Source organism: Falsiroseomonas sp. E2-1-a20 (assembly GCF_051433195.1).
GTDB lineage: Bacteria > Pseudomonadota > Alphaproteobacteria > Acetobacterales > Acetobacteraceae > Falsiroseomonas.
Map to the genome: position 1 here is coordinate 1 of NZ_JBHMFT010000028.1, position 52,544 is coordinate 52,544.

Genomic DNA, 52,544 nt, shown 5'->3' on the forward strand with positions numbered 1-52,544 from the left:
TTACGCGCGGCGGTCGCGTTGAGGGTCCAGATGGCCTCGGCCATGAGCCTATTTTCTGTGGGAACGCGGGCATAGTCCGCTGCGGTCGCAGCTGCGACCGCAGCGGAATTGGCGTTCGTGGCTCGGATAATCGCCGCCCGCCGTTCGGTTTCTGCGTCAAAATCTCGTGCGGTGAGGACCGACGCCTGTGGCATGGTCCGCATTGCGGTAGCGGTCTCCGCGGGAATGCCGTCCACCATCCAGTGCGGAGGCAGGCGAGGAGATGTCGGCGCACCCGGCGCGATTTGTGGGGCTGGGGAAGCCGGAGTGCGCGGACGAGGTGCGGGACTATGTGCTGGCTTCGCAAATCCCCCAGTCGGCCGCTTGGTCCAGTTTCCCCAACTTTGAGGAGCGGTCGTGTTGGCAGCGACGCCCGGCGCAACTCCTCTATCTAGCGTAGATGAGGCGGAGCCTGCGGGTTGCGCGGATGTCTGTTCAGGGATTGGCGACGTGGCGGCTTTGTCGGTCGATGCGGGCGCTTCGACCGTAGCCTGCGTCGGCGCAGCGGGTGTGTTGCTGTTTGTTGAGCCTGTATTTGTTCCGCCGGCCGGATCATTGGTCGGTGCTGGCGACGCCGCGGCTTCGGCTGGTCGATCAGGGATGGCGCTCCCGGCCGCGACCTCTGGCGCAGGAACCGGCTTAGCGACGACCGCGGTGGTTGTCGGCGATGGCGGCTGCGCAGTGGCCGTGGCCTTCTGGGAGGCGGGCGGGTTCGTTGTGGACGGTGGTGCCGCGGGCGCGGCGACCGGGGCCGCAGGCGTCTGCGTGGTGGCCTGGGCCGGCGGAACCGAGGCCGGGGTTGCGGACAGGGGCGGGTTTCTGGGCACGGTCTTGGATTTTGGACGCTGCAGTGGACGGGGTTCTGGTTTGGCAGAGGGCGGGGCGGCGGGCGATTGCGTGGTGCCCTGGACCGGCAAAGCTGCGGCCGGGGTCGGGGCAGAGGGCGGGGCGGCGGTCGTTGTTGTCGTCGCTGGTTGTGGTTGCGCAGCGGCCGGCGCCGGCTGGTTGGCCGACGCATTGTGTGTGGATGATGGGTCAGCGTGCGCGGCGACCGGTACCGCGGGCGGTTGCGTGGTGCCCTGGGCCGGCAGAGCTGCGGCCGGGGTCGGGGCAGAGGGCGGGGCGGCGGCCGTTGTTGTCGTCGCTGGCTGTGGTTGCGCAGCGGCCGGCGCCGGCTGGTTGGCGGGGGAAACTGGTCCTGTGCCTGTGACGGGCCCCGGCTTGGTTCCGTCGCCCTTGGTGATGCCAGCGGATGCGATCGCTTCGACCACTGCTCGTTGACGCTCTGCGCCTGGCTGTGTGCTTTTGATGGCTGCCCCGGCGGCCCTGCAAACGGCCTCCACGTCCACGCTAAAATCGCGCGCGGTCAGGTAGGCTGTGACGAGCTCGGCGTCGGCGCCGACACCTCGTAGCGGCGTGTTGTTCACGGATTCTACAGCGACCGCCAGAAGCTTTGTTTTCGCAACATCGCGTGTGAGAGCGGCGGCCGCGACGGTGGCCGCCTCGCGGATCAACCGGCGGCCGTCCTCAGCGGTCGGGTCAGCCAAGGTGGCGCGGCCACCGATCAGCTGGAGGTCTGTCAGACAGATTTCAGCACAGGCCACCGGGGCGCCCCCCGGCCACGCTGCCGGCGGCTTGGCGCGCAGTGTTGCCTCGAGTTCTGTCAGGTGCGTCCGGTTGAATCGAGGAATGATCGAGGAGGGCGCCTCGACCGGGGCCAAGACGGGCGCGATGATAACCGGTGGCGCAGGCGGGGCTGCTGCCGGTGCTGGCGGTGGCGCCGCGACCGGCTCGCCTGGTTGTGCGGCGGGCTGCTCGATCGGCGGCGATACGGATGGTGTCGTGATCGACGTGGGGTCAGTGTGGACGTCGGAAGGCGGGTCCGCTGGGGTGGCGACGTCGGGGGTGGTCACTGCAGCCGGCGCGGCTTCGGGTGGCGGCGCTTCGACCTGTGCGCGTTCAGCGAGGATTCGGTCGTGTGCAGGCCGGCCATTGCTATCAAATCGCGCCTGGAGCCGGGCGAGTAGGGCCTGGTCTAGGCCGGCTAGGCGCTGCGGATCCAGACCGGCATCTACCAGCGCATCGAGAGCCCGGTTTGCGGTCCAGGCGCCACGGTTTGGTCCGCGTGTGGAGATTCGCTCCTGCATCGACGGATCGAGGGTGAGTACCGTTCGGACGGCGGTGTCGGCCCAGGTCGGATCGTCAATCGAAATGCGGCGTTCCACGTCGCGTGTCGTTGGTGGGGCGAGGATCCGCATGTCGGCCTGGGCGCGAGGTCGGACCTGGACGCGGGCGGTATCGGCCGGGAGGGTGTTGGCGGTGGCGCGGAGGGAAAGCACGACGCTTCGGGCGATGCGCTGTTCATGGGCGGCGCGGATGCGGTCGACGCGGGCGCTTTCAGAGCGCTGCGCAGCGGCGTCGAGCTGAGCGAGGGCCGCCTTAGGCGAGATGCTGGCGGACACCACCCGGCCGCGGGCAATAGCGCGGAGGCCCCGCTCCCGCTCCCTGGCGCTTCGTGCGACCGCGTCCCTTGCTTCCCTTTTTTGGCGTGCAGCGGCGCGGTTGGATGCGTCAGGGTCTGCCCGTCGGCGCCGGTCTGCTGCGGTAGGCAGGAGCAGGCCCTGAGTACGAGCAGTAATCCAAGCCATAATCTCGGCGTGTTCTGGTTCGTGCCCATTGTCGAGAAGGGCCGCCTCCCGGACGTCGTAGAGGGCGACCGCATCCCGCCGCGATCCGTCGGGGTTCTCCGTAACAAGGGGGAACAGCGTGACGATAGTCTCGCCCCGCTTCGTTTTTTTGTCGCCGATGGCGAGCTCCCAGCCCGCCTCGGCGAGAATGGTCTGAACGGCGTCGGGGTTTTTCCCGTCAAGGGATCGGCCCAGTTCTGCGAGTTGTTCAGCGCGGCGCGCCGCAGCGCTTGGTGGATATTTGGTTTGAATTTCGCGGGCGAGCTCGATCGAATAGGCCGTGTCTTCGTCAAACGTCGCCTCGATCAGGCCGCGCTGCTTGCCGCGGCGTATGCGGTCGCGCATTGCCGTTTCAAGCGCCGGCATCGCCTCTGGGTAGCGTTCGCGAATCTTTGCCTCGACAGCGACAGGTCGGGAATAGACCGTCGCTGGCCAGCCTAGCGCATGAGAGATGCGCACTGAGGCCACCGCCCGGGTAAGTGCGTCGTCGTGGAGGCTGAGTGTCTGCCCGTCGGTGCGGGTGCGCAGATACACGACGTGGATGTGATCGCCGCGCTGATGGCGCCCGCGTTTCGTATGACGGACCGCGAACCAGGCGATGGGCCCAGCCGGTTGAGGCCGGGGCTTGTCGGGACGCCATTGCAGCGTGTCGAGTAGGATCGTGACGGCGATCTGGGCGTCCTGGTCGGAGACCTCGACGCGGACCGGGGCGTTGATTTGAGCCCGGCCAGTTCCGCCGACGGGTTTGCCGAGGCGTTCGGAGCGGCGGAATGCTCGATTCAGCCGTACGTAGCCAAGGGCTTGATCGTGGAGCCGTGCCAGCTCTTCGTCGCGAACCGTGCAGTCATCGCAGATGATGCGCTCGGGCCGGAGGACGAACCCTTGCTGGGCAACAAATTGAATTTGGTCGTTCGCGCCCTCCTTCCAGGGATAAGGGATGGCGCTGCTGAGGTCGTATGCCGTGTTTCCGGTGGTAGTGGTCATGTTGAGACCTCCACAGGGCGGCGGCGGACGGTTGCCAGGGCACGGGTGCGTGCCCGAATCACCTCTGCTAGGACGCGGTCGCCTGTAGTAACGGCGGTCGCTACCGTGGTGCGGAGGGCGTTGGCCGCGTCGATGATCGCTGGCGCAATTTCGACCAGGCGGTCGGTGTCGGCCGCAGAGGCGGCCGCCTGGATGTCCGCGGCGGTAGCTTCAAGGGCGGCGACGCCAGGGAGGGTGTCGGCATGGATCGCATCGAGACAGGCGTTCTGGTGTTGCAGCGCCGCCGTCATTTCGACGTATCGACGGACCAGTCGCGGGAGTGCGGCGGCTTCAACATCGTTTGGATCGCCAGGGGACCGGCGCGGCGCCGGCAAGGCGACGTTTGATGTGGCCGGGGCCGCCTTTCCTTCGTGGATGATGTCGAGTGGTCCGAGACCGATCAGGATGGGTGTAATGTCGCGCGTCGCGGCCGCCTGGAGTACCGCCGCTTCCAGGGACGGGGAGCGCTGGGCGATCTCTGTAGCGATAATGGCGAGTGCCTCGTAGAAATTCCCGGCCCCAAATGTTGCGCCGTGCCTCCGGAGGCGCTCGACGTCGTCTGGCAGAAGCGCGGCCATTGCGGCGCCCAGGCGCTCAGCAACCTGATGATGGCTAGCGCCAAGCTTGAAGCAGCGTGTGGCGCGCTGCTCGGCTTTGGCAGGCTTGGCGTTATGTGGGGCGTCGTTGCTCATGGTCGCCTCGGGCGAGGGCGATGGGCCCCGCGTCTCAGCATTCTACATGGCGGATCATTTTTTTTGGACGCAGGTGTGTGCCTCACCCAGGGTGGTGCTTTGGCGGCATCCTTGGGCTTTGGTGTTGTCCTGGCGAGCCGGATGTGGCGTCTAGCGCCTCGCCGGCGGCCTAGTCGGGGCCCCCATCTGAACCCCTCCCCAGAGCATTTACGACTGGCCAGAATGTGCGGAGAGCACGGGCTGGCGGGGGGTGAGGATGGGGCCAGCTATCCCCGTCGGATGCCCATCAGGGCGGCCGGAAGGTGGCGTTTGCCACCGTAAACGGGGGATCGCTGGCCGAAAGTCGGCGCCCGGGGGGTGTCTCCACGGGCGCCGACTTTCGGCATCTGATTTGCCAGGGGGTCTGTGACCCGCCTGGTTGGTTCGGAGGGGGCGCATGGTGCGCCCCGAATTCCTGCGCTGCTGCGCTGCCTGCGTCGCGACGTGCGACGCTAATTTTGCGGATGATCCCGGGTGCTCGCCGCACCTCAGGGTCAATCTTTTCCTGTCCTGGTTTTGGGCTTGGCGACGCTCTGCGGCGGCGGGACCATGGGCATGCGGATGCTGTCCGAATTGCCTCCATGACGACCCTGGGTTGAGTGCGCGAGGGGTCAGCGAGGACCGATGCGATTGCCATCCTGGGGTTCAGGCAAAGAGGCATCCATGTGTCGGCGGAGAGGCCGGGATGGCGTGTAGCAATGACCGGTCGATGGCATGGAGCCCGCTAACATATTGAGCCTTTGCGTAGATTTGGTGGTGACATGCACGCCTGCATGCCTGCCGTTATGCACTCGGCGCGGCACGGTTTTGCGTCGGCAGCAGTGCATCCATGCCTGCGCGGTCGCACGAAATGACACCGAGTCACATTTTTTGGCACGACGCCTATTTAACGAGACGGTCAGGGCGCCTAAATTATGCGCATGAGCGAGACGTTGACAATCGGTGGTGTGCCTGTCCCGGGAGATGCCCTGGCGGTCGTTGCGCTTCTGCGGGCTGCTGTTCGGTGTGTCGTATCGGCGGGGATGGGGGCGGGGGATGTGGCGTACGGCATCGACGTGCTTCGGGCCACGGGGCCATACGTCGAGACCGTCGCATCCTACGTTGAGAATGTCGGCGCCGGCCGCATCGTAGAGGCTCTTGCCGCCGCGGAGGCTGAGGACCTCGGCGATGTGCGGTTTGGCATGATTCAGACCGGTGAGCGGAATGTCGCTCGCCTCGGTGTGGAGCTCGGTCGGGCGACGGGGCTCCGTCACCGCGGAATGCGAGTGAGTGCCTACCGCGTCCTCGGTTGGGTGGTCCCTGGCAGTTGTCCGCGTCTGTTCGACGTGGATGGCGTCGGAGGCGCGGTTGCCGATGTGGTCCGGCGTGATGCCCAGGCGCGGGCGGGGCGAACCCGTCGGCGAGGGCGCAGCGCAATGTCGCGGCTGCCTTCGGGCCTGATTGTAGTTTCTGAATCAGTGTCGGGGATGTCGACGAAGCAAGGCGGGGAGGTTCGGGCCGACCCGCCGGCTTCTACGGCGCCAGTGCCCGCGCGATCAGCCGCGCCGGCGGCGGCGGCGGAGCAGCTTCCTGATGTCGAGGCGCCGACCTACCCGGCGGTAGCTGAGCAGAGTGCTGTCAATGCGGTCGAGCCCGCGCAGGGTGGCTCCGACCAATCCAAATCGTTTGCACCGGTCGCGCATGCCGAAGCGGCGCCGCCGGCTGCTGAACCCGCTTCGGCGCCTTCATGGGTGCCGTTGACCGAAGTTCCGGCCCGGAACCGACGCTTTTGAACTAGCAACCAAGGAGATTGAAATGGCAAAGCGTAATGCCCCGGCTGGGGCGAGCGGTTCGGCTTCAACGACCAGTGTTCACGGCTACGATATGGTCGCGTTCGATCCACGTAACTGTCGTGCAGAGATGGGCGGGAAGGTTTTGCTCGTGGAGGTGGACAACGAGAAATCCTGTGGAAAAACCACCGTGGCGGATTTGATCATGAGCGAGATTGAACGACGCGTCCGTGGAGGCGTGCCGTCGGTAATGTTCCATTTACATGAGGTGGAATCCGCGCGTCGCCTGGGAGGAAAGTACGATCAGATCTACTCCACGGGGTTCGATAAGATCGTCGCGGAAGCGCGGGTGGACGCAGTGCAACTTCCAATGCCGAGCCTCCGAGCGCATCTGCAGCGTCGTGTTCCTGTGTTCCTCGATACAGGGGCAAATACTTTTGCGACCGTGAACGGGGTGCTCGAGATGATGCAGAGGAGCGAAATTGCGAAGTTCGTCCGCGTGCGCATCGTGATCGTTCCCGCCAATCGCGACGCTATTACAAGCGCGCTCAACATCGTCGGCCCCCTGACAGCGGCCGATGATATTCGCCGGGTCATCATTGTGCAGAATTTCAACGACGAGGATATGGCCCTAGTCGACAAGAACCTCCGGGAGAGGCTTGATGAGCAGGTCCGTCGTGTGATGGCCGGAGGCGGCATGGCGATCCGCATGCCCTGGTGCGCCCAGGTTCCGAAGGATGGTTTCGTCGATTCATTCGGCCAGCTTATTGGTTCCGGCTACCGCGAGGTCCTGGGCATCACCGAGGCCCTGCGCCGCATCGAGGAGGAGGAGGACACGATGTCGGAGGCGGAGAACGAGGAGCTTACCCTAAAGGTCTTTGCCGCGCTGAAGATTCACGAGTGGGCAAAGCGGGTGATGTCGGATGTTGCGGCACCGATCGTCGACAGGCTTGAGCAGTTGCACGGGGATCTTGAGTGTAAACTTTTCGACCCGAAGGCGGTCCGCCGCGAGTTCATTCCTGGTTCGGCTGAGGGTGCTGGCAAGGCGGCCTGACGGTGGCAGGAAGCGACGAAATTTTGAGCCCGCTGCTCGATAAGCTCCGTCGCGACCTCTTGGGAGAGAAGGAACCGGCGAGGGCGGCTACTCGCGTGATCAGGCTGCTGACTCTCGGGACGCCGTCGGCTCTGATTCTCGGAATCTGGTCTGACTGGACGCGACTGAACCAGCCACTAACGGTGAACCGTCGTGCCAAAGGTGCCTTCGACACGGCTTGCGACATGGTCAACGAGGCCGTCGCCAGGGCTCGAAAGATTGAGAAGGCGGAGCGTGATTCGCTGGACGCAGCAGGGTTCGTTCAGCGCCGTCCGGTTCTGGAGCTTGCTCCGGTGGTCAGACGTGACTGGATCGATGATGCCAGGATCCCACGCGGAGACATGTCGGCCTACGACGTTGCCGTTGTCAAGGTAGACGAGGCATGGCAGGCCTGTGGGGCCGATATCGCCAGATCGATCTGCGCGGGAGTGTCCGTATGGCCTCCCTGGTGGAAGGACACGCGGCGCAACACTCTGCCTGGCAGCCTAGATTTCGGGGTGCCTCCAGATGTCAGCGACCGTCGGATGCAAAGTGCGCTCGTCCGCTGGGAGGGAGGTCCTCTTCGGCAGGTTTTCGATTATCTGACTGCGGCGCCCCTCCTGCTCACGTCGGATCGCACGGAGATGGAGGAATCCGTGCGTCAATTTCTCAGGGCCAGCGAAGCTAATACGGGATTTTGGGACGCACAGTTGACGGATGCGCCGCTGCTATTGGCACAACGACTGCTTGAAAGCGCTTCCCGTCGGGAGGGTCGGCCTGCCCGGTACTATGCCGTCACCGCGATTTGCTCGGAGGTCCGAGCTCTCGCAACCGGCTCATATATGGACACCGTAGAGAATTGCATCTGTGATGCGCAGGTCGAGCTAACGGTTGTTGTCGACGTTGCCGCGCGGGCCTGGCTGAGGCGTTTCCGTGCCTCTGCCGAGGAATATGCGTCGCTCGCCAAGTGCACCAGCGAGGGTAATCGCGTGATGAGTAGTCTGGCACTCATTCGCGATCGTCTTGGCGATGTTTGGCATGTGGTCGCACGCTAGTCTGCCTCGCCTAGCCTCGCGATTCTGATTTAGACCTAAGAAATTCCACGTCGGCCGACACAACCTCTATAGAACGAGGGATCGATGTCGGTGGCGTTATTCGAGAGATAGCGGCGGCTTCCGGTGCATGTCGCTGGTGCCAGCGGGCTTTCTGACGACCAAGCGGTGCCGCTGCGGCTTGCTGTTGAATGGTCATAGTCGTGGCGTCGCGATCCAGTGCGAACGCAGCAAGTTTTCAAACTCGAAGGGCCGGCTGGCCCCGGTAAAACAGAGGTTGCGCGGCATATCGTCGACGCGGTTGGCGCGGAGGGTCCTGCAATCCTCGCCTATGCCGGAAAGGCGGCTTCGGTTTGGCGCCAGCGGGGGGGGCTAGCTGCGACGACGATTCACGAGAGAAGGAACAGCTCGGCTGGGACGCCTTCCGGACCTTATTATGCTTCTGGTGAGGCACCGCTGTCAGTGGAATAAATCAGCGAGGTTGTACAGAATCCGGTGTTATGCTCACTCTCAATGCCGCCGAGGTTGCCAGAACGCTTCGCACCATAGCTGGCCGCGCTTATCCGAGTCTTAACCTGCCCGAGTTCGCGGTACAGGTCAGGGCGGAGGAGAACAGGACAAGGCACGGAGATTACAGCTGGGGTCCTCAAATGGCGACGAACCAGATCCGTGTGTTCAATCTGGCTCGGCCTACGCGTGAGGTCATCAAGACGCTTATCCACGAGCTCGCGCATCACGTCGACTGGGCTCAGCGTAGGACGACAGATCACAGCCGCCGCTTTTTCACCGTATATAAGCATCTCATTGAAACGGCTCATAAGATCGGTGCCATTGATCTCAGTGCGGGTTTCGATTGCGTAACCACACGTGACATCGTCCAGATGGAGAAGTTGCTCGGTCCACTGCGCGTGGGAGCGCGCGTCACAAGGCCATCCTGGATCGTCAGGGTGGGGGAAGGTTTCGGCGTCAGGGATGGACTGAAGGCGCAGCGATTCATCTACAGCTCCACCGAACGGGCCTGGGTCCGTGAGGCTCCGGGCGGGGAGGCGGAGGCAAAGGAAATCGCCGCTGAGGCCGAGCGCCTGGGTGGACGGCAGGTGACATGTGTACCGTTAGAGACCCGGGAGATCGAAAGCATTTACTTCGTGGTGGTGCCACGGGCGCCGGCGACGGCCACGGCAGCCTTGAAGGGGCTCGGGATGTCCTGGCGAGAGGGCGTCGGGTGGTTCCGGCGATTGCCCGCGCGCGAGGCGGTCACGCTGCGGGACCGCCTTGTCAGCATGGGGGTCGGGGCAGCCCGGACAGTCGGGAAACTGCCGGAGCCAACACAGAAGGCGGCGGATCGCCCGGCCGCCGGCGTGATGCATTACCGGCGGGCGCCGCCCGTCTGGAGGCCGTTCACGTTGAAGCGGCCCCCGCGGTGAGCGGCGCGAGTTCCGGGGGTAAGGCGGCATGAGCAGGGCGGCGCAGATGCTAACGGTGCGGGTGCCGCTGGTCATCAACAAGCGCGGTGGGCGCAAGATGGTGCTGGCGCCGGACGGTGTGCCGTGGGCCTCGCCGCAGTCGCCGCGGATCAACAGCACGCTGGTCAAGGCGGTGGCGCGGGCATTCCGCTGGCGTGGACTGCTGGAGAGCGGGCGCTACGGCACGATCAAGGAGATGGCGGCGGCGGAGCGGATGCCGGAATCCTACCTCTGCCGATTGCTGCGGCTGACGCTGCTGGCGCCCGACATTGTGGAGGCGATACTGGATGGCCAGCAGGAGGAAGGGCTAACTCTGCCGCGGCTAATGCAGCCATTCCCGGCCGTATGGGCGGAGCAGCGGCGCGCTTGCGCCACCTGATGGCTGTTGCTGTTGACCCCGTGAACCCGGTGCTGGTCGAGGCCGAGGACGTGCTGATCGCCCGCCATGGCCGCGTCCTGGCGGCGAAGGCGCTCGGGCTCGAGGCGGTGCCGGCCATCCGGCTCGGCCATCTGACCGAGGCGTAGGCGCGCGCCCTGCTCTACGGCCTCGGGCGCTGAGACCGCTCAGGCGGGCCGTGGCGGGGCCACACGCACGTTCCGCAGCGCCAGCACCACCACGGCGGCCAGGATGCTGGCCAGCCCCACCGTGACGAAAGCCGGCAGGTAGGTCGCTACGGCGTCGCGCCAGATACCGGCGAACACCGCCGAGGTGGCGGAGCCGAGCTGGTGCGCCGCGAAGATCCAGCCGAACACCACCGCCGCCTTCTCCGGCCCGAAATGCTGCGCCGTGAGCCGCGCCGTGGGCGGCACCGTGGCGACGAAGTCGAGCCCGAAGAACACGGCCCAGAGCGTCAGCGCGAACATGTCGAAATTGCCGAAGGGCAGCCAGACCAGAGACATACCGCGCAGCGCGTAATACCACGCGAGGAGCATCCGGTTGTCGTAGCGGTCGGTCAGCCAGCCGGACCCGACCGTGCCCACGAAGTTGAACACGCCCATCAGCGCCAGGATCGACGCCGCAGTCACCACGCCGACGCCGTTGTCCGCACAGAACGGGATGAAGTGCTGGCTGACGATGCCGGTCGAGGACAGGCCGCAGATGAAGAAGGTCCCGGCCAGGATCCAGAACGGGCGCGTCGCCGAGGCCTCGGCCAGGACCCCGAGGCTGAACGCCACGGCGTTACCCGCCGGCGGCGTCGCCGGCCGGACCACCGCCACCCCGCCGAAGGGCGCGAGCCCGAGGTCGGCCGGCCAGTCGCGCGCGAACAGGACATAGAGCAGCGCGCAGAGCCCGAGCCCGGCCACGGCAGGTGCCACCGCGACGCGCCAGCCCTGCGATTCCGCCAGCGCCGCCGCAGCCGGCAGGAAGCTGAGCTGCCCCGCCGCGAAGGCCGCCGTCAGGATGCCCATGGCGAGCCCCCGCCGCTCCTGGAACCAGCGGTTTACGACCGTGGCCGACAGCACCAGCGCCATCATCCCCGCCGCCAGGCCCAGGACGCCCAGGGCCAGCCAGACATGCCAGGGCTCGGTGGTGCGGGTCACGCCCAGCACGCACAACGTGGCGAGCGCGGTGCCGGTGACCACCATCCGCCGCAGCCCGTAGCGCAGTAGCAGCGCCCCGGCGAAGGGCGCGGTCACCGCGAACAGCAGGAACATCAGCCCCATGGCGCCGGAGACCTCGCCGCGGCCCCAGCCAAGCTCACGCGACATCGGCAGGATGAGCACACCCGGCAGGCTGACCGCGGCCGAGGTGCAGATCGAAACCAGGAAGGTCAGCGCCACCATCACCCATGCATAGTCGATGCCGTGGCGGGCGAGACGCGGGGCGAGCACCGAGGCTAGCATGGCGCATTCTCCGGCCGGTGACCGACCAAGCTTATCTGACGCCGCCGCGGCGCGCGCGGCAAGACCTGGCACGCCCCCGCGCAGATGCTGGCTGTCCGGGTGCTACTGGCCGTCCGGAAGCCGCCGGGCGGGCGGAAGCTGGTGTTGACGCCGGGCGGCACCACAAACAGGGGCACCTCTGCTGTGGTGCTGGCCGGCGGCGTGGCTCGGGTGTTGCTGGAGTGACACCACCCACCGAACCGGCGGAACAGCTTGGTCCGGATTACCTTGGCGGAGGCCTGACTGCGGGTGGCGCCAATTGTCGCAGGCGCTGCCGCCGGACTACGCTGCTCATGCACGCCAAGAGCCAGAACAGGGCATTGAACACGCCATGCCGAAGCACTTCTCCAGTCTCACCCTGGCCCTTCTCGTCGCACTCACTTGCACAGCCGCGGCCCAATCGGCCACCGAGTGGCCGCTGGTCATCGCCCATCGCGGCGCCAGCCAATACCTGCCCGAACACACGATTGAGGCCTATCGCCTCGCCATCCGCCAGGGCGCCGATTTCATCGAGCCCGACCTGCTGCTGACCGTAGATGGCATCGCGGTGGCGCGGCATGACCGCGCGCTCGGCGCGACCACAAACATCGCATCCCATCCCACCCTGCCGAGCGACATCGATCAGATCACCTTCGCACAGCTGCGTGGCCTGCAGGCCATCTCTCGCGGGGGCGCGGCCTATGCGCCGCCCGAGGCCGGCCCGGCGGGCTTGCAGGTGCCGAGCTTCGCCGAGGTGCTGGACGAACTGCGCGCGCTCCACGCATCCACCGGGCGCATCGTGGGCGTCTACCCGGAGGTGAAGACCATCGGCCCGGGGCTCAACAGCTACAACCGCGCCGTGGCGGATGCGATGCTGGTCGAGCTCGCTCATCCCCGCCATGGCGAGCTGTTCGACGGCCGCCGTGGCAATGTCACTCTGCAATCCTTCGATGCTGAGGTGGTGGCCTATCTCTCGGGCCAATCGTCGCTGCCGGTGGTTCAGCTTTCCTCGCAATGCCCGACCGAGGCCGATATCCCGGCAATCGCCGCGCGTGCAGATGGCGTCGGCACCCAGGTTGCACGGGCCGATGCGGATTGCCTGCGCCGGCTGCGGGCGGCAGGGCTGTTTGTGCATGTCTACACCCTGTCCAACGCCAATCCCGAACTGCACGCGACCATGTTCCGCAACGGCGTGAGTGGGGTGTTCACGAACGCGCCCGACACGGCCATTACCCAGCGCGAGCAGGCACTGCCCGGTGCCTCGCCGCGCGATTGGGTCGTCCCGGTGCGGCGCCGCCGCCGCGACTGATGCCCCTGCCGCCAAGCCCGCCGAGGCCGCTGAACACACCCAGCGCGATGAACAGGCCCCTGACTCGGCAAGACTCGAACGGAGTTGCGCCGCGCAGATGCTGACCGTGCGGGTGCCGCTGGCGGTCCGGACGCCGCGGGGCGGGCGGAAGCTGATGGTCGCGCCGACCAGCACGGCGAATCCTATCCGCTCGGGCGCCGACACCACGCTGGTGAAGGCGCTGGCCCGGGCGTTCCGCTGGCGGAGGATGATGGAGACGGGCCGCTACGGCACGATCGACGAACTGGCGGCGGCCGAGAAGATCAAATCGTCCTACGTCTCGCGCCTCCTCCGCATGACGCTGCTGTCCCCCGACATCATCGAGGCGATCCTGGATGGGCGACAGCCAGGGGGGATGACGCTGCCGGGCCTGATGGAGCCGTTCCCGGTGGAATGGGAGAGGCAGGTGTTGGTGCTCTGGCGAGCTGCCACTCAGCGCGGCGCTCGGTCGGGCGGAGAGCACGGCTCGTATGGAAACTGGCGGAGCGAGAGGAACCGGGATCGAACGATCTCTGGGGCTGACGTGGAGCGGAAAGAGAAACTTGCCCCGGAAGCGGTTCAGCACAGCTAGGCTGCGGGCCCGCATTCGGGCAATCGCCTGCGGCTACGAGGATGCCGACGACCTCGACCACCTCCGCCGGGATCCTGGCACGGTCGCCCGGATGTGATGGGCTTCTACGAGGAGCAGGGCATCGACTTCGTCTTCGGCCTGCCAACCAACGCTGTCTGTGGCCGCCGTCGAGGACGCCGCCGACGACGTGCGGGTTCGCCGCGCTGAAGCGAAACGTCCCCGGTCCTCCGCCGCTATGACGAGACCCGCTACGGCGCCAGGTCCTGGAACAAGGCGCGTCGCGTGGCCGCCCGTATCGAGGCCAGCGGCATGGGACTCGAAATCCGCTTCGTGGTCACCAGCTTCGGCCGCGGCAGCGACGAATGGGTCTATGACGGGATGTATTGTGCAAGGGGGACAGGCCGAGAACCTGGTGAAGCTGCACGAGGCCCAGCTCGCCTCCGACCGCACCTCTTGCCGCCCGCCTTTGGCCAACCAGCTCCACCTGGGGCTGCACACTGCCGCCTAATGGCTGATGCTGATGCTGATGCTGCGTGACCGAATCCCCAGGCCGCACCCGCTGGCCAGCGCCGGGTTCGCCACCTTGCGGCTGCACATGCTCATGGTCGCGGGCCGCGCCATCATGTCCGCCAGCCGCGTGCGCATCGCCTTTTCCGCCGCCTGCCCGCACGCGGTGCTGTTCCGCGGCCTCGCCCGTAGCTTCCAGCCAGCCGGACTATGAGCAACGGGGCGAATGCCCCTCTGAGCCAGCCACCCCATAACCACCAACGCCGCACGCCTCGAGCCCAACGTCACCGCCGTAAGCGGATGCAAACGCATGCCCAGCGCTCGAGTCAGACCGCCGAGGCCTGCTGCTGCTGCCGTCTGGTGAATAAGACGGGTCAGCCGTCCGCCGAAGCCTTGCCGGCGGCGCCCCCTGTACGGTTGAACTGGGCGCCGCTCTATATGCAGATCACGGTTACGCAATAAGGGCTGGTCGCGCCACCTTCTCGCTCCATCCGCGGTATGATGAATAGTGAGCCGCCTGGTTGTAGGGCGGAACTGGCAATCTATCTGTGGATTGCTGCGACGCGGGAAAACCGGCCTTGCCCTGGCCGAGATTGGACGATCCCGAGTGCCCCGCGTGGGCCATCTCGCTGGCTTCGACGCGGGCCTGATGTCTGTTCGGGTGGAGGAGCTGATGGCGTTCTCCGAGGACCTTTTTTCAGACTATGCACGGGACTACGACCGTCAACGTGACACCACGATGTCCCTGCAGGAATTCCTGGAGGGCTGCCGGGCCGACCCGATGATGCATGCAACGGCGCCTGAACGCATCCTGTCGGCAATTGGCGAGCCGCTGATGGTGGATACCTCGAAGGACGCGCGGCTCGGGCGCATCTTTCTCAACCGCACGGTCCGTCGCTATCCCGCCTTCGCCGAGTTCTACGGCATGGAGGAGACGATCGAGCGGATCGTCGGCTTTTTCCGCCACGCAGCGCAGGGGCTCGAGGAGCGCAAGCAGATCCTGTATCTGCTAGGCCCGGTCGGCGGCGGCAAGTCCTCGCTCGCGGAGCGCCTGAAGGCGCTGATGGAGGTTAACCCGATCAATGTGCTGAAGGCCGGGGACCAGGTCAGCCCGGTCTTCGAGAGCCCGCTCGATCTCTTCGATCCGGAGCGCCACGGTGCATTGCTGGAGGATCGCTACGGGATTCCTCGCCGGCGCCTCGGCGGCTTCATGAGCCCCTGGGCGGTGAAGCGGCTCGATGAATTCCGCGGCGACATCTCCCGCTTCAGCGTGATGCGCGTCAATCCGTCACGCCTGCGGCAGGTCGCCATCGCGAAAACCGAGCCGGGCGACGAGAACAACCAGGACATTTCCTCCCTTGTCGGCAAGGTGGACATTCGCAAGCTGGAGCTGCACGCGCAGAACGACCCGGACGCCTACAGCTTCTCGGGCGGGCTCAACCGCGCCAACCAGGGCATGCTCGAGTTCGTCGAGATGTTCAAGGCGCCGATCAAGATGCTGCATCCGCTGCTGACCGCAACGCAGGAAGGCAGTTACATCGGCACGGAGAATATCGGCGGCATTCCCTTCCGCGGCATCATCATGGCGCATTCGAACGAGGCGGAGTGGCAGAGCTTTCGGAACAACCGGAACAACGAAGCCTTCATCGATCGCATCTACGTCATCAAGGTTCCCTACTGCCTGCGCGTGACCGAGGAGGAGAAGATCTACGAGAAGCTGCTTCAGGGCAGCGAGCTCTCAGACGCGGCCTGCGCGCCGGGAACGCTCGAGATGCTCTCCCGCTTCACCGTCCTGTCGCGGCTGCGCAAGCACGAGAACAGCAACCAGTTCTCGAAGATGCGTGTCTATGACGGAGAGAGCCTGAAGGAGACCGATCCGCGGGCGCGCAGCCTGCAGGAATACCGCGATGCGGCCGGCCCGGATGAGGGCATGGATGGCATTTCGACGCGCTTCGCCTTCAAGGTGCTGGCAGCCACCTTCAACCATGACACCAGCGAGATCGCCGCTGACCCAGTGCACCTGATGTATGCGCTGGAACAATCCGTGCGGCGGGAGCAGTTCGGCAGCGATACCGAGAAGCGCTACCTGGAGTTCATCAAGGGCGAGCTTGCACCGCGCTATGCCGAGTTCATCGGGCATGAGGTTCAGAAGGCCTATCTCGAAAGCTACCACGACTACGGCCAGAACCTGTTCGACCGCTACGTCGCCTACGCCGATGCCTGGATGGAGGATGTGGACTACAAGGATCCGGATACTGGCCAGCTGCTGAATCGTGAGGCGGTGAACCACGAGCTGACCAAGATCGAGAAGCCGGCAGGCATCGCCAACCCGAAGGATTTCCGCAACGAGGTGGTAAAGTTCTCGCTGCGGGCGCGTGCCGCATCCAGCGGCCGCAATCCGTCCTGGACCAGCTATGAGAAGATCCGCGACGTCATCGAGAAGCGGATGTTCAGCCAGGTCGAGGAGCTGCTGCCGGTGATCAGCTTCGGCTCGAAGCAGGACAACGACACGGAGCGCAAGCATAGCGATTTCGTCCGCCGCATGACGGCGCGGGGATATACCGAGCGGCAGGTGCGCCGCCTGGTGGAGTGGTACATGCGCGTCAAGCAGTCGAGTTGAGGCACAAGGCGCCGCGGATGCAGATCGTCGACCGTCGCCTGAACCCGAGCGGGAAGAGCCTTTCCAACCGGCAACGCTTCATCCGCCGCGCCAGGGAACTGGTCCGGGAGGCGGTGCGCGAGGCGGCGGGCGAACGCAGCGTACGCGACCTGGCCCGCGGCGGCGAGGTGACCATTCCCGCCCGTGGCGTGAACGAGCCCCACTTCCATCGTGCTACCGACGGGCTTCGCGAGGATGTCCTGCCGGGCAACCGGGAGTTCCTGGAGGGCGACCGCATCCCGCGCCCGCGCTCCGGCGAAGGCGCCGGCCGGGACGGCAGCCTGGACGGGGAGGGCGAGGACGGCTTCCAGTTCGCGCTGACGCAGGAGGAGTTTCTGGATCTCTTCCTCGAGGATCTCGAACTGCCTGAACTCGCAAGGAAGCGGCTGGTCGAGGGTGACGCCTTCGGCCTGCGGCGCGCCGGCTTCGGGACGCAGGGCTCGCCGGCCAATCTCGCGCTCGGGCGCACCATTCGCAACGCGATGTCGCGCCGCATCGCCCTGCGCCGCCCGAAGCCTGAGGAGATCGAACGACTCGAGGAGGAATTGCGCCAGGCCGAGGCGGAGGCCGGGGAGCCGGCGCGAGCCCAGGCGCTGCGCGAGCAGCTTGCGCTGCTGCGGGCCCGCCGCACCCAAATTCCCTATATCGATCCGATCGATGTGCGCTATCGCCAGCTTGAACCGGCGCCGCGGCCAGTGGCACAGGCCGTGATGTTCTGCCTGATGGATGTATCAGGCTCCATGACCGAGGCCATGAAGGACCTGGCAAAGCGCTTCTACCTTCTGCTCCATCTGTTCCTTTCGCGCTGCTACCGGCACGTGGAGGTCGTCTTCATCCGCCACACGCATGAGGCCAGCGAGGTGGATGAGGAGACCTTCTTTCGCAGTCCGGAGACCGGCGGCACCGTCGTCTCCACAGCTTTCGAGGTGATGCTGAAGGTGATGCAGGTGCGCTACGACCCTGCGGACTGGAATATCTACGTGGCCCAGGCCTCGGACGGCGACAATGCCAGCGGAGACCGGGAGCGCACCGCCGAGCTTCTGTCGAAGCAGATCCTTCCGGTCTGCCAATACTACGCTTATCTCGAGATCGGCCACGAGCATCAGGCCGGCAATTTCGGCTTCGTCCCTCGGGAGACGGAGCTCTGGAACACCTATGACCGCCTGGGCGCGGCCAATCGCCATCTGGCCATGCGGAAGGCCAGCCATCGGCGCGAGATCTATCCGGTCTTTCGCGAGTTGTTCCGCAAGGGAGCCATGGAGGGAGCGAGCCCATGAGCGCCACGGGCGAGGCTGGTCGGCTTCTGTTCCGCGGGTCGGACTGGAATTTCGACACGCTCCAGCGCATCCACGACGCCTGCGGCCAGATCGCGACCGGGGAGTTGGGGCTCACGCTCTACCCCACGCGCATCGAAGTCATCTCGGCGGAACAGATGCTCGATGCCTATGCGGCCAACGGCATGCCGCTGTTCTACCGGCACTGGAGCTTCGGCAAGCGGTTCGCCCGGAACGAGGCGCTCTACCGCGCCGGCGTCAAGGGGCTGGCCTATGAGATCGTCATCAACGCCTCGCCCTGCCTCTGCTACGTCATGGAGGAGAATACGGCGACGATGCAGGCGCTGGTGATTGCGCACGCCGCCTTTGGCCACAACCACTTCTTCCGCAACAACTGCCTGTTCCGCGAATGGACGGATGCCACGGGCATCCTCGACTACCTAGACTTTGCCCGTAGCTACATCGCCCGCTGCGAGGAGCGGCACGGCGAGATGGAGGTCGAACGCGTGCTGGATGCGGCGCATGCGCTGTCCTCGCATTCCATCTTCCGCGTCCCGCGTCGCCGCGCGCTGGACCTGGCCGGGGAGGAGAAGCGGGAACGCGAGCGTCGCGAGCATGAGGAACGCATCTACGATGATCTCTGGCGCACCCTGCCAGCCAGCAGAACCGCGCCCGCCGCGCAGCTCGACGAGGCACGGCGCCGCGCGCTGCTCGAACTGCCGCAGGAGAACATCCTCTATTTCCTGGAGAAGATGGCGCCACGCCTGCGGCCCTGGCAGCGCGAGATCCTGCGCATCGTCCGCAACATCGAACAGTATTTCTACCCGCAGCGGCAGACCAAGGTGATGAACGAAGGTTGTGCCACCTTCGTGCACCACCGCATCCTGTCGCGCCTGCACCGGCAGGGCCGGCTTTCCGATGGGCAGTTCTTGGAGTTCCTGCACAGCCACACCAATGTCGTGATGCAGCCCGACTTTGACGACCGGCGCTATTCCGGCCTCAACCCTTATGCGCTTGGCTACGCGATGATGGAAGACATCGCCGGAATAGCCACCGAGCCGGATGCGGAGGACCGGGAGTGGTTCCCAGATTTCGCAGGCTGCGGGGATGCCCTTGGCGTGCTGTGCGGCGCCTGGGCGAACCATCGCGACGACAGCTTTATCGCCCAGTATCTGAGCCCGCGCCTGATGCGTCGGTTCAGGATGTTCAAGCTGGTCGACAACCAGAGTGAACGGGAGTTGCGCGTCGATGCGATCCACGATGCACGCGGCTTCCGCCGACTTCGGCAGTCGCTAGCGCGCCTGCATGATGTCGGGTGCAGTGATCTCGACATCCAGATCATGGATGTCGACCTGATGGGAGACAGGCGGCTCATCCTTCACCACCACGTGCTTGACGGCCAGTTGCTGGACTTGGAACAGACACATCACGTACTGCAACACTTGGCGGATCTTTGGAGCTATGCAGTGCTGCTGCGCGAGGTAGATGGCACAGGCGTCGTGCTTCGGGAGCAGAGCGCTACTGCACGGCCTGGCATTACCGAGGCGCTTTGATCGGCTTAATTAAGCGGGAGCGGCTCTGGGTGGTGGACGCGGGCCCGCGCTCGGCGGTTGGAACGGCAGGCTGGCTTGCGCGACTTGGCTGAGCGGAGGATGACCATGCCGAACCCTGTTCCCAAGCCTTTCTTCGACGCGCTGATGGCGCGTGCCGGATCTTGCTCGGCAGAGGGGCGGACCGGCGTCCATGCCGCGTCCGGCCTGCTGCTTGCGATGATCGAAGACCTGTACGCGCCGCACCGAACGACACCGTTGTCGTCGGTCCTGCCTCGATCAAGCATCAACCCATCAGTGTCTCCTGCGCCGTAAAAGCCATGCCTAAAGCAGCAGCTACAGCGGGATGGGTGATTTGGCCAGCGTGCACGTTGAGTCCCTGTGCTAGATGAGGGTTCTCCACACAGGCCCGCCGCAGCCCTTTTCCAGCCAGCTGCAGCGTGAAGGGCAGGGTTGCATTGTTCAGAGCAACAGCGCTGGTGCGCGCCACGGCGCCGGGCATGTTCGTCACGCAGTAGTGCACCACACCGTCGACGAGGTAGGTGGGCTCCGCATGCGTCGTGGGGCGGGACGTCTCGAAGCAACCGCCCTGGTCGATCGCCACATCTACCACCACACTGCCCTGCCGCATCCTCCGCACCATCTCCCTCGTAACCAGCCGGGGCGCCGCCGCGCCAGGCAGCAGCACCGCACCGATCACTAGGTCGGCTGCCAACACCGCCGCCTCGATAGCTTCCACGCTGGCGAACTGCGTTGCCACAGTGCCGCCGAACTCGGCGTCCAGCGCCGCCATCACGCGCAGCGAGCGATCTAGCACCGTGACGCGGGCGCGCATCCCCTGCGCGATCCGGGCAGCGTTGGACCCCACCACGCCACCTCCGAGCACAACAACATTGGCCCCGGGCACGCCGGGCACCCCACCAAGCAGGATGCCCGCCCCGCCGGCCTCCTTCTCCAGGCAACGCGCGCCGACCTGCACGGCCATGCGACCGGCGACCTCGCTCATTGGCGCCAGCAGGGGCAGGCCCCCTTGGCCGTCGGTCACTGTCTCATAGGCCACGGCGCTGGCGCTCGACTGCAGCAGCCCGGTTGCCTGGTCGCGGTCGGCGGCGAGGTGCAGATAGGTGAACAGCACTTGGTCCGGGCGCAGCTGCGCCCATTCCTCGGGTTGGGGCTCCTTGACCTTCACGATGAGCTCCGCCGCGGCAAAGACATCCGCAGCCTTGGCGCCGATCGACGCCCCAACCGCCCGGTAGCTAGCGTCGTCGAAGCCGATCGACGCCCCGGCACCTGTCTCAACGAGAACCTGATGGCCCTGGGCCGTAAGCTCCCGCACCGAGCCCGGCGTCAGCCCGACGCGATACTCATGGATCTTGATTTCCTTTGGTACACCGATCCGCATCACCGTTCCTCTCCCCACGCCGGAACAGGGATGCATCGTCGCCCCCTGCCGGACTGCGCCTGCCAGGATGCGCCGCGGCGCCACCGCTGGCGATGGCCTCCACACAAAGTCACCGGCCGCCGTGCAGCGCCCTTGAGACGGGCTGGCGGAGTTGAAGAACGGAGGATTTTGGGCTCATCGTAATCCGCATGTGACAAATGAGCTAAAATCCTCCGCCTGGCCTGCCCCCCTAGAAGTGAGCCAGAGCCTCCGCCTCGGCCAGCGATTCCAGGCAGATGAATATGCGCATCCAGCCAGTCGGCCGCAGCAGCGCCTTCGCCCAGGCATGGCGGGTGAGCGCCACATGCTCCTCCCGCGCGGTCGCGATCATCGCGGCATGGCACGAGCGATCCGCGCGTAGCGCGCGGGCGCGGCGTTCCACCAGTAGCGCGAGAGCGGCGCGGCGAGGCCCGGCAGCGCGAGTGGATGTTAGGACACGTCGATGGCGCGGTTGCGCGCGATGCGGAGCAGGTACGTTAGGGCCCGCGGAAAGGGCGTGGGAAAGACCGCCTCCGCCCTAATATCTCCGCTATTGCCGAAGGAGGCGCGCCCTCCCGGCCGCTGGCGGTCCAGCAGCGCCACCTCGAAGCAGTGGCGTCGCAGATGGAGCGCGACGAACACGCCCACCATTCTCGCGCCAAGCACGATCGCCGAACGCCTCATCACCCCGTTCGCGCCGCCACGCCAGACACATTGCGGCCGGGAAGTAAGGCGGGAAAGGGTCAAGGGCGTTGACCGGCCTCCACCGCGCCGGCAGCATTGCGCAATGACGATCGCAGCCGAAACCCGGCTCCTCCGCCACGTGCTGGAGACAGACGCAGAGGCGGTTCCCGCTTCCGCGAAGGAAGCGGCGCGCCGCTTCCTGTTCGACACCCTGGCCGTTGGCCTCGCTGGATCTGCACATCCCGCGCAGCCTGGGCTGCTTTCCGCCGCCGGCCGCTGGGGTGCGGGTGCGGAGGCCGCGATCTGGGGCGAGGCAGCGCGCCTACCCGCGGCGCAGGCCGCCTTCGTCAACGCCTTCCAGGCGCATGCGCTGGAGTTCGACGCGATCCATGAGGCGGCCGTGGTCCATGTGATGACGCCAACTCTCGCCGCCGCGGTTGCTGAGGCGGAGCGGCAGGCTGCGCTGGGCAGGCCGGTTGCCGGCAGCCAATTCCTCGACGCCCTCGTCCTCGGCGTTGATCTCGCCTGCACCATTGGCGCGGCGGCGCGCGGGCCGATGCGTTTCTTCCGCCCGGCGACTGCAGGCATGTTCGGCGCCTATGGCGCGGTCGCGCGGCTGCGCGGCTTCGATGCCGCACGCGGCGCGGCCGGTGCGGGGCTGATGCTCGGACAGATCCCCGGCACCATGCAGGCGCATCACGAGGGTTCAATCGCGCTGGCGGTGCAGATGGGCTTCGCCGCCGCGGCAGCCTTCCGTGCGGCGGACCTTGCCGAGGCTGGGGTGGCCGGCCCGCTCGCCTGGCTCACCGGCCCCTCCGGCTTCCTCAAAATGACGGAGGCCGGGCATGATCTCGAACCGGGCCTCGCCGCGCTCGGCCGCGATTGGCAGGTGACGCGCCTGGCGCACAAGCCATTCCCCTCCGGCCGCCTTACCCATCCCGCCATCGATGGGGTGCAGCGGCTGATGGCACGCGGCGGCGTGGATCCCGGGCGGATCTGGGAGGTGCGGCTGCACCTGCCGCCGCTCGCGATGCGGCTCGTCGGTCGCCCCCTGGTACCGGACCTGACCGAGAACTATGCGCGGCTCTGCCTGCCCTATGTCGTCGCGACCACGTTGCGCTTTGGGACCGTCGGGCTGCAGGATTTCACGCCCGCGCGGCTGTCGGACCCCGCGACGCGTGCCCTAGCGCTCCGCGTGAAGGTGGTGGAGGACGGGAACAGTGACCCGAACGCGGTCGTGCCGCAGACTGTCGAGATCGTCGGCGAGGAGGGCATGACGGCGCGCATGGTGGTCGAGGCCGCGCTCGGCAGCCCTGCCAACCCGCTGCCGGAAGCGGCGCAGATGGCCAAGGCGGAGGCCTGCGCTGCCGCCGCACGGCATCCCATGCCGCCGGAGCGCCTCCGCCAGCTCGCGACGCTCGTCGAAGCGCTCGCCTGCGCACCGGATGTCGCCGCTCTGGCGAAGGCGCTTCGTCCAGTTTGACCGCCCGCTCAGCCCGTGACGTAGCCGAGCGCGCGGTCGCGCGTATCAGCCTCGGTGTCGCGGCGCGCAGGATCGCCGAAGCCGCCGCCGCCCGAGGTCTCCAGCCGCACGATATCGCCGCGGCGAAGCTGCACGCCGTCGCTCTTCGGCGGGATTGGTGTCTCCTCGCCCCCGCGGATGCGTAACAGGCGGCCGAGGCTGCCGGGCCTACCGCCGGCCAGGCCATAGGGCGGGAAGTGAAACCGATCCATATTGGCGGTAAACACGCAGGCAGGGCTCTCGACGCGCCATTCCCGCACCAGTCCGAGCCCGCCGCGATGCTCGCCCGCGCCGCCGGAGTCGGGCAGCAGCCCGTAGCGCGTGATGGAGAGCGGCATTTGGCTCTCGATCATCTCGACCGGGATGTTGGCATTGTTGTGCATGCCGAAGGACCAAGCGTTAACGCCATCCTTGGCCGGGTGCGCGCCGGTGCCGCCGATCTCGATCTCCACCAGCACCTCACGATGGCCATCCTCGCCGATGGTCTGGAAGGTGACGACGTAGCTGCCCCCGTAATAGGCGGCGGGGATGCGGTCGGGCAGCGGCTGGTGCAGCGCGCCGAACAGCACATTGGCCAGCCGGTGCGTCACCGCGACACGATGCGCGACGGAAGCGGGCGGGCGGCAGCTTGTCACGCTGCCCTCGCGGTGGATGATTCGGATCGGGCGGTAGCAGCCGGCATTCGCCTGCACGGCGCCGTCGGTCGCGGCGATGATGGCGTAGTAGGCGGCGCAGTCGGACATCGCCGGCGTGCAGTTTACCGGACCGCGCTGCTGGTCGGCGCAGCCGGTGAGGTCCACCTCGATCTCATCGTCCGCGATGGTCAGGCGCGCATGCAGCCGCACCTTCTCGCCGGAGACGCCGTCCTCATCGAGGAAGTCCTCGAATTCGTAGGTGCCGTCGGGCATGGCGCGGATGGCGGCTCGCATCGCCGCCTCGCTCATGTCAAGGATGCGGGCGCACGCCTCAAGCATCACATCGGCACCGTGCCGCAGGGCGAGTCGGCGGATGGAGGCGGCGCCGACCTCGAGGCTCGCGAGCTGGCTTTGCAGGTCACCGAGCATCAGCGCGGGCTTGCGGACATTCTGGCCGATCATCGCCCAGACCGCCTCGTTCAGCTTGCCGTCCTCGATCAGCTTCAGCGGCGGGATTCGCAACCCTTCCTGGAACACCTCGGTCGCCGTCGCGGCGTAACTGCCAGGCGCCATGCCGCCCATGTCAATATGGTGGCAAAGCGCGCCGACATAGGCGATGCGCCGGCCTTCATGGAACACTGGCTTAAATACCAGCACGTCGTTCAGATGCTGCGCGCCGCAATAGGGATCGTTGGTGGCAACAATGTCCTCCGGCCCCCAGCGCTCCGCATCCACGAACCTGGCGAGCAGCGTGCGCAGTGCCGCGCCCATCGAGTTCAGGTGCTGCGGGATGCGCGCGGACTGCGCGACGTTGTTGCCCTCGGCGTCGAACACGGCGGTGGAATAGTCCAGCAGCTCGCGCACGATGGTGCTGCGGCTGGTGCGCCAGATCGTCACGTCCATCTCCGCCGCGGCCGCCGTCAGCGCGTTGCGGATGACCTCGATTTCGACCGGTCCGAGGCTGCTCATGCCATTCCTCCCTCCGCTGCCGCGCCGCCTTTGTGCGAGGCGATCAACGCGCCGCCGGTGCCGAGCGTCGCGGTCCAGCCGCGGCCGATCCAGTGTGTAGCGAAAGGTTCCTCCACCACAGCCGGCCCATCGATGCGGTCCTTGGAGCCGAGCGCGTCGCGGTCCCAGACCGGCAGCTCGCGCCAGGCTCCGCCCTCGAAGACGCGGCGCGTGCCCTTGCGGGCGGGGCGCGTGGCGGGCTGGGTCTCTGCCACGCGCGGCTTGGGCAGGCTGCCGGTGGCAAGGGCGCGCAGCGTCACGATCTCCACCGGATCGCCGGGATTGGCGTAGCTGAAGCGCTGGCGGTGCATGGCGTGGAAGGCCTTCACCAGCCGTTCCAGCGCCGCCGTATTGGGCGTGGCGATCTCGCCCCAGGGCACCAGCAGTTCGAAGGCCTGGCCCTGGTAGCGCATGTCCGCCGCAAGCTCGATGCGGCGCTCCGCCGGCGGGATGCCGTCGCGCGCCAGCCGCGCATCGGCCTCCGCGCTGAGCGAGGCCACCGATTCCACGATTGCGGGTAGCGAGGCAGGCTCCGCATGGCAGAGGCGGGAGCGCGCGAGGTCCTGCGCCAGGTCGGAGAACAGGATGCCATAGGCAGAGAGCGTGCCGGGATCGCGCGGGAAAACGACATTGGAGATGCCGATTTCGGCCGCCACGTCGGTCGCGTGCAGCCCGCCCGCGCCGCCGAAGGAGAGCAGCGCAAATTCGCGCGGGTCCAGCCCTTTTTCGAACAAGGAAAGACGAATCGCCGCCCCGAGGCTGGCATTGGTGACGGTCAGCACGCCTTCCGCGGCACGCTCGACCGAAAGGCCGAGCGGCGTGCCAACTCGCGCCTCGATCGCGGCGCGGGTGGCGGGCATGTCCAGCTTCATCATGCCGCCGAGGAAAAAGTCGGGATCAAGCCGCCCGAGGGCAAGATTGGCATCCGTCACCGTCGGCTCCGTCCCGCCGCGGCCATAGGCGACGGGGCCGGGCTTTGCCGCTGCGCTGCGCGGCCCGACGGTGAGCCGCCCGCCCGCATCCACCGCGGCGATCGAGCCGCCACCCGCGCCGATGGTCCGCATATCCACCATCGGAAGGCGCACCGGCAGCCGGTCGATCTCACCCTGCGTCACCACGGAGACGCGCCCGTCCTGCACCACGGAGACATCGAAGGAGGTGCCCCCCATGTCCACCGCAACCAGGTTCGGCCGTGCCAGCATCTGCGCCAGCCGACCCGCTGCAAGGGCGCCGCCGGATGGACCGGAAAGCAGCAGCCGCGCCGGTTGTTCCGCGGCGGTGCGCAGGCTGCAGACGCCGCCATTCGACTGAACAAGAAAAATGAGCGGGCGGAACCCACCCTCGCCGAGCCGCCGCTCCAGCCGGTCGAGATAAATCTGCACGACCGGGAGCAGCAGCGCGTTCAGCACCGTGGTCGAGGTACGCTCGTATTCGCGGATCTCCGGGCTGACGTCGCAGGAAAGCGAGACAGGCACCTGCGGCCGCGCCGCCGCCAGCAGCGCGCCCAGGCGCCGTTCGTGCGCGGGACTGGCGTGGCTGTTGAGCAGCGCGACGGCAACGCACTCCGCGTCGAGCGCGTCGATCCGTGCCAGCAGCGCGGGTAGCGCGGCCTCGTCGAGCGGCTGCTCGGCCGTGCCGTCGGCGCGCATCCGCTCCGCCACGCCGAGACGCCGGTCGCGCGGGATCAGCGTAGGGAAGGGATCTGGTGCCAGACCGTAGATGTCGCGCCGCACATGGCGGTTGATCTCCAGCACGTCCTCGAAGCCGGCGGTGGTCAGCAGCACGCCGCGCGCCAGCCGGCGCTCCAGCACCGCGTTGGTCGCGATGGTCGTGCCGTGCAGCAGCAGGCCGATATCGGCGAGAGCGAAGCCGAAGCGCTCCGTCGCCTCACGCAATCCCGTCGTGAGGCCGAGTGAGGGATCGTCCGGCGTGGTCGGCGTCTTCCATGCGTGCACGGCGCCGGTGCGGGCGTCGAACACCTGCAGATCGGTGAAGGTGCCACCGATGTCCACTGCGACCCGCACGGGGCGGGGCGGCTCAATGTCGCTTTGCAACGCGTGCTCCCACGCTAGGAGATGGCGAGTAAAATATCATGCTGCCATGTGGGGCGCTTGACCAGGGGTGCCGCGCGGGTTTGCCGGATAAGCGGCGCATCGCACAGGGACCAATCTCGCTGCTTGCATGGCGACCTTCGCCAGTGCCAACATTCGGAGCGGTCCGGACGCCTCGCGCGGAACGGTACCGCCAGGGCAGGACGAATCAATAACGGGAAGGAGAATCAAGGTGAAGATGCGCAAGCTACTCGGCGCCGCGCTCGCGGTGCTCCTTCCGGCTGTCATGGGTAGCGCGGTGGCGCAGGATCTGCCGCGGCTGCAGTTCAAGGCGATCGGCCTGAACAGCCCGACCGTCGCCTCGACGGTGAACGAGGTTCCCTTCTGGCGGGAGACGATCCCGCGCGCCTCGAATGGCGCCATCACGGTGGACATCACGCCGCTCGACCAAATGGGCATCGACGACCGCACCATGCTGCGCCTGCTGCGGCTCGGCGTCATGGACTTCGCCGGCATGGACATCTCAAAGATGGCTGGCGACGATGCGCGCTTCGAGGGCTGCGACCTGGCCGGGGTGACACTCGACATCGATCGCGCACGTGAAGCCTGCAACGCCTGGCGGCCGATCATCGACCGGCAAATGCAGCGGAATTGGAATGCCAAGCTGCTCGCCTTCGGCGGCAATCCGCCGCAGGTGTTCTGGTGCCGCAGCGTGCTCGGCGGTCTCGAGGATCTGCGTGGCAAGCGAATCCGCGTGTTCAACAACACGATGCGCGACTTCCTGCAGGGTGTGAATGCCACCGCCATCAGCATGGCCTTCGCCGAGGTCGTGCCCGCGCTCAACAACGGAGTGGTGGACTGCGCCGTCACGGGCAGCCTGTCGGGCAACACGGCGGGATGGACGGAGGTGTCGCGCTCCATCTATCCGATGTCGCTCGGCTGGAGCATCAATGTACTGGCGGTGAACATCAACACCTGGAACCGCCTGGACCAGCGCACGCAAACCTTCCTCCTGGAGCAGGTCAAGACCTATGAGGACGGGATGTGGGCTACGCTGCGGCAGGGCACCGACCAGGCCGACAACTGCAACACCGGCCGGCAGCCCTGCACGATGGGGCGGCCCGCCAACATGACCATCGTGCCCGTGCGGCCGGAGGAGGAGACGCAGCGCCGGCAACTCGTCGAGGGTGCGGTGCTGGCCAACTGGGCACGGCGCTGCGGCGCCGAGTGCACGCGGGAATGGAACGACACGGTCGGCCGTACGCTCGGCCTGACCGCCCCGGTGCCTGGCCGCTGAAGCCCGGCCGCTGAAGCGCGACGCGCTGACCGGGCCCGGCTTGAATACCGGGCCCGTCTGTTTCTGCAAACCCGTTCCTCCGGAAGGCGCATGCGACAACTCCTCGCAGCCTCACAGGGCGTAGCCCGCGCCGGACTCTGGTTCGGCGGTGCGCTCATCCTTCTCTCTGCCTGCCTGATCGGCGTGGACGTGACGATACGCAAGCTGTTCGCCGTCTCGGTCGGCGGCGCCGACGAGATTGCCGGCTACGCACTGGCCATCGGAACGAGCTGGGCGCTGGCCGCGGCGCTGCTTGACCGCGCCCATATCCGGATCGACAGCGTCTACATGCTGCTGCCGTCGCGGCTTCGCGTCGCGCTCGACTTTTTAGGGCTCGCGCTGTTCATCGGCTTCTTCGCGCTGGTGGGTTGGCATGGCATCGGTGTGCTGCAGCAATCCTGGGTCTCGGGCTCGCGCAGCCAGTCCGAACTCGAGACGCCGCTGATTCTGCCACAGGCGATCTGGCTCATTGGCCTCGGTACCTTCGTCGTGATCGGGGTGGTTCTGCTGCTTGCCGCGATCGGGCGCCTGTTTGCCGGCGACCGGGCCGGAACCGGGCGCCTCATCGGCACCCGCTCCGCACAGGAGGAGGTGGAGGAAGAAATGCGCGCGGCAGCGGCACGCAAGGCGGCGGAAGGCCTATGATTGCCACGACCCTCATCGTCCTGCTCGGGCTGCTTGCGCTGGCCGTCCCGGTCGCCGCGGCGCTCGGCATGCTTGGCTTGGTTCTGGAGCAAATTTATGGGCGCTTCCCGCTCTCGCTCGCGATGGGTGAACTGGCATGGTCCACGTCCAACTCCTTCCTCCTGGTCGCGATCCCCTTCTTCGTGCTGCTTGGCGAGATCCTCCTGCGTTCAGGCATCGCGGAGCGGATGTATTCTGCCCTTGTACAGTGGATGCCCTGGCTGCCGGGCGGGCTGATGCATTCGAACATCGTTGCCTGCGGGCTGTTCGCAGCAACCTCCGGCTCCTCGGTCGCCACCGCGGCGACGATCGGCACCGTGGCGCTCGGCGAGGTCGAGCGGCGCGGCTACAATGAACGGCTCTTCCTCGGTACCATTGCGGCGGGTGGCACGCTCGGCATCCTCATCCCTCCCTCGATCAACATGATTGTCTATGGCGTGCTGACGGAAACCTCCATCCCGCAGCTCTACCTGGCGGGGCTGCTGCCTGGCATCGTGCTGACGGTACTGTTCAGCCTGACGGTGATGGTGGCGTGCCTGCTGCGGCCGGACCTCGACGGCACGCGGGTGCCGACAAGCTGGGAAGGACGCCTGCGATCCCTGCCGGATCTCCTGCCGCCGCTGTTCATTTTCGCCGCGGTCATCGGCTCGATCTATGCCGGCCTTGCCACGGCTACGGAATCTGCGGCGCTTGGCGTGATCGCCGCAATGGCGGTGGCGGCCTGGCACCGGCGGCTGACGCTGGAGGTGCTGCGCGCCGCGCTCGAAGGCACCATGCGGACGACGGCGATGATCATGGCCATCCTGATCGCCGCCTACTTCCTGAACTTTGTGATGACGTCGATCGGGCTGACCGCCCAGGTGAACCGCTCCATTACCTCACTCGGCCTGTCACCCTTCGAGCTGCTGCTGGTGGTGATCGCTTTCTACATCGTTCTGGGCATGTTCATGGAGACGCTCTCCATGATGGTGGCGACGGTGCCGATCATCGCGCCCGTCCTTATCACCGCGGGCTTCGACCCAGTCTGGGTCGGTATCCTCATCATTCTGCTGATGGAGACGGCGATGATCACGCCGCCGGTCGGCATCAACCTGTACGTCGTGCAGGGGCTTCGCAAGCGCGGCCGCATCGACGACGTGATGATTGGCGTCTCGCCCTTCGTGCTGACGCTCGTGCTGATGATCGCGGTGCTGGTTGTCTGGCCGGACCTCGCGCTCTGGCTGCCGCGCAGCGCCGCCACCGCGGGCTGATATTGTTTCCCATTGATCGCGACCCGCGCCCGCCGAAGGCGGGCGAGCGCCCGGTCACGGCGCTGCCGTGACGCGCCGCTGCATATGGCGCGAAGCCAAGGCCGCGGATTCGGGCGTCTGAGGCGGTTGGAGCTATAGCTCCAACCGGTCACGATCCGCGGGATTTGGTATGACGGAGGGCGGCGGCCCGCCCGCTACGGCTTGTCGAGCAGGATGTTGCGCGTGTCATCGAGGCTGGCGCGCCAGTCTGGCAGCACCAGGCAGGTGGCATCGTATTCCTCGACGATGAGCGGCCCGGTCTGCGGTGCGGCGAGGTCGGCGCGGCGGATCACCGGCGCCTCCACCCAGCCCTCCTCCGGCCCCAGGAAGATGTGGCGTGGCGCCGGTGCCGCGGCCTCCACGCGGCTCGGCACGCCACCGAGCGGCTGGGCCTCGCCGGCCCGGATCCCCTGGCCGATCACCTGGATGGAGACGAGCTCGACCGGCTCTTCCACGCCGGCACGGTGGCCATAGGTCCGCTCATGCTCCTGCCCGAACGCCTCCTCAAGCGCGCGCAGGGCGTCGGCCGTGATCGGGCCGTCAGGCAGCGGCACGGTCAGATCGAAGCTCTGGCCGTGATAGTGCAATGCGGCTGCACGGCGAAGCCGAGCTTCCGCACCGGTGAAACCCTCCGCCGCAAGCTGGTCGAGCGCCTGGCTGGACAGCGCGTTCAGGGCTGCGTTGAACTCAGCCAAATCCAGCCGGCGCGTCTGCCGGCGGAGACTGCGCGAAAAATGGTGCTCAACATCCGCGTAGAGCAGCCCGAAGGCCGAGAACAGGCCGGGCGCGGGCGGCACCATCACCCGCCGCATGCCCAGCGCTTCCGCCATGCGGCAGGCAAAGAGCGGCCCGTTGCCGCCGAAGGAGAACAGGGCGAAGTCCCGCGGATCGCGTCCACGTTCCGAGGAGACGGCGCGGATCGCGCGGATCATGTTGGAGACCGCGATGAGATGCGCGCCATGCGCAGCGCGCGCGAGTTCCAGTCCGAGCGGCCGCGCGACCTTCGCCTCGAAGGCGGCGCGCGCGCTTTCAGCGTTCAATCGCACGGCACCGCCGACCAGATGCCCGGGGTTCAGGTAGCCGAGGATCACGTTGGCATCGGTGACCGTCGGCTCGGTCCCGCCCATGTCGTAGCAGACCGGGCCGGGTGAGGCGCCGGCGCTCTCCGGTCCCACCTGCAGCGAGCCGCCGGCGTCGATCCGCACGAGTGAACCGCCGCCAGCGCCGACCTCGGCCAGGTCGATCGCCGGCACCTTCAGCAGGTAGCCCGCCCCGGTCAGCAGGCGCGAACCCATCATGATGCCGCCGCCCACCGAGTATTCGGTGGCGCGCGTGACCTCGCCACGCTCGACCGTCGCGGCCTTGGCCGTGGTCCCGCCCATGTCGAAGGTGATGACGTCGGGCAGCCCCTTCGCACGGGCCAGCGCCTGCGCGCCGACCACGCCGGCCGCCGGGCCGGACTCGACGATATGCATAGGCTTCGCCACCGCGGCCTCGGTGGTCATCAGCCCACCATTGGATTGCATCAGCAGCAGCCGCGCCGGCACACCCGCGCGATCCAGCCCGCCACGCAGCGAGCGTAGGTAGCGCGCGACGATCGGCATGATGTAGGCGTTGATGACGGTCGTCGAAGTCCTCTCATACTCCTTGATTTCCGGCAGGACGTCGGCGGAAACCGAAAGCGGCAGGTCCGGCGCCAGGTCGCGGATGATCGCCGCAATCGCGTGCTCATGCGCCGGGTTGGCGTAGGAGTTGAGCAGGCAGACGGCGATCGCCTCCACCCCCTCGTACAGCAGCGCCTGGACAACGCGCGCGGCCTCGTCTTCATCGAGGGGCCGCTCGATGCGACCTTGTGCGTCCACGCGCTCATCTACCACGCGGCGGAGGTGGCGCTCGACCAGCGGCGCCGGCTTTTCCCAGGCGATGTCGTAGAGGCGGGGCATGCGCAGCGTGCGGATCTCCAGCACGTCACGAAAGCCCTTGGTGGTGATCAGACCGGTGCGCGCGCCCTTCTGTTCGAGGATCGCGTTCGAGGCGACAGTCGTGCCGTGGCGAATCTCCTCGATCGCCTCGCCGGTTACGCCGGTCTCCGCGAACAGCTCGGCCAGGCCTACGACAATAGCGCGCGCATAGTCGTCCACGCTGGAGGAAATCTTCTTGGTGTGGATCGTGCCGTTGGAACCGAACAGCACGATGTCGGTGAAGGTGCCGCCGATGTCCACGCCGACGCGCCAGGTTACGGTCATGGCGTTCACTCCGCGGCCTCGGCGGGCAGCGGATCCGTCCTCTGCACCTTGGGTGTCTCAACCCAGGCACGGCGCTGGCGCAGCTCCGCGCGCAGACGCTCGGTCGCCGCCGCATCCACCGTCCAGGCGGCGGTGTCCAGCAGCACGCCGTAATCGGCGCGCGCCCGCTCGGGTGAGAGGAATTCGTTGCGCACGTCCTTCAACACCTTCGCCGGGTCGCGTTCCAGCGGATCGCCCCAGCCGCCGCCGCCCGCGAGCACATGGCGGAACACCACGCCACGCTGGATGTTCGTCGTGATCTTGGAGGGCACGAGGCGGTTTTCCCCCTCGGGATCCATGCGATTCTCGGAAGGCGCGCCAGGGCTGCCGCCATAGAGTCCGAAGGGGCGATGCACGCGCCGGTCGGAGCGGACCTGCAGCACGCCTTCCTCCTCCGTGAAGCGGTAGTCTCGCCGGAAAGGCACGCCGCCGCGGAATCGCCCCGCGCCAGCGCGATCCGGGACGAATTCGTAGGTCAGCAATTGGATCGGCTGCTCCGCCTCGGTCACCTCTATCGAATGGGAGGCCATGTTCGCCATCATGTGGCTGTTGCCGTCCAAGCCATCCGCCCAGGGCCGCGCGCCCCAGGCGCCGCAGGTAAAGTCCACATAGATGAAAGGAGAGCGGTCCGCATGGTAGCCGCCGATCGAGATGCCCGTGTTGCCGCCATCGCCCGCCGCAAAGACCTTGTCCGGCAGCATCATGGCGAGCGCGCCGAAGATGCAGTCCGCCATGCGGAAGCCGGTGAGCCCCCGCGCGGCGCAGGCCGCGGGTAGCACGCCGTTGCCGACCGTCCCGGGCGGGCAGATCACCTCGATGGCGCGGAACACGCCTTCGTTGTTCGGAATGCCTGGCGGCAGCACCGATCTGACACCGGTATAGGACGCGGCCTTGGTGAAGGACAGCGTGTTATTGATCGCGCCCTTCACCTGCGGATTGGTGCCCGTCCAATCCACCACCATGTGCGCGCCGGTCTTGCGGATCGTGACAAAAAGGCGGATCGGCTTGCCGTAGTCCACGCCGTCGTCGTCGATCCAGTCCTCGAAGGACCACTCACCGTCGGGCAGATCTGCCAGTGCGGCGCGGGTCAGGCGCTCGGCGTAGTCGATCACGTCCTGCATGTAGTCCTTCACCGTCTCCGCGCCGTAGCGGGCGACAAGGTCCGCGAATTGGCGCTCCGCGATGTGACAGGCGGCGAGCTGGGCACGCAGGTCGCCGAACAGGCGGACGGGCAGGCGGACATTGCGCTCGATGATCGCCATGATGGCCTCATTGCGCCGTCCCGCCTCATACAGTTTCAGCGGTGGAATGCGCAGACCCTCGGCATAGATCTCGGTGGAGTCCGAGGCGTTGGACCCAGCAACGCGGCCGCCGACATCAGTGTGGTGGCAGATCGTGGCGGCGAACGCCAGTCGCTCCCCTGCGTGGTAGAGCGGCTTGAAGATGAAGATGTCGGGCAGGTGCATCCCGCCCTCGAAGGGATCGTTCATGATGAACACGTCGCCTTCGCGGATGTCCTCGCCATAGCGGCGCATCACCGCTTCCAGCGCGGTCGGGATGGAGCCGAGATGCCCCGGCAGCGTCAGCCCTTGCGCGACCAGCCGCCCCTCTGCATCCGCGAAAGCCGTCGAATAGTCCATGTTGTCCTTAAGAACGCCCGAATAGGTCGTGCGGAACACCGTCAGCGCCATCTCGTCAGCAATGGAGAAGATGGCGTTCTTGAACAGCTCGAATGTGATCGGATCCCGCGCCAGTGCCATGGTCGTCCGGTGCTCCATGTCTCGGATGAACGGGACCTGTTGCTCCCGACTTCCGTGTCGAGCGTAGATCGCTGCCGTCGAGGCTGGCAATAGCGGGGGTGCGCCCGCGCTGCGGGCCCGTACCGCGCCGCCGTCGTCTCCGCGCCGCGCAGCACCGCCCGTGCGCGCCCGAGCTCATCAAGCGAGGGTATTCCACCGTGCGGCCGTAGAACATCACACGTGTGGTGCCGCTGGAGTACGCTGCGGCGTGCGCCGCAGCTCGACTGCCGGCGGGCTTCGCCAACGCTCAGGGCAGGACGGTCTGATCCATCTCAGCCGAACAGCGTCTGCTGCCGTTCGGGCAGCCGGAGGCGCTTGTTCTGATAGATGCAGAACTCCGCATCGCGCTGCTCCCACGGCACGCGGCCGGCGGTCAATTCGGTGTGGCAGGGCTTCTAGATCAGCCAGGTACGCGCGCCATTCGGCTGGGTGTTGGCGTAGAAGTGGTCAACTCGGCGAAGGGCAAGCGGACGCGATCCTCCGTCACTACCTCGGCGACGTTGCAGCAGGGGCACCGCCTGCCCACGACCAATGTGTCCTCGACGTGCTCGCGCATGGTCGCCTCGCCGATGGCACGCCGTCCCACGCGCGCTACATGCTTGAGGTAGGCAACATCCTCGGCAATTGTCTCGACGCGCGATGCCACGCAATGATCGCATGACCCTGGCTGGTGAAGCGAACGGCCAAAGGGGCGACGAGCTGCTGGCGCGTGAAGCCGGAATCCGGCTGGTGCAGGCCGAGTATCGCGGCGGCGGCCCGGCGATGAATGACGTACTGGCAGGCCATGTGCATCTTGGCGTGTTCAGCCTGGGCTCGGTGACGCAGCACTTCGCGGCTGGCACGCCGCGCCCACTCGCCGTCCTGTCTGCGCAGCGGTCGTCTGCGGCTCCCGACGTGCCAACCACAGCGGAAGAGGGTCTGCCAAGTGTGATCAACGCGCTACGCTTCCTGGTGCTGGCACCTGCCGCAACGCCGCGGGAGGCGATCGCCGCGCTGCACGCCGCGACGCTGGAAAGCTTACGCGATGCAGGGCTGCGCGAGCAGTTGACGCGTGCAGGCTTCGAGATCACGCCGAACTCCCCGGAGGAAGCGGCCGCCATGCTTCGCGCGGAGGACGACCGGTGGGCACCGATCCTGCCGGCGCTGAACCTGAACCTAGGGTAAGCCGGATGAGCAGGCTAGATATTCGGGGCGACGCGCGCCGAGTGGTCCAGGCGGTGAAGGCTGGCGGCGTGGCAATCATCCCAATGGACGTGGGCTATGCCGTGGCGGATGAGGTGGTGGATTGCGGCCTGCAGAAGTTTCACCGCTACCGGCGGTCGTCTACCATAATCGACTTCCGCACCATGGAGGTGGTGCGCATTGGGTCCTGCTACGAGGTAATCGCGGAAGTGCTGCAGCGACATTTCGGGGTGGAGCTACCGCCAGACCCGGGGTTGGAAGCGCTTCCCTCCGGACATCTCAGGGAGGCGCAGCGGAGCTACAACTGAACAAATAGGCGAGGCCGTTGGTGCGGAGTCGGCGGTATCAGCGAAAGGCTGGCATCGGCCGCCTCCCCGGGGACCAAGTCGAACGCTTGTGCCCGCATCGGCCTCAACTGCGCGGCGGTCGCCACAGACGAGGAATGTGGGCACGCACGCGTACCGCGGATACGTTCACCAGCAGGCTATTTTTTGTGACTCATCAGGGAGGGTCTCGCACCCTCCATCACATCCACAACACCGTCCCGGCCGATCATGAGGAATTCCTGCAGAAGCCACTTGGCTTTGGTCGGATTCAGAGCAAGCGTTGGTCACGCCCCGACCGGCGCCAGTCGGCGGGGCGCCTGGTGGTAGGGCCCGATCCTCGGCGCCCGATGCCGGAGACCACCACCATGACGCTGACCGACACCCAGTCCCAGATCCTGCGCCAGGCCGCGGAGCACGAAGCGGGACTGGCCTCTCTGCCGAAGATCCCTGCGGCGGCGTGCAACGCCGTGTTCCGCAGCATGCTGAGGGGCGGGCTTCTCGCCGAGGTGCGGGCGCCGGCGGAGCATTTCGGGTTTGGATGGCGACAGGACGAGGCGAGCGTGTGGATCGCGCTACGCATCACCGACAAGGGCCTGGCCTCTATCGGCCTAGATCCCGCTGGCTCGGCGCGGGTACTGACTGCCGGCGACACCCAGGCGGCCATAATCTCCGACAGCCCGCCCCTGAGCCTCGAGGCGGCCTCCGCACCGCCGGATGCACCTTCAGGTCGGCTCAACCTGCGCGCTGCCGCCACCGCTGTGGTCACCGCCTGGGAGGCATCGCAGCCAATCGAGGCACCGCTGGCGTCCCTGCGGGCGATCCTCGCCAGCCGGCCGGCCGGCGCACCGCGAGCAGCCAGCACTCCCCGCAGGCCGCGCGAGGGCACCAAGCAGGCCGCGGTGCTGGCCCTGCTTCGCCGGCCGGAGGGCGCGACCGTGGCGCAGGTGGTGGAGGCGACCGGCTGGGCGCCGCACACGGTGCGCGGGTTCTTCGCCGGCCTCCGCGCCCGGCACGGCATCGAGGTCGCGGTACTGGAGCGGGTGCGGCAGGTCGGACCGAATCAGACCGGCGCCAAGGGCAGCTACAGCGTCTACCAGATCGCTTTGGTGGCCGGCTGATGCACGCCACGCAGCACAGCGCCTCCCGCCTGGCGGTTGGCCTCTACCGGGTCTCAACCGCCGAGCAGGGCCACAGCGGTCTGGGCCTGGAGGCGCAGCAGGCCAGCGTGCGGTCCTTCGTAGCGGCGCAGGGCTGGACGCTGGTGGCCGAATTCTCCGACATCGCCAGCGGCAAGGACGACCGCCGACCGGGCTTCCAGGCGGCGCTGGCGCGGTGCCGGCAGCTGGGGGCGGTGCTGGTGGCGGCGCGGCTCGACCGGATCACCCGACGCGCGCACACGCTGTCGCAGCTGCTGGAGGATGGCACGGCGATCCGCGCAGCCGACATGCCGGGCGCGGATGAGCTGATGCTGCGGATCTACGCGGCCATGGCGCAGAAGGAGCGGGAGCTGATCAGCGAGCGAACCCGGGCGGCGCTGGCGGCGGCGAAGGCCCGCGGGACGGTGCTGGGCGGTGACCGGGGCTACCGGCCTGCAACGGGACCGGACAGCGGCGGGGCGGCCGCGGCACGGCGGCTGGCGGCTGATCAGGCAGCCCATCGGCTGGTGCTCGTGTTGGAGCATCTGCGCGCGGAGGGCGTCAGGGGTCACGCCTCGCTAGCGCGTGCGCTGAACGTGCGCGGGGTGCTGCCCCCTGCGGGCCGCGGTGCTTGGACACATACCACGGTGGCACGAGTGCTGGAGCGGCTTCGAGCATAGCGTCGGTGCTGGAAGGGGCCGCCTCGACTGCCGGCTCAAAGCGTCTGGCGCATCGTGCTGGTTCGTACTCGTCCGATGCCGAGGGCTTGTTCCAACGGTCCGGCCGGGAAGGGTATGTCTGGCGCGGACGAGACACGGAGGCCGCCATGTTCATCGCTCGCTTCTCTTACGACGTGCTACCCGCGGATCGCCCAAAGGCGCTTGAGTTCGTCCGACATGAGGTACAGGCGGCTCGCGCTGATGGGCTCGATGCACGGATGCTGATCCCGCTGACACGTGGTCACGGAGGTCCTGCCCTGGTTTTCGAGGTCACGCTGACGAGTTTGGACCAGCTCCAGGGGGTCAGGCACAGGGGCGGCGGATCAGCCGAGGCGACCGAAGATTGGATGCGCGGCTTCAGCGAAATCCTCCGCTCTCCACCTGAGGTCGAGATCCTGCGGGTGGAGGTGAGCTAGGCCCAGCTTGCCGGCCGCGACAGCCGGTAAGGCCCACGAGCTGTCGCGGAGCGGCCCCCCGGGGCGGCGCTGGCGGCGGCCAAGGCGCGGAGGGCGCTGCTGGGCGGCAGTCGGGGCTATCGCCCGTCGGCAGGCCCTGACGCCGCAGTGGCAGCGCAGGCGCGCCCGGAGGCAGCGTCGCGGGCAACGCATCGGTTGGTGCTGGAGGCGAAGCGGTTGCGGGTCCAGGCATCGGTGGGCATGCGGCAATGGCGCGGGCGCCGAATGAGCGCGGGGTGCCGACACCACTGGGCCGCGGCGCTTGGGCGCACACAACTGTTGCTCGCGCGGTGGCGCAAATCGGCGGGTTCTAGGGCAACCCCAACCTGACGGACGGCTGAAGGCGGAGCTATCGTGCCGCACCCCATTTCGAGGCCGCCCCATGGAAGAGGATTACAGGATCATCCACTCACCGCTGGAGCAGCGGGTCACGCAGGGCAACATCAGCGTTGAGGTCCTGATCTATCGCGGCGAGGAGGACACGGGCTGGATCCTCGAAGTCGTCGATCACCTCGGCGGTTCGACGATCTGGGACGATCAGTTCGCCACTGACAAGGCCGCCCTCGAGGAGGCGCTCTCGACAATTGAGGCAGAGGGGCTTGCCAGCTTCGCTGCAGCGCAAGGGCGCACAATGCACTGACGCGCGCGGCGGCTCGGGGTGCTGGCAACTCGGGGCGGTGCTGGTGGTGTAGCGGCTCGACCGGATCACACGGCAGGCGCACACGCTGTCGCAGCTGCTGGAGGATGGGGTGTCGATCCGCGCGGCTGACATGCCGGGCGATGACGAGCTTATGCTGCGGATCTACGCGACGATGGCGCAAGAGGAGCGGGAGCTGATCAGCGAGCGAACCTGCGCCGCGCTGGCGGCGGCGAAGGCCCGCGGGGCGGTGCTGGGCGGCGACCGGGGCTACAGGCCTGCAGTGGGGCCCGACAGTGGCGCCGCGGCCCTGGCGCGCCGAGAGGCCGCGATTCAGGCAGCGCATTGGCTGGTGCTGGAGGTGGAGCACCTACGCGCGCTAGGTGTCGCTGGGCAGGCGGCGTTGACGCGGGCGCTGAATGAGCGGGGTGTGCCGGCGCCCCCGGACACAGGAACTTGGACGCATACGATCGTCGCGTGGGTAATGGCACGACCTATCGCATGAGCGCGCCAGCATAACGCCGGCACCGGCGCGCTATTTTGGTGAGCGCCTGAGCGGCTTGGCGCCGTCCAGCCCATCCAGGGGATCATCGTCTGACGGCGGAACAGCCGTAATCCTGCCGCCCCGCGCGTGGAACTCCGCAACCAGGCGTGCCGCCTGTTCCTCAGTCGGCTTGCCGCCTGCCGCTCTGGCACGGGCAATCTGAGCCGCTATGGCCTGCGACTGACGAAAGCGCTCCCGATATGCATCTGCGCGCGCCGAAGCTACTGGCGTAGCGGTCTTCGTCTCGGCGCCTGAGGGCTCCTGGCTACTGTCGCTGCCGGTAGAGTCGCCGTTGATATCCATTCAGTCCGAGTATCAGCCAGTTGACATCGCATCCACCAGCCAGACCGTCACATGGCCGTCAGCACCAACCCTTCCCCGCCGATCAACGACAGGTGCCGACGCCTCGAGTAAGCGGGGCGTGGACCCACACGATGTTGGCGGGGCCCTACCCATGCAGGTGAGGGGCAGGCCCTCGCAAAGCAACAGCGCCCTCTGCCTGAGCACGCTACATGCACAGGCTAGCTCGCGCTGACAGTTCCGTCGCTTGGTGTCGCGTCGCGTGCAAGATGCGGGTCGGCAGCCCGACTTCGCGCACCGCTGCAACAAGTGCGTAGGCCGTGAACGGCTTCGCCACGACGCAGTCTCGTGCGCTGAGCGGCCGGCCAACCAGGCATTCCGGGTTGCCTGTCGCATAAACGACCGGTAGCCCAGGAAGCCGCCGTCGGCAGGCACGGGCGACTGCCAGGCCGTTAGGCCCTGGGCCGAGATTGTAGTCGGTGACCAGTAGGTCCGGTTGCCACCCGCTGTCGTTGTCGAGGATGGCGGTCACCTCATCCGCGTCGCTGGCGTCCCTGCAGTCAAAGCCGGCTTCCTCGAGCAGATCACGGACCAAAATTCGAATCAGTTCATCATCTTCGACAATCAGTACGCGCATGAAATTCCCCCACTCTTTTTGAAGCCTCGCCGAGGCCTTCATTCGGCATGCGAGAAGAATGCGCTAAACCATTACGAACTATTATCACCAAAGCGTGACAAGGCCAGGATGTCGCTTGCTTGGACCAGCCTGTGTCGTTTGAGCAACAAAACGCCGCGTCTGCGCTTCGCCTTTGCTATGCAGAAATGGCGCAGCAAGAGCGGGAATTGATCAGCGAGCGGACGCGGGTGGCGCTGGGCGGCTCGGGCGCGTGGGGCGGTGCAGGGCGGCGACCGGGGCTACCGGCCCGTGGCTGGTCCGAATGGTGCCGCGGCTGCCGAAGCAGGGCGCCTGGTGGCTGAGCAGGCGGCACATCGACTGTCGAATTTGGCACTCTCGTTACCCAGCAGCTTTCGTCAAACGGCGTCCGCCCTGGTCTGACACGTCAGCGGTCGCGGGTAACGTAACGGCGCCTTCATTCTGCTGATGCCGGCCGCGATCGAGCTGGCGCGGCTTGGCGATTCATTCATCGAGCTATTAGCAACGCCGCGCCTCCGCGAGATGATCGAAGCGGCGAGTATAGGTTCCGAGCCCCTGTGTTTGTGAGCGCAGTTCCACGATAAAGCCAACAAGCTCCGCGGCCGGTAGCAGCGCTTGAACATCGTCCCAGCCCGCCCAACCCGGCCGTGCAACATATCCTAGAACTTGTCCACGTCGCCCCGTCAGCAACCGCTGGGCCGCCGGGGTGCAACTGGCTGGTACACTGACCGTCACTTCATCGATCGGCTCCAACAGCACTGGCGCTGCTTTCGCCAACCCCTCTAGCATCGCCATGCGGGTCGCCGTCGCAAAGGCCATCTCGCTGCTGTCGACGGCATGGAAGGCGCCATCGAGCAGCGTCACCGAGATGTCGACCACGGGGTGGCCCAGCGGACCTTTATGCGTCGCCTCTTGCGCCGCCTGCGCGATTGCTGGAACAAAGCGCTTCGGCACAGCACCCCCTACAACTTTTTCATCAAAGTGGAATCCGGCCCCACGTGGCCGTGGCGCAATCTGCAATTTGACGTCAGCAAACTGCCCATGTCCGCCGGTCTGGCGTTTGAGTCGCGTGCTCTGGACTACAGAGTGTCCAATGGTCTCGCGGAATGCAATTGGTGCAGGGCCGGTCTGCAGCTTGACGCCTGCCGCTCTCGCCAAGCGGTCAAGCGCAGTGCGCACGTGGATCTCGCCCTGGCCCGAAAGGATAGTCGTGCCGCTCTGTGGGTCTTGGCTGACGCCTAAGGCGGGGTCCTCCTCAGTTAGCCGCTGTAACGCCACCGAAAGACGCACCTCGTCCTTGCGGTCGTCCGGTATGATCGCAATCGCATGCTGCGATGGCGGCGGCGCAGGAAACGGAAGAGCTGGCCCACCTAATGTGGCTCCCGTTTGGACGCCCTCCAGTCGCCCAACCGCTACAAGGTCGCCCATCTGAGCTTGCGGGACTTTGTGTGCCTCTCCGCGGGGAAACTGGCTTATTGGACCGATCCGAAGACCATCCAGCGCGCTCCCCTCCTTCAGCAAGCCTCGCCACACGCGCACGAACGAAAGACGCCCAGCGTGCCCGGTATGCAGCGTGCGAAAGACTTGTGCGAGTGGAGCACCGTCCGCAGCAATGCCTTTGCGGGCGGCGGTTTCGGCTGGCGCGGGAACATCGTGTCTCAAGGCTTTCCAGAGTCGCTGGACGCCGCCTCGATATTCGGCGGCGCCAAGTAGCACGCTGACCACGGCCCCGCTTGCCTCACCGCTGTGTAGCGGGCGGTAAAGGTCAATCGGCATCAGCGGAGCATTCTCGACAACCTTCTCGAGAAGCGCGTCATCTTGATCGGCCAGCACGTCAAGCAGTGCATCGCGAGCTTCGGCCTCTCGCGCCTGCATCCCCTCTGGAAGGTCTATGCGCTCGGACGGAGCACCGGACCGATAGCGATATGCGCGCCGACTGATGATATCAACGTAGCCAATGATGTCGCCACCTTCGCGGATCGGCACCTGCCGCAGCACCAACCTTCGTCTTGTCTGCGCCTGGAGTGCGGCAAGGGTATCGCGTATCGCTCCTGCAGATGCATCGAGCTTATTGATGAAGATCAGCGTTGGTGTGCCGGTCTCTTCAAGATTGCGAAACAGGGGACCAAGGGTTACGGCGCGCTCTGGGGCGGGAGTGCAGACAACGACGGCCAGATCAACGACGGCGAGCGCGCATTGAACATCGTAGGTGAATTCGACCGAGCCAGGGCAGTCGAGGATGGCCCAGGTGTCGTGAAGCAGGCTACCGTGGCCGAGCCGAAACTCGGTTTCCAGGCCGGCCGATGAGGGGCGCCTAAGTGGGGTGTCAGTGGTTGCGTCTAATAAGGCGTAAAAAAGCGTAGTTTTGCCGCCTCCCTGTGGACCAATTAGCGCAAAGGAGCGGGCCGAGGCCAGGGGTCCGTTGCAGACGATCTTGGACACTTGAGTGCGCCTTTCCTGGTTGGCCTCCCTTCTAGCGCCGTCGGGACTCTCTTAGTCTCTACGGATGCGTGATCGCCTTCGGTACCGACACGCCGAAGGCCGTGCCCGTGTATCCGTGCCCAAGCTCTGGGTGCATTCCTGGATCATTCACTTGGCCGCAAATGAAACACGTCGCCGTGGTGCCAGCAGATGCCGAACCGGGCTGTTCACCACCGATCAACGGTCGATGGTCGGTGTTGAACATGCGCTACAGCCTCAGGCATGGCCTTCAACAGCCTGGACGCGCAGCGCGACGCGGCGGAGGCCTACATCGCCAGCCAGCGTGCCGAGGGCTGGGTGCTGGTGCGGGACCGCTACGACGATGGCGGCGTCTCCGGTGGCACGCTGGAGCGGCCGGCGCTGCGGCGCCTGCTGACGGACATCGAGCAGGGCATGGTCGATGTGGTGGTGGTCTACAAGATCGACCGCCTGTCCCGGGCGCTGATGGACTTCGCCAAGCTGGTGGAGGTGTTCGACGCCCACAGCGTGACCTTCGTCTCGGTCACGCAGTCGTTCAACACGACCACCAGTATGGGCCGGCTGATGCTGAACATCCTGCTCTCCTTTGCGCAGTTCGAGCGCGAGGTGATCGGCGAGCGGATCCGCGACAAGGTGGCGGCATCCCGGGCGCGGGGGATTTGGATGGGAGGCTATGTCCCGCTTGGCTATGACGCGCGGGACCGAAAGCTAGTGGTGAACCAGGCTGAGGCGGCGCTGGTGATGCGGGTCTTCCAGGGCTTCGCTCAGCTTGGATCCGGCAAGGCGCTGATCCAGGCACTGCGGGAGGAGCGTGTCACCACCAAGCACGGCCGGACCTTCGGCCGCGGCGACATCTACAAGCTTCTCAACAATCGCACCTACCTCGGCGAGGCGGTGCACAAGGGGAAGTCCTACCCGGGCGAGCACGCAGCCATCATCCCTCAGGCGCTGTGGGATGAGGCACATGCGCTGATGGTGGAGAGCCCGAGGGCGCGCGCCAACGCCAGCCGGTCGCAGACGGCGGCGCTGCTGCGGGGGCTGATCTTCGGCAGCGACGGCCGGGCGATGTCGCCGACCCACACCCGCAAGTCCGGCGGGCGGCTCTACCGCTACTATGTCAGTCAGGCCGTACTGAAGGGTTGCGCGGCAGATGGGCCGCCGATCGCGCGCCTGTCGGCCGATCAGGTCGAGGGGGCGGTGGTGGCGCAGGTGAGGGCGCTGCTTCGCCAGCCGGAGGTGGTGTTGGGGACATGGCAGGCGGCGCGGGCCTCGGCACCGGATCTGGCCGAGGATGAGGTGCGGCTGGCGCTGGAGCGGCTGGACCCGCTGTGGGACGAGCTTTTCCCGGCGGAGCAGGCGCGGATCGTGCGGCTGCTGGTGGACCGGGTGGATGTCGGTCCCGCCGGCGCTGACGTCCGGCTGCGGCTGGATGGGCTGGCGAGCCTGGTGCGGGACCTGGCGACGGGGCAGGGCGCTGAGGTGCAGGTGGCGGCATGAGCAGCACGGCGCAGATGCTGACGGTGCGGGTGCCGCTGGTCATCCACAAGCGCGGCGGGCGCAAGATGGTGCTGGCGCCGGACGGCGCGCCGTGGGCGTCGCCGCATGTGCCGAGGATCAACAGCACGCTGGTGAAGGCGGTGGCGCGGGCGTTTCGCTGGCGCCGCCTGCTGGAGAGCGGGCGCTACGCCACGATCAAGGAGATGGCGGCGGCGGAGCGGATGCCGGAGTCCTATATCTGCCGCGTGTTGCGGCTGACGCTGCTGGCGCCCGACATTATCGAGGCGATCTTGGACGGGCGGCAGGCGGAGGGGATAACCCTGCCGGAGCTGATGGCGCCGTTCCCGGTGGAGTGGGAGAGGCAGCGTGGTGCCACATCGCCTGGATCAGTCGGGCTCGGATCGAACGGATGGCACGTTGGAACGCCGAAGGCGGCGATGCGCGAGGCGACCAGGTAATGTAGCTTCTTGGCGTGGGGCCGCGCTTCCGGCGGCTGACTGGAAGAGGACAACAAGGTGACACCGCGAGGTGCGATCCTGCAGATTGCGAAGATGGTCGGTCAGGACATGGCCCGGGGAACGCTAAGCCGCGGAGCCTTGGATGCCGGCCCGATGCTGGCCCAAGCCGGAGCCACGCCAGGCCTCGTTGCCTGCTTGGTTTCCGAAGCCAGCAAGAAACGGCCGGCGGACCGAGTTGTCGAAGCTTGCTGTTTCCTGCTGGAAGCGGCGCTCACTGACTTACGCATCGCTGGCAATGGCGGGGACACCGCGGCACGCGAAGGTCTTGCGGAGGCTTTCCGAGCGGTGGAGACGGCGGTCACGGCCAGTAGTCTTGCCCCGAGCGTGCTCATGCAGATCGCGCGGGTCTTTGCGCAGGCGGGGCTCGACCCTGGGCCTGCGCTGCAGGATGCAACGATCTCGAGCATTGAGGCGGGCTTGTCCCACGACCCGACGCCGCCGGCGCGCGGCGAACTGGCGGGACATCTGGCGCCGCTTGCGGAGGCGCTTGGTCAGGACCCCTTCGCCGTCCACGCAGAACTGGCCGCCACTGGTGCGGCATTTCCGTCCGAGCATCGCGCAGCCATGGCTGCGGAACTTGCCACGTCAACGATCCCCGCTGTGCGCGACGCAGCGCTCGGCTTCCTGCTGGATGCCGATCCCGCGCCAGGCTTCGCGGTGCTGGAGGTGCTGGTCGCACAGGCGCGCCGCAACCCCGTGCCGAGCCTCCTGGTCGAACGACTCATCAGCCTTCGCCCGTGGTTGCCGCCGGCGCGCCAAGCCAAGCTGGACGCCACGATCCGCGGCCTGCGCACCAACACGGCTGCACCTGTGCCCGCGCCACGCATTGAAGTTACCAGGCTGCTTGCATCCTTGTGCGACGGGGCGGGGGCGCAAAGCCTGTTCGCCTTGCTCAAGATCGGACGCCGCTTCGCCCTGGCCTCCGTGCTCATCAAGGTGGATGTGGGCGTGGCGGATGCCTGGGTTCGCGACGACATGCTGAAGCGCGAGGCCGACGGCATCATCGCCGAGATCACGGGCGCGACGGAAGCGGTCACGGTGCCGATCAGCTTCGTCCAGGCTCGGCTTGCCGACGCACTGGCGATCAATCTCTCGCAGCGAACCCTTCCGCCATTTGGCCTGCTGCAGGTGACCGAGGCGCTTGGGCTGGGCCTGCTGCAGCCGGCCGCGATCTCGCCAATGGCTCTAGCAGCCCAGCTGCTCGCTGGCCTGCCACCTGACCAGACCGGACTTGATGCGGCGAGCGCTGCGCATGCGGACGCCGCGGATTGGCGCGAGCTGTTCGAGACCGTGGGCTCCTGGTTCGAAGCCGGAGAGGCGGTTGAGGCCCTGCTTCGGCCAATCCCATCGCGCAGCAAGCGGATCGAGGCGGTGCTGACGCGGCATTTGCCGGGCCGCCGCCTCTTCTGGGCCGAGCGCTGCGCCTGGATGGCGGCGACGTTACAGGGTAGCGCCGCCGACGATGGCGAGGAGTGGCTGAACTTCGCCCTGGTCGCCCGCGACCTCGCCAGCGGAGAGCCTTTGTCCGACGTTGCATTGTTCGACGTCATCGCAGAGGCGACGGTTGACGCCTTCGCTGCAAGCACACCCAGGCGGCGGCAAGCGGGGCGGAGGGACCGCTGAAGCTGGAGGACCGGCCGTCCTGGCGCAGGCGATCACGTCCTTCGTGCACTACGTCACCTGGCACTGGAAGCGGGCGCTCGGGCGCCGTAGCCAAAAGGGCCACGTGACCTGGACACGGATGGCGCCGATCGCAGCGCGGTGGCTGCCGCCCGCCAGGGTCCAGCACCCGTATCCGCAGCAACGCTTCATCGTCAAACACCCGAGGTGGGAGCCGAGTGCGTTAGCAGCGCACGCTCGGATCTGTCCGGGGGGCGCGGGGTGACCCGCGTCCCTACCGGGATGGTGGCCGTGAGACGCGTCTCGCCGGCTGAAAGCGCTTGGCGATCACGCTTCCACCTGACGCGGTGCGCGTCGGGATTGGAGATGCCCCAGGAGCGCCTGCACCCTCGCTGGCCGTAACCGATCGCGTGAATACACCGCATACAGTGATGGTCCGTCGAAGCGGCATTGCGACAGTACGCGGACCAGCTGGCCGGCTGCGAGTTGCGGTTCGATCAGCATCAGGGGCAGTCGTGTCACGCCGAGGGCCGCCAACACCCAATCCCGCACCTGAATGGCCGAGGAGGTGCGCACACGGCAGGTCAGCGCGACCTGATGCCGCTTGCCGCCCTCGTCTGTCAGCAGCAGCGTCTGGCGTTCTCCGCCGAACCCGGCATAGCCAATCCAGGCGTGGCGGCCGAGGTCTTCAACGTGCCGCAGCAAACGACCCGCGCTAGCGAGGTAGGCGGGGGCAGCGCAAAGCACGCCCTCAAACGTCCCAATGCGGCGGGCCACAAGCCCCAACTCAGCGCCCCGCAACCAGCCGAAGCGGAACGCAACGTCAGTTCCCTCCTGGCGCGGATCGACGATGCGGTCGGTGGCCGCGATGTCGAGCCGGAGGGCGGGATGCTGCGCCAGGAAGGACGCAAGCAGCGGGACCAACACCGCATCAGCCATGCCGACGGGACAGGAGATACGAAGTGTCCCGGCCAGGGCGCCCTCATCTCCCCGCGCAGCGGCGAGGGCAGCTTGTGCCTCAGCGCGGAGACGGCGACCGGCTTCGAGCAGGCGCTCACCCGCGGGCGTCGGCCGGGTGCCGCGGCTCGAACGGATCAGAAGGCGCGCGCCGACCTGCGCCTCAAGTGCCCCGATCCGGGCGCTGACCGAAGACTTGGCCGTGCCCAACGCGGCTGCCGCGGCACTGATGCCGCCAGTTGTCACGACGCGCTCGAGCAGCGCGAGGTCGCCAAAAAGGGTGTCGCGGATTGTCATCGTTCGATTTGGCAGAACGAAGCGTCCCAAATCAAGAACGCCGGGGCCAGCGGCGCAGGTCTATTCTCCCCGGCGAACCCACTACTGGAGGCTGATGCCATGAACCTCCCCCGCCGTGCCTTGCCGGGGCTGCTTGCTCTCGGTGTGCCCACAATCGCGCGGGCCGAGGCCTTCCCGGTCCGCCCGGTCCGGCTAATCACGCCTGTTCCTGCCGGCGTTGGCGCGGAAGCGACGGTTCGGCTCTTTGCCGACGGCTTGTCGCGCCGCTGGGGGCAGCCTGTCACGGTGGAAAATCGCCCAGGCGGGGACGGCGTGATCGCGGCCATGGCCTTCCTGGGCCACCAGGACGATCACAAGCTGTTTCTCTCCTTTGCCGGGCCGTTCACGGTGAATCCGGCCACCATCCCGAACCTGCCATACCGCACGGAGCAGTTCGCTTCTGTTTCCACCGTCGCCATCGACCACATTGCCGTCGTTGCCAGCCCTACTCTACAGGCTGCCAACCTGGCGGATGCGGTGAGGCTGGCTCGCGCGGGAGCCGGAACGCTGACCTGGGCATCCTCTCCGGGCGGCATCGCCATCGCCTTCGCAGCGTTCGCAGCGGAACAGAGCCTCGCTCTAACTCGCGTGCAGTACCGCGCCGTTCCCGACATGCTGAATGACCTTGGCGAGGGGCGGATACAGCTTGCCGTCATGCCGCTGGCCACCGCATTGCCGCAGGCACGAGGAGGCCGACTCAAGCTGCTGGCCGTGACGAACTCGAGCCGCTCCGCTGCCGCTCCAGACCTCGCGACCGCCGCCGAGCAGGGTTTCCCGGCATATAGGTTTGAGGGTTTCGTCGGCGTCTTCGCCGATGCCCGTCAGCCGGCGACGGTTCGCCGGGCGCTGGAAGAAACGACCCGGGCGATCGTGGCGGACGAGGGATTCGGCAGCCGCGTGCGCGCCGCGGGGCAGACACCGTTTGCCGGCGGTACTGCCGATCTCGATGCCCGCATCCTGGCTCAACGGGTGCTGGTCGAAGCTGGGCTGCGCCACCTCTCGCCAGGAGGATAGTCGGATGCGGCAGCGCTATCGTTCACCTGTCGCGGCGGGTCGCGCCTTTGCGCTTATCTTCTTGCTGCTGGCCGAGCCCGCTCGGGCGGGCGAGGAAGCGGCGGAGCCGTTCGAGGAGATTGAGCTGTTCGAAGTCGCGGGCGCGGTCGGAACCCTGGCACTTCCCGCTGGCGCGCCGGACCGGCGGACCCCGGCTGTCGTGGTCCTGCACGGTAATGCCCAGCCCGATAGCCGCGCCAGCCTCGACACGGACCAGCTTCTGGGTGCCGGCTTCGCTGTGCTGGAGGTGGTGCACTTGCCGGGCGACAGCCTGCAGGCCGTGCTCACTGCCTTGGCGCTGCATCCCCGCGTAGCGGGTCAGCCGCTTGTCCTTCTCGGCTTCGGTGCGGGCGCCAGGCTTGCGGCGGAACGGCATGGGCTCACTGGTGCCCGGGCGCTGCTGTATCCGGGTTGCGACGGGGTTGCGCCTGCCGTGACGCTCGGCGAGGCGGTGCTGATCATTCACGGCGCGGTCCACCCTGCGAACGAAATAGGCGCCTTCGCCATGTTGGGCCGGGCCATGGGCGCTTCCGGTGTCGCTGTGCGCCTCAGGGATTTCCAGGGCGCCAATCACTCCCAGGACCGGCACGGGTTTGCCGGAGAAGGCCACGATGTTCCTCTACTTCGCCACCAAGGAGGCGCTTTTCGAGGCCGCGCTGCGCTCCCGCCTTGCCCCGGTCCTTGACGGTATGAAGGCGGCGGTAGCCGCCTGTCCCGGCCCGGCAACTGACCTGCTGCGGATGCTGGTGGGGTATGTGCATGCGGGAACTGGCGGGTGGCGTGCGGCCGGTCACGAATGGCCCCTCGCATGTCTCTCTGCGGACGCGATGGCTCCCCGAGGGGCTGCGCGAACCAGAGCGAAAAGCAGCGTAGCCATGCGAACCACAACGAAACTTGCGGAGGGGGTGCGACTAGGTACAAGTGGTCTCTTGCGCTCACCGATGCTCTCGTGACGGTTACTCTGGAACTCCCGCACTCCGCAACGCCATAACATATTCTTCCATGAATGCGGTGTCTGCGAACGGCCGCGGAACATTCGAGACGCGGTAGTCTGGAATAAGCTGCAGGAGCCTAGCCGCAACAACGCGTGCCTCAGCGCGGCGTCCCAAACGGGTGCAGACTTGAATCAAGCAGCGGTGAGCTACACCGTAACGCGGCATTTGTTCCACGGCTTGCACGAGCACTTCGTAGGCGGCTTCGTTCCTGCCGGTCATAAGCAACGCTAACCCCAGACCTGACTGTATGTAGCCTATTTCGAGATCGCGTGGACTGATGTGCAAGGCCCGCTCGAAGTAGCCAGCTGCCGGCGCCGGATCACAAGCATGGCAGTGAACATACCCTAGAGAGTGGAGGATCTGGGCCGAGTTAGGATGGAGGTCGAGAGCCCGGTTCAAAGTTGCAAAGGCTGCCTTATAGTCGCGTGCAAACTGCGACATGGCGTGACCTGCGCCACGAAGTGCGACTGGGTCGTCCGAACGGCTGGCAATCAATTCGCGCGCAATAGCGACTGCAGCTTCACGGTCACCCGGCTGGAGCCAATTACCGGTATCTCGCGTGATATAGACCCAACAAAGATAGCCCTTGGCTAGTGAGAAATTCGGGTCGATTTCAAGAGCTCGGTGGAGCATCGAGAGCGCACTATCGAGGGCACCACGTGTCATCTGGTAGCACTGATGAACAGCGCGAAGGTATAGGTCGTAGGCATCGAGGCTGTCAGTCGGCTTTATATTCGCCCGCGCGATCTCTGCGCGTTGGAGCGTTGGCTCGATCGCACCGACCACGCTCCGCCTAATCTGATCCTGGAGATCGAAGACATCGGCGAGGTTGCCGTCGAACCGATCGGCCCAGACGTTGTGGCCGGTCTCCGCCTCGATAAGCTGGCAGCCAATTCGGACCTGTCCGCCTGCCCTGCGGACGCTGCCCTCCAGCACGTAGCGGACGCCGAGACCTCTGCCAATTTGACGTACATCCACGGCGCGCCCCTTGAAAGTAAAGGCACTGTTACGCGCGATCACGAAGAGCCAGCGGATGCGCGACAGAGCCGTCGTGATGTCCTCGACGATGCCGTCGGCAAAATACTCCTGCTCGGGATCGCCGCTCATGTTGTGGAAGGGCAGCACAACGAGGGATGGCTTGTCCGATGGTGGCGCCAGCGCCGGAGCGGTCGGCGCCGCATTCGTGCGGGGAGGCCCGGTTCCGTACAGCACGGCATCCAGCATGTAGCCACGGCGCGGAACGGATCGCAGCACCCGACCCGCCTTATCGCCGATGGCGCGCCGTGCCTCCCGCACGGCCTGGAACAGGCTGTCCTCGGTCACGTGCAGGTTCGGCCATACGGCGTCGAGTAGGGCATCCTTGCTCATTGTCCGGCCCGCGTTGCGGGCCAGGACCATCAGCAGGGCGAAGGGCTTGGGCGCGAGGGGGACCTCAGCGGCGTCTAGGCCGCGCAGGCAGCCCCGCACGGAGTCGAGTGTGACGCCGGCGAAGTGCAGGACCTTGTCCTCTGCGATCTCTTCCATGCTCCACCCACGCGGCTGCAGGGCCGTCAGCGAAGCATACACAGAATATCAGCGGGACTTCAGCAATTGCTCAGGACTGTGGAGGGTTCAAGCGGCATGCTCACTTCACGGCCGGCACCCCGCCGGACGGGCCGGAAGAACTGGAAATGCTGTCCCATGAAATTTTTCGACAGCTTCGGAATGAACCCGCGCACAATCCGCTTCTACCTCATCGAAAAGGGCATGGACCTGCCTCGTCAGGAAGTCGACATTCTGGCTGCCGACAATCGCAAACCCGAGTACCTCAACCTCAACCCCGCAGGGCAAACCCCGGCACTTGCGCTCGATGATGGGAGTATCCTCAGCGAGACAGTGGCGATCATGGAGTACCTGGAAGAGAAGCACCCGACGCCGGCGTTGATTGGCAGGACGCCAGAAGAGCGGGCGAAAACCCGGATGTGGTGGCGCAGAGCCGAGATCAACATCTGTCATCCGATGGTCCAGGGCTTCTACTACGCGGAGGGTCTGGACCTCTTCAAGACCAGGATCCGTTGTCTGCCGGAGGCGGCAGTCGGTATGAAGGAGCGGGCGCGCGATGGCATGCGGTGGCTGAACGCCCTGCTAACGGGCGAGTGGCTAGCGGGGGACCGGTTCACAGTCGCCGATATCTGTCTCTATTGCTACATCGACCAGCTTTGCGATGCCGGTCAGCCAATGCCCACCGAGTGTAAGAATCTCCAAGCCTGGTTCGAGCGTGTCGGTGCGCGGCCTGCGGCAGAGCAAAGCATCTGGAAGGAGCGCCCAATGGGCATGCGCGGCTAACGCCGGTCGGCATCCTGTCGCATGGCCGGCGCCGCCCGCGCCCGGGGGGCTCGCCCCGCGCGCGGGCAGTCGCGCTGGACTGGAGAGTTTGCAGCCAGCACATCCGGGGAGAATTCACGCAGCAGCTACCGGAGCCGCTCAGGGCCGCGTTTAATGCAACTTGGCGGCGTACGTGCAGGCCGCCCCGCTGCACCCGCCCAAAGTGTTCGGCGATCTTCAGGCGTTACACAATCGCTGCGGCTCGAAGAAAGAGGTTACCTCGGGCTGCTCAACTTGGTCAGCGTGGTCTTGGCCTTGCTGCCCCGCCTCTACCCATTGCAGTTCGACAGTTGGCTCAAGAGCGGCAAGGCGCCCATCAAATCATGTTTGGATGCGAGGCTGCCAGCAGTGCAGGCTGGCCGTAGGTAGCGCTGGCGCACCGACCCGGAGGACAATGAAATGCCGCCCGCACCCAGCACCGACCTACTGAAAGCAATCTTGGCCGCGTTCAACGCTCATGACCTGGACT

At 66.7% G+C, this 52,544-nt stretch carries 44 protein-coding genes and 1 pseudogene; 29 read left to right on the top strand and 16 right to left on the bottom strand.

Going from position 1 to position 52,544, the window contains the following annotated elements:
- Both ACFHPP_RS23970 and ACFHPP_RS23975 read right to left on the bottom strand, forming a co-directional pair.
- Nucleotides 1–3,710, bottom strand: a pseudogene (locus ACFHPP_RS23970) (hypothetical protein); the annotation flags it as partial.
- Nucleotides 3,707–4,441 carry a hypothetical protein gene (locus ACFHPP_RS23975; RefSeq protein ID WP_437165762.1) on the bottom strand — a complete coding sequence of 245 codons (735 nt, stop codon included), beginning with the start codon at nt 4,439–4,441 and terminating at the stop codon, nt 3,707–3,709. The gene ACFHPP_RS23975 and the pseudogene ACFHPP_RS23970, both read right to left, overlap by 4 nt.
- A gap of 1,833 nt (nt 4,442–6,274) precedes the next feature.
- On the opposite strand from ACFHPP_RS23975, the gene ACFHPP_RS23980 reads away from it, so the two are divergent.
- The 6 genes from ACFHPP_RS23980 (at nt 6,275) to ACFHPP_RS24005 (ending at nt 10,361) form a co-directional block, all read left to right on the top strand.
- Entirely contained in the window at nt 6,275–7,303 is a 1,029-nt protein-coding gene (locus ACFHPP_RS23980) for a hypothetical protein (protein ID WP_437165763.1), read from the top strand.
- Nucleotides 7,304–7,326: 23 nt separating this feature from the next.
- The gene (locus tag ACFHPP_RS23985) at nt 7,327–8,376 is read left to right on the top strand and encodes a hypothetical protein (RefSeq protein ID WP_437165764.1); all 1,050 of its coding nucleotides are present in this window, start codon (nt 7,327–7,329) and stop codon (nt 8,374–8,376) included.
- Nucleotides 8,377–8,592: 216 nt separating this feature from the next.
- Nucleotides 8,593–8,844 carry an AAA family ATPase gene (locus tag ACFHPP_RS23990; RefSeq protein ID WP_437165765.1) on the top strand — a complete coding sequence of 84 codons (252 nt, stop codon included), beginning with the start codon at nt 8,593–8,595 and terminating at the stop codon, nt 8,842–8,844.
- Nucleotides 8,845–9,023: 179 nt separating this feature from the next.
- Nucleotides 9,024–9,797, top strand: coding sequence for a hypothetical protein (locus ACFHPP_RS23995; RefSeq protein ID WP_437165766.1), 774 nt, complete (start codon nt 9,024–9,026; stop codon nt 9,795–9,797).
- 28 nt (nt 9,798–9,825) lie between these two features.
- Nucleotides 9,826–10,215, top strand: a complete 390-nt coding sequence (locus ACFHPP_RS24000) for a hypothetical protein (protein WP_437165767.1) — start codon at nt 9,826–9,828, stop codon at nt 10,213–10,215.
- A complete protein-coding gene (locus ACFHPP_RS24005; RefSeq protein ID WP_437165768.1) occupies nt 10,215–10,361 on the top strand; it encodes a hypothetical protein in 147 nt (48 codons plus the stop codon). Before ACFHPP_RS24000 ends, ACFHPP_RS24005 begins: the two co-directional genes overlap by 1 nt.
- 39 nt (nt 10,362–10,400) lie before the next feature.
- Here the strand turns inward: ACFHPP_RS24005 and ACFHPP_RS24010 are convergent, their stop codons facing one another.
- Complete coding sequence (locus tag ACFHPP_RS24010) at nt 10,401–11,681, bottom strand: MFS transporter (protein WP_437165769.1); 1,281 nt, start codon at nt 11,679–11,681, stop codon at nt 10,401–10,403.
- Nucleotides 11,682–11,979: 298 nt separating this feature from the next.
- Between ACFHPP_RS24010 and ACFHPP_RS24015 the strand changes: the two genes are divergently transcribed.
- The 7 genes from ACFHPP_RS24015 to ACFHPP_RS24045 all read left to right on the top strand — a co-directional run bounded on the left by ACFHPP_RS24015 (nt 11,980) and on the right by ACFHPP_RS24045 (nt 19,611).
- The gene (locus tag ACFHPP_RS24015; protein ID WP_437165770.1) at nt 11,980–13,008 is read left to right on the top strand and encodes a glycerophosphodiester phosphodiesterase family protein; all 1,029 of its coding nucleotides are present in this window, start codon (nt 11,980–11,982) and stop codon (nt 13,006–13,008) included.
- A 97-nt stretch (nt 13,009–13,105) separates the two neighbouring features.
- The gene (locus ACFHPP_RS24020; protein ID WP_437165771.1) at nt 13,106–13,618 is read left to right on the top strand and encodes a hypothetical protein; all 513 of its coding nucleotides are present in this window, start codon (nt 13,106–13,108) and stop codon (nt 13,616–13,618) included.
- A 282-nt stretch (nt 13,619–13,900) separates the two neighbouring features.
- Entirely contained in the window at nt 13,901–14,155 is a 255-nt protein-coding gene (locus ACFHPP_RS24025; RefSeq protein ID WP_437165772.1) for a hypothetical protein, read from the top strand.
- On the top strand, nt 14,145–14,339 hold the full coding sequence (locus ACFHPP_RS24030; protein ID WP_437165773.1) for a hypothetical protein: 195 nt from the start codon (nt 14,145–14,147) through the stop codon (nt 14,337–14,339). Before ACFHPP_RS24025 ends, ACFHPP_RS24030 begins: the two co-directional genes overlap by 11 nt.
- 459 nt (nt 14,340–14,798) lie before the next feature.
- On the top strand, nt 14,799–16,745 hold the full coding sequence (locus ACFHPP_RS24035; protein ID WP_437165774.1) for a PrkA family serine protein kinase: 1,947 nt from the start codon (nt 14,799–14,801) through the stop codon (nt 16,743–16,745).
- A 17-nt stretch (nt 16,746–16,762) separates the two neighbouring features.
- Nucleotides 16,763–18,061, top strand: a complete 1,299-nt coding sequence (locus tag ACFHPP_RS24040; protein WP_437165775.1) for a YeaH/YhbH family protein — start codon at nt 16,763–16,765, stop codon at nt 18,059–18,061.
- The gene (locus tag ACFHPP_RS24045) at nt 18,058–19,611 is read left to right on the top strand and encodes a SpoVR family protein (protein WP_437165776.1); all 1,554 of its coding nucleotides are present in this window, start codon (nt 18,058–18,060) and stop codon (nt 19,609–19,611) included. Before ACFHPP_RS24040 ends, ACFHPP_RS24045 begins: the two co-directional genes overlap by 4 nt.
- 283 nt (nt 19,612–19,894) lie before the next feature.
- Here ACFHPP_RS24045 and ald read toward each other — a convergent pair whose 3' ends face one another.
- The 3 genes from ald to ACFHPP_RS24060 all read right to left on the bottom strand — a co-directional run bounded on the left by ald (nt 19,895) and on the right by ACFHPP_RS24060 (nt 21,670).
- The gene (ald, locus tag ACFHPP_RS24050) at nt 19,895–21,010 is read right to left on the bottom strand and encodes an alanine dehydrogenase (protein WP_437165777.1); all 1,116 of its coding nucleotides are present in this window, start codon (nt 21,008–21,010) and stop codon (nt 19,895–19,897) included.
- A gap of 229 nt (nt 21,011–21,239) precedes the next feature.
- On the bottom strand, nt 21,240–21,380 hold the full coding sequence (locus ACFHPP_RS24055; protein ID WP_437165778.1) for a hypothetical protein: 141 nt from the start codon (nt 21,378–21,380) through the stop codon (nt 21,240–21,242).
- Between the two features lie 98 nt (nt 21,381–21,478).
- Nucleotides 21,479–21,670: a hypothetical protein gene (locus ACFHPP_RS24060; RefSeq protein WP_437165779.1), complete on the bottom strand. Its 192-nt coding sequence runs from the start codon at nt 21,668–21,670 to the stop codon at nt 21,479–21,481.
- 145 nt (nt 21,671–21,815) lie between these two features.
- On the opposite strand from ACFHPP_RS24060, the gene ACFHPP_RS24065 reads away from it, so the two are divergent.
- Nucleotides 21,816–23,195, top strand: coding sequence for an MmgE/PrpD family protein (locus ACFHPP_RS24065; protein ID WP_437165780.1), 1,380 nt, complete (start codon nt 21,816–21,818; stop codon nt 23,193–23,195).
- An 8-nt stretch (nt 23,196–23,203) separates the two neighbouring features.
- On the opposite strand, the gene ACFHPP_RS24070 is transcribed toward ACFHPP_RS24065, so the two are convergent.
- Both ACFHPP_RS24070 and ACFHPP_RS24075 read right to left on the bottom strand, forming a co-directional pair.
- Nucleotides 23,204–24,838 (bottom strand): hydantoinase B/oxoprolinase family protein, encoded by a 1,635-nt coding sequence (locus ACFHPP_RS24070; RefSeq protein WP_437165781.1) that lies wholly within the window; start codon nt 24,836–24,838, stop codon nt 23,204–23,206.
- Nucleotides 24,835–26,931: a hydantoinase/oxoprolinase family protein gene (locus tag ACFHPP_RS24075; RefSeq protein WP_437165782.1), complete on the bottom strand. Its 2,097-nt coding sequence runs from the start codon at nt 26,929–26,931 to the stop codon at nt 24,835–24,837. Before ACFHPP_RS24075 ends, ACFHPP_RS24070 begins: the two co-directional genes overlap by 4 nt.
- A gap of 235 nt (nt 26,932–27,166) precedes the next feature.
- Between ACFHPP_RS24075 and ACFHPP_RS24080 the strand changes: the two genes are divergently transcribed.
- The 3 genes from ACFHPP_RS24080 (at nt 27,167) to ACFHPP_RS24090 (ending at nt 30,198) form a co-directional block, all read left to right on the top strand.
- On the top strand, nt 27,167–28,225 hold the full coding sequence (locus ACFHPP_RS24080; protein WP_437165804.1) for a TRAP transporter substrate-binding protein: 1,059 nt from the start codon (nt 27,167–27,169) through the stop codon (nt 28,223–28,225).
- A 90-nt stretch (nt 28,226–28,315) separates the two neighbouring features.
- A complete protein-coding gene (locus tag ACFHPP_RS24085) occupies nt 28,316–28,909 on the top strand; it encodes a TRAP transporter small permease subunit (protein ID WP_437165783.1) in 594 nt (197 codons plus the stop codon).
- Entirely contained in the window at nt 28,906–30,198 is a 1,293-nt protein-coding gene (locus tag ACFHPP_RS24090) for a TRAP transporter large permease (RefSeq protein WP_437165784.1), read from the top strand. The genes ACFHPP_RS24085 and ACFHPP_RS24090 overlap by 4 nt, the downstream gene beginning before the upstream one ends.
- Before the next feature lie 194 nt (nt 30,199–30,392).
- Here ACFHPP_RS24090 and ACFHPP_RS24095 read toward each other — a convergent pair whose 3' ends face one another.
- Together ACFHPP_RS24095 and ACFHPP_RS24100 are read right to left on the bottom strand one after the other, a co-directional pair.
- Nucleotides 30,393–32,483 carry a hydantoinase/oxoprolinase family protein gene (locus ACFHPP_RS24095; RefSeq protein WP_437165785.1) on the bottom strand — a complete coding sequence of 697 codons (2,091 nt, stop codon included), beginning with the start codon at nt 32,481–32,483 and terminating at the stop codon, nt 30,393–30,395.
- A gap of 5 nt (nt 32,484–32,488) precedes the next feature.
- The gene (locus ACFHPP_RS24100) at nt 32,489–34,282 is read right to left on the bottom strand and encodes a hydantoinase B/oxoprolinase family protein (RefSeq protein WP_437165786.1); all 1,794 of its coding nucleotides are present in this window, start codon (nt 34,280–34,282) and stop codon (nt 32,489–32,491) included.
- A 696-nt stretch (nt 34,283–34,978) separates the two neighbouring features.
- Here ACFHPP_RS24100 and ACFHPP_RS24105 point away from each other — a divergent pair.
- From ACFHPP_RS24105 to ACFHPP_RS24135, 7 genes are all read left to right on the top strand, one after another.
- Entirely contained in the window at nt 34,979–35,485 is a 507-nt protein-coding gene (locus ACFHPP_RS24105) for a Bug family tripartite tricarboxylate transporter substrate binding protein (protein WP_437165787.1), read from the top strand.
- A 68-nt stretch (nt 35,486–35,553) separates the two neighbouring features.
- Nucleotides 35,554–35,811 (top strand): hypothetical protein, encoded by a 258-nt coding sequence (locus ACFHPP_RS24110; RefSeq protein ID WP_437165788.1) that lies wholly within the window; start codon nt 35,554–35,556, stop codon nt 35,809–35,811.
- A 383-nt stretch (nt 35,812–36,194) separates the two neighbouring features.
- A complete protein-coding gene (locus ACFHPP_RS24115; protein WP_437165789.1) occupies nt 36,195–36,947 on the top strand; it encodes a DUF3489 domain-containing protein in 753 nt (250 codons plus the stop codon).
- Nucleotides 36,947–37,645: a recombinase family protein gene (locus tag ACFHPP_RS24120; RefSeq protein WP_437165790.1), complete on the top strand. Its 699-nt coding sequence runs from the start codon at nt 36,947–36,949 to the stop codon at nt 37,643–37,645. The genes ACFHPP_RS24115 and ACFHPP_RS24120 overlap by 1 nt, the downstream gene beginning before the upstream one ends.
- 146 nt (nt 37,646–37,791) lie before the next feature.
- Nucleotides 37,792–38,100 carry a hypothetical protein gene (locus tag ACFHPP_RS24125; protein WP_437165791.1) on the top strand — a complete coding sequence of 103 codons (309 nt, stop codon included), beginning with the start codon at nt 37,792–37,794 and terminating at the stop codon, nt 38,098–38,100.
- A gap of 421 nt (nt 38,101–38,521) precedes the next feature.
- Nucleotides 38,522–38,779 (top strand): hypothetical protein, encoded by a 258-nt coding sequence (locus ACFHPP_RS24130; protein ID WP_437165792.1) that lies wholly within the window; start codon nt 38,522–38,524, stop codon nt 38,777–38,779.
- A 64-nt stretch (nt 38,780–38,843) separates the two neighbouring features.
- Nucleotides 38,844–39,281 (top strand): recombinase family protein, encoded by a 438-nt coding sequence (locus ACFHPP_RS24135; RefSeq protein WP_437165805.1) that lies wholly within the window; start codon nt 38,844–38,846, stop codon nt 39,279–39,281.
- A 547-nt stretch (nt 39,282–39,828) separates the two neighbouring features.
- On the opposite strand, the gene ACFHPP_RS24140 is transcribed toward ACFHPP_RS24135, so the two are convergent.
- From ACFHPP_RS24140 to ACFHPP_RS24150, 3 genes are all read right to left on the bottom strand, one after another.
- Complete coding sequence (locus ACFHPP_RS24140) at nt 39,829–40,299, bottom strand: response regulator (protein ID WP_437165793.1); 471 nt, start codon at nt 40,297–40,299, stop codon at nt 39,829–39,831.
- A gap of 474 nt (nt 40,300–40,773) precedes the next feature.
- The gene (locus ACFHPP_RS24145; RefSeq protein ID WP_437165794.1) at nt 40,774–42,717 is read right to left on the bottom strand and encodes an elongation factor G; all 1,944 of its coding nucleotides are present in this window, start codon (nt 42,715–42,717) and stop codon (nt 40,774–40,776) included.
- A gap of 58 nt (nt 42,718–42,775) precedes the next feature.
- Complete coding sequence (locus tag ACFHPP_RS24150) at nt 42,776–42,961, bottom strand: hypothetical protein (RefSeq protein ID WP_437165795.1); 186 nt, start codon at nt 42,959–42,961, stop codon at nt 42,776–42,778.
- Between the two features lie 17 nt (nt 42,962–42,978).
- Here ACFHPP_RS24150 and ACFHPP_RS24155 point away from each other — a divergent pair, with 17 nt between their 5' ends.
- From ACFHPP_RS24155 to ACFHPP_RS24165, 3 genes are all read left to right on the top strand, one after another.
- Complete coding sequence (locus ACFHPP_RS24155) at nt 42,979–44,232, top strand: recombinase family protein (RefSeq protein ID WP_437165796.1); 1,254 nt, start codon at nt 42,979–42,981, stop codon at nt 44,230–44,232.
- On the top strand, nt 44,229–44,690 hold the full coding sequence (locus tag ACFHPP_RS24160; RefSeq protein WP_437165797.1) for a hypothetical protein: 462 nt from the start codon (nt 44,229–44,231) through the stop codon (nt 44,688–44,690). The genes ACFHPP_RS24155 and ACFHPP_RS24160 overlap by 4 nt, the downstream gene beginning before the upstream one ends.
- Nucleotides 44,691–44,843: 153 nt before the next feature.
- The gene (locus tag ACFHPP_RS24165) at nt 44,844–46,373 is read left to right on the top strand and encodes a hypothetical protein (RefSeq protein ID WP_437165798.1); all 1,530 of its coding nucleotides are present in this window, start codon (nt 44,844–44,846) and stop codon (nt 46,371–46,373) included.
- A gap of 324 nt (nt 46,374–46,697) precedes the next feature.
- On the opposite strand, the gene ACFHPP_RS24170 is transcribed toward ACFHPP_RS24165, so the two are convergent.
- Nucleotides 46,698–47,624 (bottom strand): LysR family transcriptional regulator, encoded by a 927-nt coding sequence (locus ACFHPP_RS24170; protein ID WP_437165799.1) that lies wholly within the window; start codon nt 47,622–47,624, stop codon nt 46,698–46,700.
- 99 nt (nt 47,625–47,723) lie between these two features.
- Between ACFHPP_RS24170 and ACFHPP_RS24175 the strand changes: the two genes are divergently transcribed.
- Nucleotides 47,724–48,677, top strand: a complete 954-nt coding sequence (locus ACFHPP_RS24175; RefSeq protein ID WP_437165800.1) for a Bug family tripartite tricarboxylate transporter substrate binding protein — start codon at nt 47,724–47,726, stop codon at nt 48,675–48,677.
- A 22-nt stretch (nt 48,678–48,699) separates the two neighbouring features.
- Here the strand turns inward: ACFHPP_RS24175 and ACFHPP_RS24180 are convergent, their stop codons facing one another.
- Both ACFHPP_RS24180 and ACFHPP_RS24185 read right to left on the bottom strand, forming a co-directional pair.
- Nucleotides 48,700–49,326 carry a hypothetical protein gene (locus tag ACFHPP_RS24180; RefSeq protein WP_437165801.1) on the bottom strand — a complete coding sequence of 209 codons (627 nt, stop codon included), beginning with the start codon at nt 49,324–49,326 and terminating at the stop codon, nt 48,700–48,702.
- A gap of 346 nt (nt 49,327–49,672) precedes the next feature.
- Entirely contained in the window at nt 49,673–51,235 is a 1,563-nt protein-coding gene (locus ACFHPP_RS24185; protein WP_437165802.1) for a winged helix-turn-helix domain-containing protein, read from the bottom strand.
- A 156-nt stretch (nt 51,236–51,391) separates the two neighbouring features.
- Here ACFHPP_RS24185 and ACFHPP_RS24190 point away from each other — a divergent pair, with 156 nt between their 5' ends.
- Entirely contained in the window at nt 51,392–52,036 is a 645-nt protein-coding gene (locus ACFHPP_RS24190; protein ID WP_437165803.1) for a glutathione S-transferase family protein, read from the top strand.
- Nucleotides 52,037–52,544: the final 508 nt, after the last annotated feature.

Excerpts from the sequence above, each read along its gene's own strand:
- ACFHPP_RS23975 (WP_437165762.1), bottom strand. The coding sequence starts at position 4,441 with ATGAGCAACGACGCCCCACATAACGCCAAGCCTGCCAAAGCCGAGCAG.
- ACFHPP_RS23980 (WP_437165763.1), top strand. The coding sequence starts at position 6,275 with ATGGCAAAGCGTAATGCCCCGGCTGGGGCGAGCGGTTCGGCTTCAACG.
- ACFHPP_RS23995 (WP_437165766.1), top strand. The coding sequence starts at position 9,024 with ATGGCGACGAACCAGATCCGTGTGTTCAATCTGGCTCGGCCTACGCGT.
- ACFHPP_RS24000 (WP_437165767.1), top strand. The coding sequence starts at position 9,826 with ATGAGCAGGGCGGCGCAGATGCTAACGGTGCGGGTGCCGCTGGTCATC.
- ACFHPP_RS24005 (WP_437165768.1), top strand. The coding sequence starts at position 10,215 with ATGGCTGTTGCTGTTGACCCCGTGAACCCGGTGCTGGTCGAGGCCGAG.
- ACFHPP_RS24010 (WP_437165769.1), bottom strand. The coding sequence starts at position 11,681 with ATGCTAGCCTCGGTGCTCGCCCCGCGTCTCGCCCGCCACGGCATCGAC.
- ACFHPP_RS24020 (WP_437165771.1), top strand. The coding sequence starts at position 13,106 with ATGCTGACCGTGCGGGTGCCGCTGGCGGTCCGGACGCCGCGGGGCGGG.
- ACFHPP_RS24030 (WP_437165773.1), top strand. The coding sequence starts at position 14,145 with ATGCTGCGTGACCGAATCCCCAGGCCGCACCCGCTGGCCAGCGCCGGG.
- ACFHPP_RS24035 (WP_437165774.1), top strand. The coding sequence starts at position 14,799 with ATGGCGTTCTCCGAGGACCTTTTTTCAGACTATGCACGGGACTACGAC.
- ACFHPP_RS24040 (WP_437165775.1), top strand. The coding sequence starts at position 16,763 with ATGCAGATCGTCGACCGTCGCCTGAACCCGAGCGGGAAGAGCCTTTCC.
- ACFHPP_RS24045 (WP_437165776.1), top strand. The coding sequence starts at position 18,058 with ATGAGCGCCACGGGCGAGGCTGGTCGGCTTCTGTTCCGCGGGTCGGAC.
- ald (WP_437165777.1), bottom strand. The coding sequence starts at position 21,010 with ATGCGGATCGGTGTACCAAAGGAAATCAAGATCCATGAGTATCGCGTC.
- ACFHPP_RS24055 (WP_437165778.1), bottom strand. The coding sequence starts at position 21,380 with ATGATCGCGACCGCGCGGGAGGAGCATGTGGCGCTCACCCGCCATGCC.
- ACFHPP_RS24065 (WP_437165780.1), top strand. The coding sequence starts at position 21,816 with ATGACGATCGCAGCCGAAACCCGGCTCCTCCGCCACGTGCTGGAGACA.
- ACFHPP_RS24070 (WP_437165781.1), bottom strand. The coding sequence starts at position 24,838 with ATGAGCAGCCTCGGACCGGTCGAAATCGAGGTCATCCGCAACGCGCTG.
- ACFHPP_RS24080 (WP_437165804.1), top strand. The coding sequence starts at position 27,167 with ATGCGCAAGCTACTCGGCGCCGCGCTCGCGGTGCTCCTTCCGGCTGTC.
- ACFHPP_RS24085 (WP_437165783.1), top strand. The coding sequence starts at position 28,316 with ATGCGACAACTCCTCGCAGCCTCACAGGGCGTAGCCCGCGCCGGACTC.
- ACFHPP_RS24090 (WP_437165784.1), top strand. The coding sequence starts at position 28,906 with ATGATTGCCACGACCCTCATCGTCCTGCTCGGGCTGCTTGCGCTGGCC.
- ACFHPP_RS24095 (WP_437165785.1), bottom strand. The coding sequence starts at position 32,483 with ATGACCGTAACCTGGCGCGTCGGCGTGGACATCGGCGGCACCTTCACC.
- ACFHPP_RS24100 (WP_437165786.1), bottom strand. The coding sequence starts at position 34,282 with ATGGCACTGGCGCGGGATCCGATCACATTCGAGCTGTTCAAGAACGCC.
- ACFHPP_RS24105 (WP_437165787.1), top strand. The coding sequence starts at position 34,979 with ATGACCCTGGCTGGTGAAGCGAACGGCCAAAGGGGCGACGAGCTGCTG.
- ACFHPP_RS24115 (WP_437165789.1), top strand. The coding sequence starts at position 36,195 with ATGACGCTGACCGACACCCAGTCCCAGATCCTGCGCCAGGCCGCGGAG.
- ACFHPP_RS24120 (WP_437165790.1), top strand. The coding sequence starts at position 36,947 with ATGCACGCCACGCAGCACAGCGCCTCCCGCCTGGCGGTTGGCCTCTAC.
- ACFHPP_RS24125 (WP_437165791.1), top strand. The coding sequence starts at position 37,792 with ATGTTCATCGCTCGCTTCTCTTACGACGTGCTACCCGCGGATCGCCCA.
- ACFHPP_RS24130 (WP_437165792.1), top strand. The coding sequence starts at position 38,522 with ATGGAAGAGGATTACAGGATCATCCACTCACCGCTGGAGCAGCGGGTC.
- ACFHPP_RS24140 (WP_437165793.1), bottom strand. The coding sequence starts at position 40,299 with ATGAAGGCCTCGGCGAGGCTTCAAAAAGAGTGGGGGAATTTCATGCGC.
- ACFHPP_RS24150 (WP_437165795.1), bottom strand. The coding sequence starts at position 42,961 with ATGTTCAACACCGACCATCGACCGTTGATCGGTGGTGAACAGCCCGGT.
- ACFHPP_RS24155 (WP_437165796.1), top strand. The coding sequence starts at position 42,979 with ATGGCCTTCAACAGCCTGGACGCGCAGCGCGACGCGGCGGAGGCCTAC.
- ACFHPP_RS24160 (WP_437165797.1), top strand. The coding sequence starts at position 44,229 with ATGAGCAGCACGGCGCAGATGCTGACGGTGCGGGTGCCGCTGGTCATC.
- ACFHPP_RS24165 (WP_437165798.1), top strand. The coding sequence starts at position 44,844 with ATGCTGGCCCAAGCCGGAGCCACGCCAGGCCTCGTTGCCTGCTTGGTT.
- ACFHPP_RS24170 (WP_437165799.1), bottom strand. The coding sequence starts at position 47,624 with ATGACAATCCGCGACACCCTTTTTGGCGACCTCGCGCTGCTCGAGCGC.
- ACFHPP_RS24175 (WP_437165800.1), top strand. The coding sequence starts at position 47,724 with ATGAACCTCCCCCGCCGTGCCTTGCCGGGGCTGCTTGCTCTCGGTGTG.
- ACFHPP_RS24185 (WP_437165802.1), bottom strand. The coding sequence starts at position 51,235 with ATGGAAGAGATCGCAGAGGACAAGGTCCTGCACTTCGCCGGCGTCACA.
- ACFHPP_RS24190 (WP_437165803.1), top strand. The coding sequence starts at position 51,392 with ATGAAATTTTTCGACAGCTTCGGAATGAACCCGCGCACAATCCGCTTC.